This is a genomic window from Nocardia sp. NPDC004278 (assembly GCF_053602975.1).
Genome location: NZ_JBSGEQ010000003.1, coordinates 57129 through 104719, shown reverse-complemented (window position 1 = coordinate 104719; position 47591 = coordinate 57129). Strand labels below are relative to the sequence as shown.

General features: G+C 65.7%; 41 protein-coding genes and 2 tRNA genes (1 of these 43 only partly in view). 14 read left to right on the top strand and 29 right to left on the bottom strand.

The window, feature by feature from the left end; genetic code table 11:
- Positions 1 to 305: 305 nt before the first annotated feature.
- The 4 genes from ACWEO2_RS05430 to ACWEO2_RS05415 all read right to left on the bottom strand — a co-directional run bounded on the left by ACWEO2_RS05430 (position 306) and on the right by ACWEO2_RS05415 (position 2999).
- Positions 306 to 378, bottom strand: a tRNA-Glu gene (locus tag ACWEO2_RS05430).
- Between the two features lie 156 nt (positions 379 to 534).
- Positions 535 to 606 (bottom strand) — tRNA-Gln (locus ACWEO2_RS05425).
- Between the two features lie 133 nt (positions 607 to 739).
- Entirely contained in the window at positions 740 to 2212 is a 1473-nt protein-coding gene (gene gltX / locus ACWEO2_RS05420; RefSeq protein ID WP_452404250.1) for a glutamate--tRNA ligase, read from the bottom strand.
- Between the two features lie 13 nt (positions 2213 to 2225).
- Positions 2226 to 2999, bottom strand: coding sequence for a fumarylacetoacetate hydrolase family protein (locus ACWEO2_RS05415; RefSeq protein WP_452404249.1), 774 nt, complete (start codon positions 2997 to 2999; stop codon positions 2226 to 2228).
- A gap of 361 nt (positions 3000 to 3360) precedes the next feature.
- On the opposite strand from ACWEO2_RS05415, the gene ACWEO2_RS05410 reads away from it, so the two are divergent.
- Both ACWEO2_RS05410 and ACWEO2_RS05405 read left to right on the top strand, forming a co-directional pair.
- Positions 3361 to 4542 carry an MFS transporter gene (locus ACWEO2_RS05410; RefSeq protein WP_452404248.1) on the top strand — a complete coding sequence of 394 codons (1182 nt, stop codon included), beginning with the start codon at positions 3361 to 3363 and terminating at the stop codon, positions 4540 to 4542.
- A gap of 297 nt (positions 4543 to 4839) precedes the next feature.
- Complete coding sequence (locus ACWEO2_RS05405) at positions 4840 to 5322, top strand: hypothetical protein (RefSeq protein ID WP_452404247.1); 483 nt, start codon at positions 4840 to 4842, stop codon at positions 5320 to 5322.
- A 362-nt stretch (positions 5323 to 5684) separates the two neighbouring features.
- Here the strand turns inward: ACWEO2_RS05405 and ACWEO2_RS05400 are convergent, their stop codons facing one another.
- From ACWEO2_RS05400 to ACWEO2_RS05385, 4 genes are all read right to left on the bottom strand, one after another.
- Positions 5685 to 6287: a Uma2 family endonuclease gene (locus tag ACWEO2_RS05400; RefSeq protein WP_452404246.1), complete on the bottom strand. Its 603-nt coding sequence runs from the start codon at positions 6285 to 6287 to the stop codon at positions 5685 to 5687.
- A 171-nt stretch (positions 6288 to 6458) separates the two neighbouring features.
- Entirely contained in the window at positions 6459 to 7466 is a 1008-nt protein-coding gene (locus ACWEO2_RS05395) for a 3-isopropylmalate dehydrogenase (RefSeq protein ID WP_452404245.1), read from the bottom strand.
- Between the two features lie 273 nt (positions 7467 to 7739).
- Positions 7740 to 9338: a phosphoglycerate dehydrogenase gene (gene serA / locus ACWEO2_RS05390; protein WP_452404244.1), complete on the bottom strand. Its 1599-nt coding sequence runs from the start codon at positions 9336 to 9338 to the stop codon at positions 7740 to 7742.
- Positions 9339 to 10098: 760 nt separating this feature from the next.
- Positions 10099 to 10485, bottom strand: coding sequence for a hypothetical protein (locus tag ACWEO2_RS05385; protein WP_452404243.1), 387 nt, complete (start codon positions 10483 to 10485; stop codon positions 10099 to 10101).
- Here ACWEO2_RS05385 and ACWEO2_RS05380 point away from each other — a divergent pair, their 5' ends adjacent.
- On the top strand, positions 10486 to 10725 hold the full coding sequence (locus ACWEO2_RS05380) for a hypothetical protein (protein ID WP_452404242.1): 240 nt from the start codon (positions 10486 to 10488) through the stop codon (positions 10723 to 10725). It abuts the gene before it with no gap.
- A 69-nt stretch (positions 10726 to 10794) separates the two neighbouring features.
- On the opposite strand, the gene ACWEO2_RS05375 is transcribed toward ACWEO2_RS05380, so the two are convergent.
- Positions 10795 to 11289, bottom strand: a complete 495-nt coding sequence (locus ACWEO2_RS05375; RefSeq protein WP_452404241.1) for a winged helix-turn-helix transcriptional regulator — start codon at positions 11287 to 11289, stop codon at positions 10795 to 10797.
- 462 nt (positions 11290 to 11751) lie between these two features.
- Here ACWEO2_RS05375 and ACWEO2_RS05370 point away from each other — a divergent pair, with 462 nt between their 5' ends.
- The 3 genes from ACWEO2_RS05370 to ACWEO2_RS05360 all read left to right on the top strand — a co-directional run bounded on the left by ACWEO2_RS05370 (position 11752) and on the right by ACWEO2_RS05360 (position 15154).
- Positions 11752 to 13203: an amidase gene (locus ACWEO2_RS05370; RefSeq protein ID WP_452404240.1), complete on the top strand. Its 1452-nt coding sequence runs from the start codon at positions 11752 to 11754 to the stop codon at positions 13201 to 13203.
- A gap of 340 nt (positions 13204 to 13543) precedes the next feature.
- Positions 13544 to 14764, top strand: a complete 1221-nt coding sequence (locus ACWEO2_RS05365; RefSeq protein ID WP_452404239.1) for an IS110 family transposase — start codon at positions 13544 to 13546, stop codon at positions 14762 to 14764.
- Between the two features lie 9 nt (positions 14765 to 14773).
- A complete protein-coding gene (locus ACWEO2_RS05360) occupies positions 14774 to 15154 on the top strand; it encodes an inorganic diphosphatase (protein ID WP_452404238.1) in 381 nt (126 codons plus the stop codon).
- 128 nt (positions 15155 to 15282) lie between these two features.
- Here the strand turns inward: ACWEO2_RS05360 and ACWEO2_RS05355 are convergent, their stop codons facing one another.
- Both ACWEO2_RS05355 and ACWEO2_RS05350 read right to left on the bottom strand, forming a co-directional pair.
- Entirely contained in the window at positions 15283 to 15486 is a 204-nt protein-coding gene (locus ACWEO2_RS05355; protein ID WP_040693519.1) for a cold-shock protein, read from the bottom strand.
- 362 nt (positions 15487 to 15848) lie between these two features.
- A complete protein-coding gene (locus ACWEO2_RS05350; protein ID WP_452404237.1) occupies positions 15849 to 16586 on the bottom strand; it encodes a TetR/AcrR family transcriptional regulator in 738 nt (245 codons plus the stop codon).
- Positions 16587 to 16741: 155 nt separating this feature from the next.
- Between ACWEO2_RS05350 and ACWEO2_RS05345 the strand changes: the two genes are divergently transcribed.
- Positions 16742 to 17410 (top strand): hypothetical protein, encoded by a 669-nt coding sequence (locus tag ACWEO2_RS05345; RefSeq protein WP_452404236.1) that lies wholly within the window; start codon positions 16742 to 16744, stop codon positions 17408 to 17410.
- Between the two features lie 92 nt (positions 17411 to 17502).
- Here ACWEO2_RS05345 and iolD read toward each other — a convergent pair whose 3' ends face one another.
- From iolD to ACWEO2_RS05320, 5 genes are read right to left on the bottom strand one after another with little or no spacing between them, the layout of a single operon-like run.
- A complete protein-coding gene (gene iolD / locus ACWEO2_RS05340; protein ID WP_452404235.1) occupies positions 17503 to 19344 on the bottom strand; it encodes a 3D-(3,5/4)-trihydroxycyclohexane-1,2-dione acylhydrolase (decyclizing) in 1842 nt (613 codons plus the stop codon).
- Between the two features lie 25 nt (positions 19345 to 19369).
- Entirely contained in the window at positions 19370 to 20209 is an 840-nt protein-coding gene (locus ACWEO2_RS05335) for an ATP-binding cassette domain-containing protein (RefSeq protein ID WP_452404234.1), read from the bottom strand.
- A complete protein-coding gene (locus ACWEO2_RS05330) occupies positions 20206 to 21258 on the bottom strand; it encodes an ABC transporter permease (RefSeq protein WP_452404233.1) in 1053 nt (350 codons plus the stop codon). Before ACWEO2_RS05330 ends, ACWEO2_RS05335 begins: the two co-directional genes overlap by 4 nt.
- Before the next feature lie 13 nt (positions 21259 to 21271).
- Positions 21272 to 22279 (bottom strand): sugar ABC transporter substrate-binding protein, encoded by a 1008-nt coding sequence (locus ACWEO2_RS05325; protein WP_355177349.1) that lies wholly within the window; start codon positions 22277 to 22279, stop codon positions 21272 to 21274.
- A gap of 10 nt (positions 22280 to 22289) precedes the next feature.
- Complete coding sequence (locus ACWEO2_RS05320; RefSeq protein WP_452404510.1) at positions 22290 to 23219, bottom strand: TIM barrel protein; 930 nt, start codon at positions 23217 to 23219, stop codon at positions 22290 to 22292.
- 288 nt (positions 23220 to 23507) lie between these two features.
- Here ACWEO2_RS05320 and ACWEO2_RS05315 point away from each other — a divergent pair, with 288 nt between their 5' ends.
- Positions 23508 to 24512: a LacI family DNA-binding transcriptional regulator gene (locus tag ACWEO2_RS05315; protein WP_452404232.1), complete on the top strand. Its 1005-nt coding sequence runs from the start codon at positions 23508 to 23510 to the stop codon at positions 24510 to 24512.
- A 66-nt stretch (positions 24513 to 24578) separates the two neighbouring features.
- A complete protein-coding gene (locus ACWEO2_RS05310; RefSeq protein ID WP_452404231.1) occupies positions 24579 to 25598 on the top strand; it encodes a Gfo/Idh/MocA family protein in 1020 nt (339 codons plus the stop codon).
- A gap of 185 nt (positions 25599 to 25783) precedes the next feature.
- Here the strand turns inward: ACWEO2_RS05310 and ACWEO2_RS05305 are convergent, their stop codons facing one another.
- The gene (locus tag ACWEO2_RS05305; RefSeq protein ID WP_452404230.1) at positions 25784 to 26260 is read right to left on the bottom strand and encodes a nitroreductase/quinone reductase family protein; all 477 of its coding nucleotides are present in this window, start codon (positions 26258 to 26260) and stop codon (positions 25784 to 25786) included.
- A 100-nt stretch (positions 26261 to 26360) separates the two neighbouring features.
- On the opposite strand from ACWEO2_RS05305, the gene ACWEO2_RS05300 reads away from it, so the two are divergent.
- Entirely contained in the window at positions 26361 to 26990 is a 630-nt protein-coding gene (locus tag ACWEO2_RS05300) for a TetR/AcrR family transcriptional regulator (protein WP_452404229.1), read from the top strand.
- Positions 26991 to 27325: 335 nt separating this feature from the next.
- On the opposite strand, the gene ACWEO2_RS05295 is transcribed toward ACWEO2_RS05300, so the two are convergent.
- Together ACWEO2_RS05295 and ACWEO2_RS05290 are read right to left on the bottom strand one after the other, a co-directional pair.
- Complete coding sequence (locus ACWEO2_RS05295; protein WP_452404228.1) at positions 27326 to 28714, bottom strand: vWA domain-containing protein; 1389 nt, start codon at positions 28712 to 28714, stop codon at positions 27326 to 27328.
- Complete coding sequence (locus ACWEO2_RS05290; RefSeq protein WP_452404227.1) at positions 28711 to 29601, bottom strand: AAA family ATPase; 891 nt, start codon at positions 29599 to 29601, stop codon at positions 28711 to 28713. Before ACWEO2_RS05290 ends, ACWEO2_RS05295 begins: the two co-directional genes overlap by 4 nt.
- A gap of 264 nt (positions 29602 to 29865) precedes the next feature.
- On the opposite strand from ACWEO2_RS05290, the gene ACWEO2_RS05285 reads away from it, so the two are divergent.
- Entirely contained in the window at positions 29866 to 30174 is a 309-nt protein-coding gene (locus tag ACWEO2_RS05285; RefSeq protein ID WP_452404226.1) for a hypothetical protein, read from the top strand.
- Between the two features lie 819 nt (positions 30175 to 30993).
- On the opposite strand, the gene ACWEO2_RS05280 is transcribed toward ACWEO2_RS05285, so the two are convergent.
- From ACWEO2_RS05280 to ACWEO2_RS05255, 6 genes are all read right to left on the bottom strand, one after another.
- A complete protein-coding gene (locus ACWEO2_RS05280; protein ID WP_452404225.1) occupies positions 30994 to 32040 on the bottom strand; it encodes an acyl-CoA thioesterase in 1047 nt (348 codons plus the stop codon).
- 105 nt (positions 32041 to 32145) lie between these two features.
- Entirely contained in the window at positions 32146 to 33306 is a 1161-nt protein-coding gene (locus ACWEO2_RS05275; protein ID WP_452404224.1) for an alkane 1-monooxygenase, read from the bottom strand.
- A gap of 287 nt (positions 33307 to 33593) precedes the next feature.
- Positions 33594 to 34667, bottom strand: coding sequence for a lipase family protein (locus tag ACWEO2_RS05270; RefSeq protein ID WP_452404223.1), 1074 nt, complete (start codon positions 34665 to 34667; stop codon positions 33594 to 33596).
- A 551-nt stretch (positions 34668 to 35218) separates the two neighbouring features.
- A complete protein-coding gene (ilvC, locus tag ACWEO2_RS05265) occupies positions 35219 to 36220 on the bottom strand; it encodes a ketol-acid reductoisomerase (RefSeq protein ID WP_452404509.1) in 1002 nt (333 codons plus the stop codon).
- 187 nt (positions 36221 to 36407) lie between these two features.
- Positions 36408 to 36911, bottom strand: coding sequence for an acetolactate synthase small subunit (gene ilvN, locus ACWEO2_RS05260; RefSeq protein WP_040693551.1), 504 nt, complete (start codon positions 36909 to 36911; stop codon positions 36408 to 36410).
- Positions 36908 to 38836: an acetolactate synthase large subunit gene (locus ACWEO2_RS05255; RefSeq protein ID WP_452404222.1), complete on the bottom strand. Its 1929-nt coding sequence runs from the start codon at positions 38834 to 38836 to the stop codon at positions 36908 to 36910. Before ACWEO2_RS05255 ends, ilvN begins: the two co-directional genes overlap by 4 nt.
- Positions 38837 to 39168: 332 nt before the next feature.
- Here ACWEO2_RS05255 and ACWEO2_RS05250 point away from each other — a divergent pair, with 332 nt between their 5' ends.
- Both ACWEO2_RS05250 and ilvD read left to right on the top strand, forming a co-directional pair.
- Positions 39169 to 39816 carry a PH domain-containing protein gene (locus tag ACWEO2_RS05250; protein ID WP_452404221.1) on the top strand — a complete coding sequence of 216 codons (648 nt, stop codon included), beginning with the start codon at positions 39169 to 39171 and terminating at the stop codon, positions 39814 to 39816.
- 336 nt (positions 39817 to 40152) lie between these two features.
- On the top strand, positions 40153 to 41994 hold the full coding sequence (gene ilvD, locus ACWEO2_RS05245) for a dihydroxy-acid dehydratase (RefSeq protein ID WP_452404220.1): 1842 nt from the start codon (positions 40153 to 40155) through the stop codon (positions 41992 to 41994).
- A 203-nt stretch (positions 41995 to 42197) separates the two neighbouring features.
- Here the strand turns inward: ilvD and ACWEO2_RS05240 are convergent, their stop codons facing one another.
- The gene (locus tag ACWEO2_RS05240) at positions 42198 to 43094 is read right to left on the bottom strand and encodes a DoxX family protein (RefSeq protein WP_452404219.1); all 897 of its coding nucleotides are present in this window, start codon (positions 43092 to 43094) and stop codon (positions 42198 to 42200) included.
- Positions 43095 to 43205: 111 nt separating this feature from the next.
- Between ACWEO2_RS05240 and ACWEO2_RS05235 the strand changes: the two genes are divergently transcribed.
- Complete coding sequence (locus ACWEO2_RS05235) at positions 43206 to 44312, top strand: PQQ-dependent sugar dehydrogenase (protein ID WP_452404218.1); 1107 nt, start codon at positions 43206 to 43208, stop codon at positions 44310 to 44312.
- A 65-nt stretch (positions 44313 to 44377) separates the two neighbouring features.
- Here ACWEO2_RS05235 and gatB read toward each other — a convergent pair whose 3' ends face one another.
- The 3 genes from gatB to ACWEO2_RS05220 form a co-directional block, all read right to left on the bottom strand.
- Positions 44378 to 45883, bottom strand: a complete 1506-nt coding sequence (gatB, locus tag ACWEO2_RS05230) for an Asp-tRNA(Asn)/Glu-tRNA(Gln) amidotransferase subunit GatB (RefSeq protein ID WP_452404217.1) — start codon at positions 45881 to 45883, stop codon at positions 44378 to 44380.
- 129 nt (positions 45884 to 46012) lie between these two features.
- Positions 46013 to 47395 carry an alpha/beta hydrolase family protein gene (locus ACWEO2_RS05225; protein ID WP_452404216.1) on the bottom strand — a complete coding sequence of 461 codons (1383 nt, stop codon included), beginning with the start codon at positions 47393 to 47395 and terminating at the stop codon, positions 46013 to 46015.
- Between the two features lie 66 nt (positions 47396 to 47461).
- Positions 47462 to 47591, bottom strand: partial view of a hypothetical protein gene (locus ACWEO2_RS05220; RefSeq protein ID WP_452404215.1) — the end only. It continues 314 nt past the right edge of the window; the window shows 130 of its 444 coding nt (coding positions 315-444); its start codon lies beyond the right edge, outside the window; the stop codon is at positions 47462 to 47464.

Genomic DNA, 47591 nt, shown 5'->3' with positions numbered 1-47591 from the left:
GCACCCCGCGACCAAGAACCACCAGCCCGGCACCCACCCAGCCGAAACCACGAGTCCAGTCCCCTGCGAACCCTCTGCGAACCCCCACAAGACCGGCACCAACACGACCGACAACCCCATCGCGGGAGCCACCTAGCCGACTCCAGGAGTCCGCGATCCCGGTCCGGGGGCGAAGCCCTCCGGCCCCACTCGGGGGTCCGGAGGCGAAGCCCTCCGGGTAGGGGCGTGGGGGTTCCACCCCCACAAAACAATGCGAAAACGAGCAAGGCCCATGCTCTCCATGAGCATGGGCCTTGCACTCGTTGTAGCCCCGACGGGATTCGAACCCGCGCTACCGCCTTGAGAGGGCGGCGTCCTAGGCCGCTAGACGACGGGGCCAGGACTCGACCTCCCACATTTCTGTGGGCGATCTTTCCATTTCGATCTTTCGATCAGTGGAAGCTCGGTTAGCTTAGCGGACCGAAGCTCGGCGACCAAATCGCCGGATGCTGAACAACTTTCGGCCGCGAACCGAGAGACGAACAACATTCTCCGCTGGGGTACCAGGACTCGAACCTAGAATGGCTGAACCAGAATCAGCTGTGTTGCCAATTACACCATACCCCAATGACCAGGACGTTCGACCTCGTGTCCGGCTGACCCGAGGCCCTGTTCCGAGCCGAGAAGAAGAGTACCAAACCGCATACGGTTAACTACAAATCGGCTGGTCAACGCCCTGTTTTTCGGTCAAGTCCGGGTTTTACGCGGGCGCGGTCCACGCCAGCGCCGAGCGCAGCCGAGCCAGGCTGGTTTCGCGGCCGAGCAACTCCAGGGACTCGTACAGCGGCGGGCTGACGTGCGAACCCGTCACCGCCACTCGCACTGGCGCGAACGCCTTGCGCGGCTTGAGCCCCAGATCATCGATGAGCGTGGTTTTGAGCACATCCTCGATAGCGGAGGTGGTCCAGGCCGGCAATGGCTCCAGCGCGGCGATGGCGGCGTCCAATATCGGCGTGGCATCGGGGCCGAGGTTCTTCGCCCCTGCCGCCGGATCAATCGCGAACTCTTCACCGGGCGCGAACAAGAAACGCAGCAGATCCCACGCATCGGACAACACCACGATCCGGGTCTGCACGAGTTCGGCGGCCGCGGCGAACAACTTGTCGTCGATGTCGGCGCCGATGTGACCGTGTTCGGTCAGGAACTCACGTAAGCGGTGCGTGAAATCCCCTGGCTCCAGCAATCGGATGTGTTCGGCGTTGAGCGAGTCTGCCTTCTTCTGATCGAAACGTGCCGGATTCGAATTTACTTTCGAGATATCGAAGGCCGCCACCATCTCCGCCATCGAGAAAACATCGCGATCATCCGCGATGCCCCAGCCGAGTAACGCCAGGTAATTCAGCAAACCCTCCGGGATGAATCCCCGATCCCGATGGACGAACAGATTCGACTCCGGATCGCGCTTGGACAACTTCTTGTTGCCCTGCCCCATCACGAACGGTAGATGAGCGAACTCCGGAGTGAACTCTGCAACACCGATCCGCCGCATCGCCGCATACAGCGCGATTTGCCGCGGAGTTGAGGAAAGGAGGTCTTCCCCGCGCAAAACATGGGTGATCTTCATCAATGCGTCGTCGACCGGGTTTACCAGCGTATAGAGCGGATCGCCATTACCGCGGGTGAGTGCGAAGTCGGGCACCGTACCCGCTTTGAAGGTGGTTTCGCCGCGCACCAGATCGTGCCAAGTGATGTCCTCATCGGGCATCCGCAACCGAATTACCGCCGGACGTCCGGCAGCGCGATAGGCCTCGATCGCCTCCGGGGTGAGATCGCGGTCATAGTTGTCGTAGCCGAGCTTCGGGTCCCGACCCGCGGCGCGGTGGCGCTCCTCGACTTCTTCGGGCGTGGAGAAGGATTCGTAGGCCTCACCGGCCGCCAGCAACTTCTGCACGATCTCCATGTGCAGCTCGCGCCGCAGCGACTGCCGGTACGGCTCGTAGGGTCCGCCGACCTCCGGACCCTCATCCCAGGTGAGGCCGAGCCAGCGCAGTGCGTCCAGGATCGCCCGGTAGGAGTCCTCGGAATCGCGTGCGGCATCGGTATCTTCGATGCGGAAGACGAACTTGCCGCCGGTGTGGCGGGCGTACGCCCAGTTGAACAGCGCCGTCCGGATCAGGCCGACATGTGGCGTCCCGGTCGGTGACGGGCAGAAGCGGACCCGTACTTCAGTCATGGCTCTCTTTCGACTAGCGCTTGGCGGCAACAGGATTGGTGAGGGTTCCGATGCCCTCGACGGTCACGGACACGTTCTGCCCCGACTGCAGCGGGCCGACGCCCTCCGGGGTTCCGGTGAGGATCACATCACCGGGCAGCAACGTCATCACCGTGGTCACCCACTCGATGAGTTTCGGAATATCGTGCAGCAGAAGCGAAGTGCGGCTGCGCTGGCGGACCTCGCCATCGACTTCGGTGACGATCTCCAGATCCGAAGGGTCCAGCGAGGTTTCGATCCACGGGCCGAGCGGGCAGAAGGTGTCGTAGCCCTTGGCCCTGGTCCATTGGCCGTCGTGCTTCTGCTGGTCACGGGCGGTCACATCGTTGGCGACGGTGTAGCCGAGCACTACATCGAGCGCACGGGCGGCGGGCACATCCTTGCACGGACGGCCGATGACGATCGCCAGCTCACCCTCGTAGTCGACCTGGGAAGAGCTGGGCGGCAAGATGATCGGCGCGTTCGGGCCGATGATCGAGGTGCTCGGTTTCATGAAGATCACCGGGTCGGCGGGTGCGACACCACCCATTTCGGCCGCGTGCGCGGCGTAGTTCTTGCCGATGCAGACCACCTTGCTGGCCAGAATCGGAGCGAGCAGGCGCACATCGGCCAGCGGCCAATTCCGCCCGGTGAACGTCGGCGTACCGAACGGATGTTCCGCGATCTCTTTGGCGACGCTCTCGCTCCCCTCCCCTTCGATACTGACGAAAGCGACTCCATCGGGACTGGCGATTCGACCTAGACGCATGCCCGGCAGTCTATCGACCCCCGTCGACCTGCTCGAACGCGCTGTGTCCAATTGTCGCGCCGATGACCGCGGCGCGTTCGCGGCGGTCGGAGTCGCGCGGTCCGGGCCGTCGGGACTCGCGCTGTGACGCATGCGATTCGGACATCCCGAGTTCATGGCCGCGCCTTCGCGCAGACGCCAGCCGGGCCGCGAACCGTCTCGCTCCGCAGGCGTCGACACCGCGGCTCGGCTCGGCGTCGAAATTGTGAGGAGATCGACAACCCGCCCCCCGAAATCAGGTTGCCCACCGGGTGTACGGTAAGGCCCAATGTTCATAAGCTGAGAACTCAGTCCCATATTTTGAGATTCCAAGGTGAGGTCGATGGCTACTACCGTGGCGCAGCCGCGCGAGGTCCGACGGTGGTCCATGCTCGGACTCGGCGTCTTCGCGCAGGCATCCAGTGCCGTGTTCATCCACGGGGTCCCATTTCTGCTGCCGGCGCTGACCGCTGACGGCATGCCGCTGGCGACCGCCGGATTACTGGTGGCCATGCCGACGGTCGGGCTGGTGTGCACGCTCATCGCGTGGGGCTATGTCGTCGACCGGATCGGCGAGCACAAGGTGTTGGTCGGCGGGCCTCTGCTGATGTTCGTCGCGGGCGCGGCGGCGGCAACGGCGTCGAATTACCTCGCGCTCGGCGCGCTGCTGTTCTTCGGCGGCGTCGGCGCGGCGAGCACCAATGGCGCCAGCGGGCGGGTGATCGTCGGCTGGTTCCCGCCACATCGACGCGGGCTGGCCATGGGAATCCGGCAGACCGCACAGCCTTTGGGTGTCGGCGTCGGCGCACTGGCCATTCCGGCGGTGGCGGCCGAACACGGTGTCTCGGTGGCCATTCTGGTGCCCGCCGTCATGGCGGGCGCGGCCGCGCTGGGCTGTTTGGTCGGTATCGTCGATCCACCACGCCCCACGGGTGCGGCCGTGGACCGGGCCAACCCCTATCGCGGCGATTCCACACTGTGGCGCATACACGCGGTGTCAGTGCTGCTATGCGTTCCGCAAGGCACCGTCTGGACTTTCGCATTGTTGTGGTTGCATCGTGACGTCGGCTGGTCGCTGCCGGCGGCGGGCGCCCTGATTACCTGCACCCAAATCCTCGGCGCCCTAGGGCGAATCGGCGCGGGCGCGTGGTCGGATCGCGTCGGCAGCCGACTGGGACCGCTGCGCACCGTCGCCATCGCCGCCGTAATCACCATGGCCGCCTTGGCTTCGGCCGCATGGACCCATGCCTGGTGGGCCGCGATCCCGCTGCTGATCGCCGCATCGGTCATCACTGTGTCCGATAACGGCTTGGCCTTCACCGCGGTCGCCGAAATCGCCGGACCCTACTGGAGCGGGCGCGGACTCGGCATCCAGAACACCGGCCAGAACCTCGCAATAGCCGCCATCCCACCGGCTTTCGGCGCACTCATCACCACCAGCGGCTTTCCCGCCGCGTACCTACTGGCTGCCGTGCTGGCGACGGCGGCCGTGCCGCTGGTTCCCGCCGATCGACGATCCGAGTAACGGCCCCTTACGAATTCGCGCCCGCCCCGGTCTGCCGGGGCGGGCGCGATCCAGGTGCACCGATCACATGCGACGGTCCGCCGATGCGACACGAGCCTCGCGCTTTCCGAATCGTGCAGCACCGAGAACCGACAGTGACCCGACAGACGTCGTCGCATCAATCTCCGCGCCCACTGGAACCCAACGCAGGCTCCCCAGCATTCGCGGCGCATCGAACCAACCGGATCCGCCCCTCCGATCGCATGGCTATGTAAATCCAGCCTTGACAAGGCCCCGACGTCAAGTCAGGCTTTACATATGCCTGATGAACGCCAACACATAGACCCACAGGACGAGCGGGCAATGCTCGGAAAGTTGTTGTCCGCCAATGCGGAACTGGTCGTGGGCGTGCTGCGTCCAGAGGAGGGGCGGCCCAGCGTGCCGGTGCTGGCCGCGCTCACCGCGACCCGAAACTTGAGCCGCCTCGTCGACGACATCCTGCACACCCTGGCCCGGCAGGCCCGCGATGAAGGCCACACCTGGGCCGAAATCGGCGATCTCCTCGGCACCTCACGCCAAGCGGCCTTCCAGCGCTTCAGCGGCCCGATGCCCCCAATGGGACCGTTCCCGCCACCCCCGGCGCCACCCGGATTCCCAACGCCGCCCGGCATTCCCATGCCCCCAACCCCGCCAACACCACCCGGATTCCCAACCCCACCGGGTCCGCTCACCCCACCCACCATGCCGACACCACCCAACATGCCGAAGCCGCCCATCCCGCCAGCTCCGCCCACCGTCTAGTTCCGATCAACGAATCCCCTACCACCGCAGGGATTCATCACCAACACCTCGTTCCACCGACACGGCAGGGTCACCAGCCGCTGCGCCCGACGACACCGTCGCGAGACCGTCATGACCGAGCAATTCCCGCCCACCGCCGTACAACTGGCCGAACGGACCGGGCGCGGATCGGCCATTGCCGAATCGGTCAGTGCGGCAGCCACTCTCATCGAATGGCAGCATCTCGCCGGTGAAGTGTTCGATGTCATTGGGCCGATCGCCGGGTCGGTGGCGCGCATGCACGATGTCATCGCCGGTGCCTCTATGAGTCGATTCGCGGTATCGCCGCGGCGGTCGGTGGCGCGCTGGCCGAGTGCGATTGATCAGATCTCGATCAGGGCAGCCGGGTCGAAACTCACCCGGAACGGTGGATCCGCCTGGATCTGCGCAGTGCACACCGTTCCCGCCACCACTACTGGACTAGCGCGAAAGACGCCGTCCGCGAGCAGCATTCGGTGGATCCGGACCTCCGGATGATGTTCGACGATCCAGTATTGCGCAATATCAATGGCCGCGTATTCGCGAACCTTCCTGACCCGATCGGTGCGCTCGCTACCGTTACCCGGTGCGACGACCTCCACGGCGAGTAGCACTTCCCTGCCCAGGATGACCCTGGGGGTTTCGGCGACAATCGCCGCTCGCGCAGTATCTCTCGGGATCACCACGATATCTGGCTTGCGCACACCACTCGGGGTGCCAACTTCCCAACCGCCGCCTATACATATATGCACAGCCGCCCCGACCGCCGCGGCGTCGATGAGCCGCCCGAGCCGCTGCACCACGAAGTTGTGTCGGGCACCGGTGGCGACCGCGATCAACCATCCGTCCTCGAGTTCGAACCCTCTACCGCCGTCCGGTAGGTCGTGCAGATCAACTTCGGTATAAGGTCCGAATCCCCGCCCACGCAGCACCCGACGCTCACTCATCGGACCGCCCGGTGGCCGGAGACGGGTCGCGTCGACACGTCGATGCGGAGGCCATTCATCGATGGTTCGCGCTCGCGGAGCCGAATTCAAGTGTGTGCCAGGCCCCCTCGCGGTTCGCGAATACGCAAAGCCCGCACCCGAAACCGTCGAGCGCGGGCCTTGCGGGAAGTATCAGACCGCCGCGGCGATCCGATCCCCGACCTCGACGGTCGAGGCCGCACCACTGCGCGACGCGAGATCCTTGGCAACCGCGGCCTCGATCCGGGCGGCCGCCTCGGTATTGCCGAGGTGGTTGAGCAGCAGCGAAACCGACAGGATCGCGGCGGTCGGATCGGCCTTGGACTGACCCGCGATATCGGGAGCACTGCCGTGCACCGGCTCGAACATGCTCGGGTTGACGCCGGACGCGTCGATATTGCCGCTGGCCGCCAGGCCGATACCACCGCTGACCGCCGCCGCGAGGTCGGTGATGATGTCGCCGAAGAGGTTATCGGTGACGATCACGTCGAAGCGGCCCGGATCGTTGACCATATGGATGGTGGCGGCGTCGATGTGCTGGTAGGCGGTCTGCACCTCCGGGAATTCGACCGCGACCTCGTTCACCGTGCGCTGCCACAGCGAACCGGCGAAGGTCAGCACATTGTTCTTGTGCACCAGCGTCAGGTGCTTGCGGCGCGCCTGCGCCTTGGCGAAGGCGTAGCGCACCACGCGCTCGATGCCGAAGCGGGTATTGGTGCTGACCTCGGTGGCGACCTCATGCGGCGTCTCCACCCGGATGGCGCCGCCGGTACCGGTGTAGGGCCCCTCGGTGCCCTCGCGCACGACAACGAAGTCGATATCCGGATTGCCGGCCAGCGGACTGGTCACGCCCGGGTACAGCTTCGACGGCCGCAGGTTGACGTGGTGGTCCAGCGCGAAGCGGGTGCGCAGCAGCAGTCCGCGCTCGAGCACACCGCTGGGCACCGACGGATCGCCGATCGCGCCGAGCAGGATCGCGTCATGCTGCTTCAGCTCGGGCAGCACCGAATCCGGCAGGATCTCCCCGGTCGCATGGTAGCGACGGGCACCCAGGTCGTATTCGGTCTTCTCGACACCCGGCTGCACCACATCGAGCACCTTGAGTGCCTCCGCGATGACCTCGGGACCGATCCCATCACCGGCGATAACAGCAAGCTTCATAACAAAATGCTCCGTTCAATTTGCCGACCGCAGTCGTCGCAGGATCGCGGGATATGGTTCGCCCGCCCGTATTCGAACCGCGCCGCACGCCTGCCGATCCATGCGTTCGCCCTGGCATCGCGCCGGGCGAACAGCAGCAAGGTCACCGTACTTGGTGCCCTGGGCCGAGCCGCGGGCGGGCGCGACCAGCGCGGTGCCATTCATGCACCGCGCGCCGCCACCAAAGGTAACGGCGCGCGGCTGGCTCCTGAGCCGGGGCTCGAGCCCGGATTGTCAGAACAGGTCGACCAGGACGATCTTGGCGGCGCCGACGGATTCCGCGATCGCGGCCTGGACGTCGGCGGGGACTTCGCGGGCCACCCGCAGAACCACGGTCGCGCCTTCTTTGTCGACATCCTGGCTCAGCTGTGCGGCGAGGATATCGATCTCGGCCTCACCGAGCTTGGTGCCGATCTTGCCCAGCGCGCCCGGCCGGTCGTCGTAGTTCAGCACGGCCAGGTTCAGGCCCTCGGCGCGCATATCGTAGTTGCGGCCGTTGATGTTGACGATCTTCTGCACCAGCTGCGGCTCGGTCAACGTGCCGGCCACATTCAGGGTGTGGCCGTCGCCGAAGACCGCGCGCAGGTCGACGACGCTGCGATGGCTCGGACTCTCCGAAATCTTGGTGACCTCGGCGCTGATGCCACGGTCCTTGGCCAGCGCGGGGGCGTTGACGAAGGTGACCTGGTCCTCGACCAGCGCGGAGAAGATGCCGCGCAGCGCCGACAGCTCCAGCACCGCGACATCCTGCGCGGCCAGTTCGCCGCGCACCTGCACCTCGACACTGACCGGGAGCTCGTTGGACACCGCGCCGAGCAGGTGACCCTGCTTGCGTACGATCTCCAGCCACGGTGCGACCTCATCGCTGACGGTGCCACCGGTGACATTCACCGCGCCCGGCACGAATTCACCAGCCAGGGCCAGCAATACGGACTTGGCGACATCGGTGCCCGCGCGGTCCTGCGCCTCGGCGGTGGATGCACCCAGGTGCGGGGTCACGACGACCTGCGGAAGATCGAACAGCGGGCTGTCGGTGCACGGCTCGGTGTCGAACACGTCCAGGCCCGCGGCGCGCACGTGACCCGACTTGATGGCGTCGGCGAGCGCCTGCTCGTCGACCAGCCCACCGCGCGCGGCATTGACGATGATGACGCCAGGCTTGGTCTTGGCGATGGCTTCCTTGCCGATGATGCCCTTGGTCTCGGGGGTCTTCGGCAGGTGCACCGAGATCAGGTCGGCGCGCTCGAGCAGTTCGTCCAGGCTGAGCAGTTCGATGCCGAGCTGGGCGGCGCGGGCCGGGGAGACGTAGGGGTCGTAGGCGATCACCTTGGTCTCGAACGCGGCCAGGCGCGCGGCGAACAGCTGGCCGATACGGCCGAGGCCGACCACACCGACGGTCTTGTCGAAGATCTCGACACCGTTGAACTTGCTACGCGCCCAGGTGCGCTCGCGCAGCGTGGCGTCGGCGGCCGGGATCTGGCGGGCCGCGGCCAGCAGCAGCGTGACGGCGTGCTCGGCGGCGGTGTGGATGTTCGAGGTGGGCGCGTTGACGACCATGACGCCGCGCTCGGTGGCCGCGGGCACATCGACATTGTCGAGGCCGACGCCGGCACGGGCGACGATCTTCAGGTTCTTCCCGGCCTCGAGCACCTCGGCGTCGACGGTGGTCGCGGAGCGGACCAGCAGCGCGTCCGCCTCGGGCACCGCAGCGAGGAGTGCCGGGCGGTCGGGGCCATCGACCCAGCGAACCTCGACACCGTCACCAAGCGCGTCGACGGTCGACTGGGCGAGCTTGTCGGCGATCAGAACAACAGGACGGCCTGCTTGGCTCACTGTGGGTTACTCCTGGGAGGAAGAGGGGTAGGCATTTACCGCCGACCAGCTTAGTGGGCGCGAAATCGCAGCGCCCTACCCCCTGGTAGGCAGCCGCCGTCAGTGCCGTCGCCGGATCCGGCAAGGCGAAGCCCCGCACCATCAGGTGCGGGGCCTCGACTCGTCTCGCGCCGAATCGAACGGCACGGATACGGCCGAAACCAATCGGCCGCAACAGCGCTATCAGCCGCCGAACGAACCCGTCCACAGGGTGTTGAGAATACCGTGCAGAGCAGCGCTACCGGTGGAAAGCAGGCCGTTCAGGGCAGCAGAACCGGTGTCGATGATAACGGGGATCATGAAATTTCCTCTTCGTCGAAAACAAATCCAGTCGAACTGGCTGACACATGGCACATCGAGGCTTACGCAAATCCGGTTACGGATTTCGGCCGGATAGTGACGCAGACTACATACTGCTTTTCAATGTGATCTGGACAACCGTCCATCATGGTCTTGAGCAGGCAAGATTCAGCCAATCGCAGGTCAGACATCCTTTTTCGAGCCATAATTAGCTCCGCAAAAGATGATCTCTGAGAGCTCTCTAAGAGAATGTTTCGAACCGTCTGAGACCTATCCGAGATAGGACTGACCAATCGGCGGGAATCCGGCAAATCTCGAACAAATCCAACGGTGCTGCCATCGAGTTGCGTGGCAGCGCTATTAGTCGGCGCGATACATCAGATATGTGCACCCCAAAATCAGCGCGACAGCAAGCGCGGCGCTACCGAAATACACCGGCAGCAGATGGATGAACGCGGTGTAGTGGATGAAGAAGTGGATCACCAGCACACTGGCCGACCCGGCAACGGTCGCACCGAGCAACGTCCACCACACCCATGCCTCGCCACCAGCCCCACAGACCGAGCAGCACGATCGCCACCGTCGTCGCCATCAGCGCGCCGCCGAATCCGGCACGGTCGTGGGCGATGAACGGCAGTAGGTGTGCGTTGGCGGACTTCAGCGTGGCGGCATCGGTGTGCATGAACTGTAGATCGGTCGGCCCGAAGACAAAGGTGAGTCCTACGGTCGAGATGACGACACCGCCGATGAATACGCCCACCCCCAAGGCGATCATCACTAGCTGACCGACCAGCGCACGTCGACGCACTTGTTCCGAACACTGCGGCGGCTGGTTACCGCGATCACCGAGCTGACCGAGCTCAAATCACGCACCCGCGAAATGGGCAGCGGCACAGTGCCTGTGCCGATCGCCGAGTTCATCGCGGACGAATTCGACCGCGCAACAGCCGCTTTCCCGAAGACGGCGGATCGGGATCTGGAGCGAGCCCGCGAGATCACCGCCGACTTCTTCCGCAGGGAAGTCCTCGCTACCGGAGATGAGCTGTAGCGCTCAGAACTCGGCCGCGCCGTCGACAGGCCGTGCGGCCGGATCTGGTGCGCACGCCGCAGCGCGATATCACCCCGCGGCGACCGCGTCGGCATAGGCGCGCGCCAACCGCTCGGTCGCGGTCGGGGCATCCGGCTCGGGGCGGGGCACGCCGAGGTGCGATTCGCGCAGCTCATCCATGAAATCGGCGCACAGCTGCGGCCCGCCCTCGGCCAGCAGTTCCGCGCGTACGCGCAGGCGCTTGGTCGTCGGTCGATGCCGCAACCCCCATGCGCCAAGCTGCGCCATGATCGGCACCAACTGAATCGCGGGCTCGGTCAGCCGGTACTCGGCCTTCTGCCCGGGACGGACGTCCTCGCGGCTGAGCAGTCCGGCCGCGACCAGGCGCTTGAGCCGGTCGGACAGGATATTGGATGCGATGCCCTCCTCCGATCCGGCGAGCAGTTCGCGGAAGTGGCGGCGGTTGCCGAACATCACGTCGCGCAGCACCAGCAGCGTCCACCGATCGCCGATCACCTCGATAGTCGCGTTGATCGGGCAGCCCGAACGTCCCTGATCGCGCATCTGATGCTCCCTCGATCGAAATCGCCGCTTGCATTCTACAACCAGCTGTATCTTCTCCATACGCATCTGATTGCAAGATGCAATCAGATTGTACTGATGAAGCTGTCCGGGCATACGTCGGTTCGCAGCCTCGCGAAGTGCGCGCTGGTGTCCGATGGAAGTCTCCCGAACTTCCAGGCCGACACCGATCCCGCTGCGCGGCGGCATGGCCAGTCGTCGGGTGAATAGTCTGTGGCCGGGCAGGAACATGATGAGTATTGAGACATCTATCCCGTTGTGCGAATCGGCATTTCATGTCCTGCCCTCATGGAGTTGGCCCGCTGCCGACGCTGTGAGCTGGGGTGGACCGTCCTCGATGGCAGAACGAGCGTGTGACTTCACCGGTGCAGGTGGTCCGTTCGACTTTCCGTTGTGCGAATCGGCATTTTATGTCCTCTCCGGCGGGCCAATAGCGTCGGATTCATGGATTGGAATCTTCAGTCGGCGGAAGAACTCGCGGCCGCCTTGCATGCTCGTGAAGTGACATCGGTGGAACTGACCGAGGAGGCGATCGCCCGTATCGAGCGGGACGACAAGGCGATCAACGCGATCTGTGTCCCGGATTTCGACCGTGCGCGGGCCGCCGCGCGCAGCGCCGACCAGGCGCGCACCCGCGGCGAGGATCGGCCGCTGCTCGGTATTCCGGTGACGGTCAAGGAGTCCTACGATATCGCCGGGCTGCCCACGACCTGGGGCATGCCGCAGCACGCGAACTACGTACCGGCCGAGGATGCGGTACAGGTGTCGCGGTTGAAGGCGGCCGGCGCGGTGCTGCTCGGTAAGACCAATGTGCCGTTGATGCTGCGAGATATCCAGAGCTTCAACGAGATCTACGGCACCACCAACAATCCGTGGGATCACGGCCGCACGTCGGGTGGGTCGTCCGGGGGTTCGGCGGCGGCCCTTGCGTGCGGATTCGGCGCGCTGTCCATCGGCTCCGACCTCGCCGGTTCGCTACGCACCCCCGCGCATTTCTGCGGCGTCTACGCACACAAGCCGACCCTCGGACTGGTGGCGAACCGCGGCATGGTCGCGCCGCCCGCGCCGGCCTTGCCGGTCGATCTCGACCTCGCCGTCGTCGGTCCGATGGCTCGCAACGCCCGCGACCTCACACTCCTGCTCGACGTGATGGCCGGACCGGACCCGCTGACCCACGGCGTCGCCTACGACGTCGCACTGCCGCCCGCGCGCCACGAGCGGCTGTCGGACTTCCGTGTCCTGATCATCGAGGACCATCCGCTCATTCCGACCGGATCGGCGGTGCGGGCGGGCGTGAACCGGGTCGCCGAGGCGCTCGTCGACGAGGGCGCCCGCGTCGAACGGCACAGTCCGCTGCTGCCCGATCCGATCGAAGCGGCGACGCTCTACATGCTGCTGATGCTGTCGAACGCCGCCGCAGGTCTTTCCGTCGACGTGTACGAACAGCTGCAGACCCACGCCGCCGCCCTGAGCGTCGACGACCGGAGCCTCGACGCGGCCCGGCTGCGCGGCATGGTGCTCAGCCACCGTGACTGGGTCGAGGCGAACAACCGTCGCGAACTCCACCGCCACGGCTGGCGGCAGCTCTTCGCCGAGTTCGATGCCGTGGTGTGCCCCATCACGCCCACTCCCGCCTTCCCGCACGACCACAACGGAGGTCTGGAGAACCGGCACATCGACATCGACGGCGTCGAGTACCCGTACTTCGACCAGCTCGTCTGGGCCGGTGTGGCCACCATGCCCGGCCTGCCCGCGACCGCCATACCCGCGGGCCGGTCCCCCGAGGGGCTGCCGGTGGGAGTGCAGCTCATCGGTCCGATGTTCTCCGACCGCACCCCGCTGCGGCTAGCCGAACTGCTCGAGCAGAAGATCGGCGGCTTCCAGGCACCGAAGTAGGGCGTGCTACCGGGTGTCCGTCGAGGACGAGGTGCGGATGACGAACGACAAGCTGGTCGCGGTCGGTGATTCCCGCCCAGATCGGGCAGGTGGAAGGCGTAGTACCAATCCCCGTTATCTTCTTCGCGGCCCTTGAACGAGGGCTACGGTCGCCAGGCCCGGTATGACTTCTTGCCCCTGTCGTTCGCATGATCCGGGGGGTGGTGTCGCCGGGCTGGTGGCGTCGACGGACCGCTGATGGGGACAGGGCCGAGGGTAGGTCTCTTCATAACGTGGGTGCCGGGCGTCGATGCCTGATCGGCGACCGGTCCTGGTTTCGACACGATGAAGGAACTGCGAAGTGGCACAGGCGTATGCCGTGTTCTGCGGCGTTGACGTTGGTAAGGGCGAACACCACGCGGTCGGTCTCGATACCGGCGGCAAGCGGTTGTTCGACAAAGCACTGCCCAACGACGAAACCCGGCTACGAGCGGTGTTCAACCAGCTCGCCGCGCACGGTCCGCTGCTGATCGTGGTCGATCAACCCAACACCATCGGCGCCCTACCGGTCACCGTCGCCCGCGCCAGCGGCCACGACGTCGCCTACCTGCCCGGCCTGTCGATGCGCCGCATCGCCGATCTCTATCCCGGACAAGCCAAAACAGACGCCCGCGACGCCTACATCATCGCCGACACCGCCCGCACCATGCCGCACACGCTGCGCCGCGTCGACACCGGCGACGAAACCCTTACCGAACTCGGTGTCCTGGTCGGCTTCGACGACGACCTGGCCGGCGAGGCGACTCGCACCAGCAACCGCATCCGAGGCCTGCTCACCAGCATCCACCCCGCGCTCGAACGCGTCCTGGGCCCACGCATTGCCCACCCGGCCGTGCTGGAGATCCTGTCCCGTTGCGGCGGACCAGCCGGGATCAGGGCTGCTGGAAAACGCAAACTCACGACGATCGCGACCAACCATGCCCCACGCATGGGCGCGCGACTGGTGGCCGAAATCCTGGCCGCGCTGCCCGCACAAACAGTCACCGTCCCTGGCTCCAACGCCGCCGAAATCGTGCTGCCCAAACTCGCCGATTCATTGAAAACGGTTCTGCTGCAACGCAAGAGCATCGCTGAAGATATCGAGAGGATGCTCGATGACCACCCTCTTTCCAAGGTCCTGACCTCGATGCCCGGCGTCGGAGTCAGGACCGGAGCCCGCATCCTGCTCGAAGTCGGCGACGGCTCAGCCTTCGCCTCGGCCGGCCACCTCGCCTCCTACGCAGGCATCGCCCCGGTCACCCACCGATCCGGCAGCTCCATCCGCGGCGAGCACCCCGCCCGATCCGGCAACCACAAACTCAAACGCGCCCTGTTCCTGTCCGCGTTCGCCGCTCTGCACGACCCAGCCAGCCGCGCCTACTACACGCGAAAACGCGATGAGGGCAAGAAACACAACGCCGCCCTCATCTGCCTCGCCCGCCGTCGCTGCGACGTCCTCTACGCCATGCTCAAGACCAAACAGCCCTACCGCAATGCCTGCCCGACCGAACGATCAGGCCGCAACGTCACCTCCTGCCGATAGCCTCGAACGATGACCGACCCGCGCCCGCTCACCGAATCCAAATCGCTGACGCTGGCACGCCAGTTCCTCGGCCGCACAGTCGACCTCACCATCGACCGACCCTACGGAAGCCACCACCCCACCTGCGGATTCCTCTACACCGTCAACTACGGATTCGTTCCCGGAACGCTCGCACCCGATGGCGAGGAACTCGATGCCTACTTCCTCGGCCCCACCGAGTCCATGACCTCCGCAACCGGGGCATGCATCGCGATCATCCACCGACTACACGACGATGACGACAAGCTGATCGTCATCCCGACCGACCACCTCCACCCCGATGACGCAGCGATCGCCACCACAGTCGAGTTCCAAGAAGAACCCGGGCGCTACATCATCGTCCGGTCATGACCACCCCACACACCGAACCGGCACTTCCGAATCACCAACACCCTTGACGAAAACCATAGGGACACCCCCCCGAAACGACGAGAGGCCCGCACCCCCTGCCGGGTGCGAGCCTCCTAAGTCACGCTTGATCAGATAGCGCGGACGTCCTGGGCCTGCGGACCCTTCTGGCCCTGGCCGATCTCGAACTCCACGCGCTGGCCCTCTTCGAGGGACCGGAAACCCGAGCCGGAAACGGCCGAGTAATGCACGAAGACGTCAGGGCCGCCTCCGTCTTGAGCGATAAAGCCGAAGCCCTTCTCGCTGTTGAACCACTTCACACTGCCTTGAGCCATGTTCTTTACTTCTTACTTCCTGTTGGTGAGCCGAGCAGATCACTTCGATGAGCCCGGTCTCACGATCAACAATGCCATCATCCGACGAATTCAGCCACATCCAGCGGTGGTGACTGTGAGCAAGCCGACGTTGGCGATGGGCTGCGGCTGCCGCCGCAATGCCGGATCCACAGTGCCGGCTACCCTGCCTACACTACTAGCTCAGAGCACAGATCAGCCGGTCAGCGCACACTTTTAGCTATCACCGCAGGCTCCGGCGGTGATCCCAGCAACCATTCTCGGCACATACTTCGGACCGATCCTAAGAAGTTGTAAAGAAAATACGCGATGGGACGCTTTCGCGCGCACTAACTGGTCGGTTTTCAGTTTTGTGACCGCGCCCGATCGATCGCCGCGGCGACGCCATCGAGGACGAGTTCGAGGCCGAAGGTGAAATCCGCGTCGGGATCCTCGCGCGGCGCCTCCCAGATATCGGCGGCGAATAGCCTTGCGGCATCGGGAAATCGTGCCGGATCGACCAACTCGACAAGATCGCGGCCGTAGTTCTGTTCGACCTGCGTTTGTTCGAGACCGGCCGCGCGGCTGCCCACTTCGAGTTCACTGGCAAGTACGAATGCCTGCCGGACATGGCCGCTGACCACAGTGATCACGCCGACCTTGGCCGCCCAGTCCAGATCCGTATCGCGCAGACAGCGCAGTCCCGCATCCATCCATCCGATGGCGTTCGGGCCACGCGGCGGACCGGCAATGGGCAGCCGGGCCAGCCAGGGGCGTCGCTGGAAAGTCGCTCGCTGCGCCAGCGCCCAGCGGCGCAGATGTGTGCGCCAATCCCCACGCGGCTCTGTCGGTTCGATTGCTGGACCGAAGCCGAGATCGGCCATGAGCACGATCAGCTCATCCTTGGAGCCGATGTAACGGTAGAGCGACATGGGCGTGACCCGCAATGCCGCCGCGATCTTGGGCAGAGTCGCGCCGGACAGTCCGTCCCGATCGGCCAGCGCCACGGCGGTGCCGACGACGCGGTCGACGTCGAGTTCGGCCGGGCGACCGAGGCGCGGTCCGGTCGGCAGCCGCCACAGCCTCCGAAGTTCGTCGGGCATGTTCGGTTCCGCCACCGTCCTCCGATCTCGCTGTTCACAGATTCGGCGAACTTTAACATAGGCCTTATAGTATAAGTCATATACTATCTACCGCGGCGAGCCTCGAACCTGCGGGGACCGCACTTCAGGCATTGCCCTTTGGAAGGCGAAAACATATGGACGCCAGAGCTATTCGTCGCACAACCGGTGTCGCCGGCCTCATCGCCGCGCTGCTGATGTTGGTCGAGTTGCCGCTGTACTTCGTCTACAACGGCGCGCCGCCGGACTCGAATGTGTTGACCCGCAGCCTGTTCGGGCTCACCGGACTGACCCTGCTCATCGTATTCATCGCCGGGCTCGGCCAGCTGTTGAAGCAGACGGCGTATGACTGGGTGGGCACGGTGGCCGCGACCGCCGGGCTGTTGTGGTTGGCGGTCGCGTTCGTCGGAACCGGACTCGAGGTCGGCGCGGTGATCCAGGCGCCGGACCCGATCGATCCGACCATCACGGTCAGCGGCACCTACATCCTGTACGGCACGATTTCACGGCTATTAGAGGGATTGTTCCTGGCGGCCTTGGGATTTGCGGTGTCGCGGACCGCGATGCTGCCGCAGTGGGTCGGCCGGTCGGCCTTACTGCTCGCGCTGGTCAACTTCGCATTCGTACCGTCGCTATTCTTCGGGAATGCCCCGGCGAATTTCTATGCGGCCAACGGATGGGGCACGACGGCGACGGTGGGTGGGTTCACCATGCTGTGGATTCTGGCGGTCGGCATCGCCATGGCCGTGCAGCGGCCTACAGTTGCCGCGAGCACCCAGGCGGCCGAGGTCCAGCGGGTGTCCTAGGCTGTGATATCGCCCGCGAATTCGGTGCGCCCGTCGCCGTCGGGGTCGGGAACCGGGCGATCCTGTCGCCGCCCGGTGTGGTCCATTCCGGTTCAGCCGTTCAGGTGGCGCACCTGCCTCGACTTCGACTCGTCGTACGCCACGCGACCGGATAGGTGTTCCGGCACGCCGACCTCCCACCAGGCGCCCGCCTCGGTCCATGCCGATGGCTGAGTGCGCACGACAACGACCGCCGGACGGGACTCGCCGAGGGCGGCGGCGCGGGCCCGCGCATACGCGCCACGGAACTCGACCAGGTCGGTCGCGGTGAAGACCGCACAGCCCAATGATCGAGCATGGCCGACGAAATCGACCCGGGGCGGCCTGGGATGGTTGGTCCGACAGTCGGCATAGAAGTTGTTGAACGGCTCGCCGCCCTGCCCCTCCTGCAGGCGCGCGATCACCGCGTACCCATCGTTATCGCAGACCACCGCGACGAACCGGTGGCCAGCGAAGGCGGCCGAGAACAGTTCGGAGTTCAGCATCAGATAGGAGCCGTCGCCGAGCATGGTGGTGACCAGGCCGTGCACATGCGCCATGGCCGCGCCCCAGGCACCGGCGAGTTCGTACCCCATACAGGAGAATCCGTATTCGACATCCATCGTCGGGACGGTGCCGGTGGCGCGCCAGCCGCCGATCAGTTCGCCGGGCATACCGCCCGATGCGGTCATGACATAGTCGTCCGGTGCGCTCAATTCATTGACGATGCCGACGATTTGGGCATAGCTCGGAGTGCCGGGCGTGGGAGCGCGCAGCTTATCGATATGGGTGTCCCAGGTGGTTCGGAGTTCTTCGGCGCGGGCGGACCATTCGGCGTCGACTCGCCAATTCGCGAGGTGCGCAGTCAGTTCCCGCACAGTCGCATCGGCATCGCCGACAACCGCGAGTGCGCCGTGCTTCACCGCGTCGAAACGGGCCGTATTGATGGTGACCAATCGGACGTCGGGGGCGAAGACGGTCCAGGACGCGGTGGTGAAGTCCTGTAGTCGAGTGCCGATGGCCAGCACCAGATCTGCTTGTGCGGCAGCGGTATTGGCCGATGTCGAGCCCGTCACACCGAGCGGGCCGGTGAACAATGGGTGATCGTGCGGCACGAGGGTCCGGCCCGCTGTCGTCTCTGTGATCGGAATACCGTGCCGCTCGGCGAATTCGAGTACCAGTCGGCCCGCACCGGAATAGCGGACGCCGCCGCCGAGGACCAGAAGCGGACGTCGCGCCGAGCGCAGCGCGTCGGCGGCTTCGGCCACTACCCGCGAGTCGGGGCGGGCACGCGTGATTCGGTGCACGACCGGCTCGAACAGTGCCTCGGGGAAGTCATAGGTCTCGGCTTGCACGTCCTGGGGCAATGCGAGCGTCACCGGTCCCGCATCAGCCGCGTCGGTCAGCACCCGGGCCGCTTGGGGCAGGGTGGCGATCAATTGTTCGGGGCGCGTGATGCGGTCGAAGTATCGGCTGACCGCGCGAAACGCGTCATTGACGGTGACGGTGGGGTCGCCGAAGTGCTCGACCTGTTGCAGCACCGGATCCGGTGCTCGACTGGTGAAGGTGTCGCCGGGAAGCAGCAGCAGCGGTAGGCGATTCGCATGAGCGACACCGGCCGCCGTCACCATATTCAGTGCGCCGGGACCGATCGAGGAGGTCGCGATCCCGACCTGACGGCGGTGGGTGGCCTTCGCCAGACCGACCGCCGCCAAGGCCATCCCCTGCTCGGTATGCCCACGCCAGACCGGTATTTCGGCACTGCGCTCCTGCAGCGCGGTGCCGAGCCCGAGCACATTGCCGTGCCCGAAGATCGCGAAAACGGCCGGGAACAGGGGTACTTCACGACCATCCAGGGTCTCCGAGCGCTGGGCGACCAGCCAGCCGACCAATGCCTGCGCCATCGTCAACTTCATGCGAACCGTCCTCGAAGTCGTGGGTTCACGGCGTGACCACTCGCTGCAACTCGTGCTGGAGTGCGTCCAATTCGGCGCCACCGGCCATTTGCCTGGTCAGCTCCGGCAAATCGATCTCGGACTTCTCGTAGGAGCCGAGCATCGCGCCGCGCTTGAGCAGGAGGAAGCGGTCGCCGACCGGGAAGGCATGATGCGGGTTGTGCGTGATCAGGATGACCCCGAGCCCGCGGTCTCGTGCCTGCACAACGTATTTCAGCACCACACCGGCCTGCTTCACGCCGAGGGCGGCGGTCGGCTCGTCCAGAATCAGCACCTTGGCCCCGTAGTGCACCGCCCTGGCGATCGCGATGCACTGACGCTGGCCACCGGACAGCGTGCCGACCGGCTGCTCCATATCGCGGATCTCGATGCCCATATCCGCCAGCGCCTGCCGGGCGATATCGCGGCCCCTGCGACGGTCGAGCAGTCGCAGCGGGCCGTATCCGAGGGTCGGCTCGGAGCCGAGTACGAAGTTGCGCCACACGCTCATCAGCGGCACCACCGCGAGATCCTGGTACACGGTCGCGATGCCGTGATCCAAAGCCTCTCGGGGCGAGGACAATCGGATCGTCTGCCCGTCGATCTTCAGCTCACCGCGGTCGTGCTGGTGCACACCGGCGAGAATCTTGATCAGCGTCGACTTGCCCGCACCATTGTCGCCGAGGATGCAGGTGACCTGTCCCGCGTTCACGACCGTCGAGACGTCACGCAAGGCGACGACACCGCCGTAGCTCTTGCCGATATCGATCGCTTCGATCAATGGTGTCGGCCCGGCCGGCACCACGCCACCGCCACTGGTCGAATCGCTCCGCGATGCTGTGTTCATCGGCGTACCCTCTCGGCTCGCTTCTTGAATATGTTGTTGACCAACACCGCTGCCAACAGCAGCACGCCGAGGAACAGCATGAACCAGTCACTGTCCCAACCGGCGAAAACGATGCCCTGACGCGCCATGCCGAAGATCAGCGCGCCGATCGCGGCGCCGACCGCCGAACCGAATCCGCCGGTCAGCAGGCAGCCGCCGACCACGGCCGCGATGATGTAGTGCAGCTCCAGCCCGACACCCTGATTCGCCTGCACGCTGGAGAAGCGGAGGATACTGCAGGAACCGACGACCCACCCCGCGAAGGCCGTGGTCATGAAGAGCAGGATCTTGGTCCGGTCGGCGGGAACGCCGACGGCCCGCGCACTGGGTAGCGCACCGCCCACCGCGAAGATCCAGTTGCCGAATTTCGTGCGTACCAGCACAAGTGCGGCGATCGCGGTCAGCACCACCCACCAGACGACCGAGGCCTGCAGGTGGGTGTCGCCGATATCCAGTGTCGATGCGAAAACCCATCCGGCCGAGTTGTACCCCTCGGCGCTGCGAATGCCGGATACCTGAACGGTTCCGGTGACCAACCGGGTTACGCCGAGGTTGAGACCCTGCAGCGCGAGGAAGGTGCCGAGCGTGACGATGAAGCTCGGTAGACCGGTACGCATCACCAGCCACCCGTTGAACGCACCGACGGTCAGCGCGAAGAGCAGCGAAACCAGCAGCGCCAGCCAGACATTCCATCCCGCATGCACCGCGAGCAGTGCGGTGACCAGCGCGGTGGAGGCGGTCATGACACCGGCGGACAGATCGAATTCACCGCCGATCATCAATAGCGCGACCGCGACCGCCATGATGCCGAGTGTGGACGAATCGTCCAGCCAGGTCGCGACGCCGAGCGGACTGAGGAACCGGTCGGTAATGACCGAGAAGAATACGAAAACCAATGCGGCGCCCAGCAATGCCCCGATCTCCGGTCGGACGATCAAGCGCTGGAACAGCGAGGGGCCCTCCGGCGGGCTGCTGGGTGCGACCTCGGAAGTTTTGGTGGCAACAGTCATTTCATCCACTCCTTCAGCGCATGCCCAGTGCCACGCGCGCGGCCACGGCTTCGACATTGTTCTTGTCGACGAAGGCGGGCCCCGTCTGCACCGGTGCGCCACCACCGACCGAGTTCAGGTTCGTCCGATACAACTGCAGCAGCACCACCGGCAGATAACCCTGCTCGTATTGCTGCTGGTCCACCGCGAACAGCAGCTTGCCCGCCCGAATCGCCTCGACCACATCGGTATTCAGGTCGAAGGTCGCGACCGTGGCGGCCGACTGCGATTCCTTCACCCCATCGACCGCGCGGGCGGCGACTTGTGAATTCAGCGTCAGCACCGCGTCGATGGACCTATCCGCCTCCAGCGCGCCCTTGATGCGGGACTGCGCGTCGGTGGGATTATTGATATCCACCTGCAAGGTGGTGCCATTGCCGAAGGCCTTGGTCGCGCCATCGCAGCGCTGATTGGCGCCGATATTGCCCGCCTCGTGGATGACGCACAGCAACTTCTTGCGGCCCGCGTCGGCGAGGCGTTTACCCGCGGACTGCCCGGCCAGCGTCTCACTTTGTCCCACATGGCCGATGGCGCCGAATTTCGCGCTCTCGCTCTCGCCCGAATTGATGGTCACCACTGGAATACCCGCGGCGACGGCCTTCTCGATCGAGGGCCGAAGTGCCTCCGGATTCGCCATCGATACGACCAGACCGTCCACGCCCTGCGCGACCGCATTATCGATGAGCTTGGCCTGCTGCCCGGGATCGCCGGAGGAGTTGTACTCGACACGGACGCCGAGATCCTTGCCCGCCGCCTCTGCACCGTTTTTGACGACGTTCCAGAAGGCGTCACCGGGGCTGCCGTGGGTCACCACCGCGACCGACCCCAACTTGCCCTGGGCGACGGGGGAATGGGTCGGAGCGGGGACATCCGCACCCGGACCGCTACACGCGGCGAGAATGGTGGCCGCGGCCAGCCACGGCACCAGGCGGCGCGATCGCCGCCACCACGGCGTGCGTATTTCCAGTGACATCGTTGTCATCACTTCCCATCTAGATTCGGGCGGAGTCGAGAGCGGAACCGATGCCCGCGAGGTGGATCAGACTGCGGGCGGCATCTCGGCTCGGCAGTTCCGCCGAATCCTCGGGGCGCAATGCCGTGTCCTGTTCGATGACATACCAGCCGCGGTATCCGGCGGCATGCACGCTGCGCACCAGGGCGTCGATATCGACATCGCCGTCGCCGAGCGGGACGTAGATGCCCTGGCGGACCGCGTCGCTGTATTCCATTGCGCCGCTGCGCACTCGGTCGGCGATCGCATTGCGCACATCCTTGAGGTGGATGTGTCCGATGCGATCCGGATAGCGCTGCGCGAGGCGCACCGGATCGGTGCCGCCGATGAGCAGGTGGCCGGTGTCCAGGCACAGGTCGAGATCGGAATCGGCGAGGAAGCGGTCGACTTCGGCTTCGTTCTCGACGTAGGTGCCGACATGTGGATGCAGCGTGGTGCGGAGTCCATATTCGGCGGCGACATCCCTTATGGCGGCGGCCGTTTCGATGAGGGTTCGCCACTCTTGATCGGAAAGCGCTGGGCGCGTGTCATATCCGTCGAGACCGGTGGCGGCCGCGAGGACGACTACCTCCGCACCCGTCGCGGCGAATAGCGCGGCGTTCTCGCGGGCGGCCGCGATCGCCTGCTCCGGGTCGCGGTGCAGCGCGAGGGCGAGGAACCCACCGACCGAGCTGATTCCGAATCCGTCGAGCAGCGAACGCAATTCGAGGGGATCGCGCGGTAGATAGCCGGGCGGGCCGAGTTCGGTGGCCGAAATGCCGAGCGCGGCCATCTCGGTCAGCACGGTCCGCGCGTCGAGCACGTGACCCCAACCGGGGACTTCACAGACTCCCCAGGAAATTGGGGCGGCCGCGATGCGCAGCGGGTGGCGCGGTTCGGGCGCATCCGCCACCCGGCCACCGCCCGTCATCGAATCGCTATGCGATGCAGTACTCATCGGGACTCTCCGACCTTCAGCGTCGATCATGCGCTCCGAACTATTGGAGCGCTCCAACTATGTAACGTGGGTCATAGTGTGTCAAGTACTGCATCGTCAGCTCTTATATCGCTGCGACCAGCGAAAATCCGGCCGTCCAGCGGAAATGCACCGAGCTGGCGATGGGAAAAATGCCGGATTAGAGCGCTCTATTGCCTAGCGGGCGTCAACCTTGTAACGTCCGACACTGCATGAGCACGGCGATTAGGGAACGGAGGCGAAATGGCTCGACCGACCATGGAGGACGTCGCCGCCCGCGCCGGTGTGTCCCGCGCGCTGGTATCCCTCGTCATGCGCAACTCACCCAAGGTCAGCGAACACCGCCGTCGCGCGGTGCTAGCGGCCGCGAAAGACCTCGGCTACCAACCGCACATCATGGCGCGATCGCTGGCCAGCCGGACCTCCAATATCGTCGGCGTCATGGTCTCCGACCTGCGCAATGCGTTCTTCGCCGATGTGGTGGAGGGGATGGACGCGGCCGCGCAGGAGGCGGGCCTGGAACTGATCCTCAATACCGGGCGCCGCAGCGCCGCCCGCGAACGCACCGCACTGGAGAGCCTGCTGTCCTTCCGACCCGGCGGCGTTATCCTGCTCTCCCCCGTACTGCCCATTGCGGCCGTCCGCGAAGCCGCCGAAAAGTGTCCGGTCGTGCTCATCTCGCGCAGTTCCGCCATTGCCGATGTCGACACCGTCAATGACAATGGCGAGATCGGTGCCGCGCTGGCCGTGGATCATCTGGTCGCGCTCGGCCACCGTCGGATCGTGCATCTCGACGGCGGTGGCGCCTTCACCTCGGCCGCGCGCCGTCGCGGGTACCGCGACGCCATGGCGCGAAATGGGTTGGAGCCCATGATCATCGCGAGCGAGCACACCGATTCCGCGGGTATCGCCGCGATCCAGAAACTGCTGAACCTGTTCTCTCGCGGCAACTTTCCCACCGCGCTGGTGTGCGGTAACGACTTCAACGCCGTCGGCGCGATGTCGGCGTTGGAAGAGGCCGGACTTTCAGTGCCGCACGATGTTTCGATCGTCGGCTATGACAACACGTCGCTGGCCGCGCTGCGACACGTCTCCCTGACCACCATCGATCAGCCCCGAAACCAGATGGGTCGCTTGGCAATCGAGGCGCTCATCGAACGCCTGCGCGACGGCCGCACCGAACCGGTGCGCCGCCGCCTGCAACCGTCACTGGTCGTCCGTGCGACGACTGCCGCTCCCCGCGACTGACCCGGGTCCGACTGTCGGCCCCGGCATCAACAACCGCCATTTCGTATTTCATTAGGAGGAGAGCCGATGACATCCGCGCACACCGTCACTGTTGGCCTGGCAGGCACCGGAAGAATCGGCACCTCCCACGCCGAGACGCTCAAACACCTGCCCGGTGTCGACACCGTCATCGTCGCCGATGCCGACGCCGAGCGCGCCCGCGCCGCCGCCGGAAAACTCGGCGTCGAAGTAGTCGCCGATATCGACGCCCTGTTCGCCTCGCCCCTGGACGGCCTGGTCATCGCGACGGCCACCGATTCCCATCCCGAACTCATCACCCGAGCCGTGGACGCGGGCATCCCCGTCTTCTGCGAAAAGCCGGTGGCCGCCGACATCCAAGGCACCCTCGAGGTCATCACCCACATCGAAAACTCCACCGTCCCGGTCCAGATCGGCTTCCAACGCCGCTTCGACGCGGGCTACCGCGCCGCTCGTGCCGCCATCGCCTCCGGCGCACTCGGCTGGCTGCACACCCTGCGCGCCACCACCCTCGACCCCGCACCCCCACCCGCCGAATACATCCCCCGCTCCGGCGGTCTGTTCCGCGACTGCGGCGTCCACGATTTCGACATCATCCGCTGGGTCACCGGCCGCGAGGTAGTCGAGGTCTACGCCACCGGCGCCAACCGAGGCGAAACCTTCTTCGCCGACGCAGGCGACGTGGACACCGCCGCGGTACTCCTGCGCCTGGACGACGGCACCCTCGCCACGGTCTCCCTGAGCCGCTACAACGGCGCAGGCTACGACGTCCGCCTCGAAGCCCTCGGCTCCCGCGGCAACGCCATCGTCGGCCTCGACGACCGCGCCCCCTTGACCTCCGTCGAACCCGACTACACCCCCTCCACCTTCCCCGCCTACCCCGGCTTCATGGAACGCTTCCGCCGCGCCTATACCGACGAACTCGCCGCATTCCTCTCCGTGATCAAGGGCGACCTCGAAAACCCTTGCACCCCTGCCGATGCCTTGGCCGCGTTCTACATCGCCGAGGCGTGTGAACTCTCCCGCCGAGAGGGCCGCTCCGTCGCGGTTTCCGAAGTCCGGCACTGATCCGGACCGTCGTCACCGGCCGACTGTGTCACGGCTCGTGCCGCAGTCGGTCACGACAGCCTCGAACCTCGGCGACGACACGCCGCCGCGGTGATCCACCGCGTGAGCGGCAAGGTCATCGCGGCCGTCGCGGAGACGATGGATGCGGATCAGTTGGCCGAGCAACTGCGGGGCGACAGCGAAGATCATGACCGGGCCGGCAGGGGGCGGAGGCGTACTACGGCGATGCCGTGGGCCAGGGCGGTGCGGAGGGCGGGAAGGTTGGTGGTGCCGTCGGGGTCGAGGTGGATTCTGGCGAAGCGACCGTGGGTCGGGTTTTGGGTGAGGATTTCGCGGTAGAGGGTGGCGGCGCGGGGCTCGTCGGTGATGACCTCGTGGTCGGCTTGGATGTCGGCGCCGCGGAAGCGGATCCGGACCGGAGTGCCCGGAATAAGGTTGCGGCGCCAGTTGGCGGCGGTGCCGATCAGGAGGTGGCCGTCGTGTTCGGCATAGCCGACGGGGTTGGCGTATTCGCGGCCGGTTTTGCGGCCGGAGACGGTGACGATGAGGAGTTTCTTGCTCAGTAGCGGGTGCAGGCGGGATCGGAGGATGGCGCGGACGACGGCGTCGCCGATGCGCTGGGTGCGGGATTGGGTGGTAGGGGCCTTGGTCGGGGTGGACATGGTGCCTCCGCTGGTCAGTTAATTACTGAGTGGATACTCAAAAAATACGACTATGTGGGGCATACTGCAAGGGTTGATGCGGCATGGAGAGGAGATCGGGGTGGCGGCGTCCGCGGATGGTGCACGGCCGACTCGCGCGCAACGGGGACGGCCCTCGACGGGGGTGCGGGAGTCGGTTGTGGTGGCGGCGCAGGAGATTTTGGTTGAGGCGGGGGTGGCTCGGCTGACCACGAAGGAAGTAGCGAAGCGGGCGGGGGTGGCCGAGTCGAGCATCTTCTATCACTTCGGGGATCGAATGGGTTTGCTGCAGGCGGTGATCCAGCGGCATCTGCGACCGGTCAAGGATGTGCTCGGGGAGGTCGAGGAACAGCCCGGGTTGCGGGCGGGTCTGGTGGCGCTCGTCGAAGCGTTGGAGGGGTTCTTTCTGGATGCCATTCCGGTAATGGCCGCGGTGCAATCGGATGCGGAGTTGCGCGCGAAGTATGCCGAGCGCAGTCGGGAGTTGGATATCGGGCCGCACCGCGCGGTCGACGCTGTCATTGCGCACCTGTCGATGCCACGCGCGGACCAGCGCGTACCGGTCTCGGTGGATCTGCGAGCAGTCGCTCTGCTCCTGGTCGGCGCGGCGCATCAACGCGCGCTGCAACGTCACCTGAGCCCACCCGACGTGGTCACGGCGCTGCCCACAACCGAATCCATTGTGGACACGGTTATGCCTATCCTCGGCTGAGAACGCCGAGTACCTGCGTGTGGTGAATCGACTCGCGGAAGTCGACCTGCCCGTCTCGCCCGCACACCCTCGACCGGAAGACGCCCGAACCAGTGCCGTGCCCAGCTAGCTCCTGCCGCATCCAGCCCTCGGGCCGGGGTCTGTCGAACGTAGCCGAATGGTCGTCGCGCAGGACCGTATTCGACCGCGATCTACGCTCGGCGAGCAGTCGGAGTGGGTAGCGCAGCAATCTATCTGGACGGGGTAGTAGGCCCGTCGTTGGCGCGACCATGCCGTTCTTCCGCTGACGGATACCGCGTACCTACTCGGCGACGGCCGAATGGCAAAAGGGAGCGTTATCGAGCAGGCAACAGCCGACCGATGACCTCAGCGAGCTGTTTCACATTGCGGCATTCGTGCATGGTGATGTGTTCGGCGAATACATGTGCGGCCGAATCACCGCTGGACCAGGAGCGGGCGGGTTCGGGATTGAGCCAGTAGGCGTGTTTCGCGCGGTCCGACATTGCCCGCAGCGCAGCGAGATTCGGATCGGTACGGTTGGTGCGGGCGTCGCCGAGGATGAGCAGCGAGCTGCGGGGCCCGAGGGCGTCGAGGTAGTTGTCGACGAAGCCTTGCAGCGCCTCACCGTAGTTGCTGCTGCCGAAGCGGGCGACTTTGGAATCGCGCACGATTCGGGCGGCGGTACCAGGGACGGGTGGCTCACCAGGAGTAAAGAAGCCAGTGATTTCGTCGCAGGTGTCGATGAAGCCGAAGCTGCGGACCCTGCTGAATTGGTCCTGCAGCGCCTGCACGAGTTGCAGGGTGAATTCCGCAAAACCCGTGACGGAGCCGGACAAGTCGGCCAGTACGACCAGGTCGGGGCGGCCGTGTTTGCGGGCGCGCAGCACCGGGTCGATCGGCACTCCCCCGGTTGCCATGGAGCGACGCAGGGTTCGGCGCATATCGATCTGGCCGCGGACCGCCTTGCGGCGGCGGGCGGCGAGGCGGGTGGCGAGTTTGCGAGCCAACGGGTTGACCAGGCGGCGCATTTCGGCGAGGTCTTGTTCGCGGGCGCCGAGGAAGTCGACCCGATCGGTGCTGGATTCGACGCCGCGACGGGCAATATATTCGGTGCCGCGCAGTTGCGCGGAGCGCAGGCGCGCCTCGGTTTGGACGGCGGTGCGGAATTCGCGCAGGCGGCGGTCGGCTTCGATGGTACGCACGGTGGTGTCGAGGTCACCTCCCATGCCTGCGACGATGCGTTCGACAAGTTCTTCCGGCCGTAGGGATTTCATGGTCAGGTAGGAGGACCAGCCCGCACCCGATGCGGTGCTGACCGGGCTCGCGGTCACGCCGGTGCCGACTCCGCCGTATCCGCCCAGCTCGGTGAGCGCCTGCCGAGCGAGTTCGGTTACCGCATCGCGGTCGTTTCGGGCGAGGGTGTCCACCAAGCGGTCGCGCAGTGCGTCGACGGACTCGGAGGTCGACGGCGTTGCCGACCGCGGCTGTTCGGCGGTCAGGAAGTAGAGATCGAAGAGCTGGTCGAAAACGGCGCGCTGGCCGTTGCGGCGCAGCAGACAGGCGGCCATGCCGGAACGCAGGCGGTTGCGGTCGGAGAGACCGAGCGCCAGCATTGCCCCGGCGGCGTCGATGGTTTCGCTCGGCCCCGCGGAGATTCCATGGTCACGCAACAGTCCGACGAATTCGACGAGACGATCGGTCAGCGCATCACTGGGAGTGGTCACGATGGTCTGCGATCGTGTGGCTCAACAGCGGGCAGTTCCAGGCGATCGATGGCGATGCGGTGGTCGGCTTGGTATTTGAGCAGTACGCCGAGGGTGGAGCGCACGATAGTGCCGGTCAGGTTCCGGGTACCGAGGGCGACCAGAGTGCGCGCCCAGTCTACGGTTTCGGCGATCGACGGAGGCTTGCGCAGCGACAGTTCGCGAAGGGCGCCGACCATTCGGACCACTGGCTCCCCCAGCGCATCGTCCAACTCGGGCACCTTCATGCGGACGATGGCGCGTTCCAACTCGGCTGTCGGGTAGTCGATGTGGAGGTAGAGGCAGCGGCGTTTCAGCGCCTCGGACAGGTCGCGGTTGGCATTGGAGGTGACGAGGACGATGGGCCTGCGGACCGCGGTGACGGTACCGAGTTCGGGGATGCTGACCTGGTAGTCGCCAAGGACCTCCAGGAGCAGTCCTTCGAGTTCGATATCGGCCTTGTCGAGTTCGTCGATTAGCAGCACGGTCGGATGCGGGTTTCGAATCGCGGCCAGCAGCGGACGCTGGAGCAGGAATTCCTCGGTGAAGACGTGGTCGCGGGTGCTGTCCCAGCCTTCGTTATCGGTGGCGGTGATGCGCAGCAGTTGCTTGGCATGATTCCACTCGTAGAGCGCGCGGGCCTCATCGATGCCCTCGTAGCACTGCAGGCGCACCAGGTCGGAGCTGGTGGCGGTGGCGATCGCCTTGGCCAGCTCGGTCTTGCCGACACCCGCCGGGCCCTCGATCAGCAGGGGCTTGCCCAGGTGCCCGGCGAGGAACACCGCGGTGGCGATGTCGGTGGAGGGCAGGTATCCGGCGTCGGTGAGCCGCCGCGTCACCTCGTCGACCGAACCAAAGAACTTACTCATCAGTAACTAGTCTACGGCCTGTGTGCACGGAAGATCGGCCGGGGGCGGCGACGTCAGTGGGGCTGGACAGACCCTGAGCCCAAATCCTCACCTGCTAGGGGAATCGTCATACCAAAGGTTGATTCTTCCCTCGAATCCCGCTTCACCTCTGGTCTTTCGGACAAAAGCGGCACAGGGTGTACGTGCGGTCGATGCGCAAATGCGAGCAGACCCTCGTCGGGGAATGGCGAACGCACCGTTCGCCGCAGATAGAAAGGATTCACAGTGTTTTCCAGAACGACGTCCGTTCCAGGCCGGGCCGTGGTGGCCAGAGTGGCCATCGCCGGCGCACTCGCCGCAGTTCCGTTGACCGCGTTGGCGATTCCCGCCTCGGCCGACCCGACCGCCACCGAACCCAGCGTGACCGAGGTGCGGCACCCGCACAACGACTGGGATTGCGACCGCCCCGGCTTCTTCGACGACTGGGACCATCACCCCGGACGGTGGGATGACTGCGACTTCCCCGGTCGCTGGAACGATCCCTGGCGATTCCCGCGCCACCTCTTCCCGCGCGGCGCATTCGGCAGCAGCTGATCCCGAGCAATAGCGGCCCGGCACCGAGCAGGTGCCGGGCCGTTCTACGTTCGGCGCCGAGCGCTGTGCAGAAGTATCCGGCCCGCACCGCGAACCCTGTCGCCGACCGACTCCGGGTTGATACCTCCGGGAATACCCCCACCCCAGTCGGATCCCATCTCATACATCCGACTGAAATAACCCTGAATTAGCCTGCGACAGAAGACTTTTCGACGACAAGACGCCAGAGTGGGAGCATGACAACGACGCCCCGCCGAATGCTGGCCCAGGTGGCCGCGGCCGCCGCTATCGCCGTAGTTCCCTTGACCGCCCTGGCAATTCCCGCCTCGGCCGCGCCAGCGACGGGCTCCGCCGGATCCGGCGGGGGCTGCGAGACGGCCGAAAATCGAGACGCGTGCGAACAGGCATGGCGGGATGAGCAGGCGCGGCGCAAGCGGGAGGACGATAACTGGGCGAACAGCCTGAACAATCCGGCCAACCCCATGAGCCCGCTCAACCCCAATAACCCGGCCAACCCGCAATATCAGTGGGAGCACAGCCTGAACAATCCGGCCAACCCGATGAGCCCCTTGAACCCCATGCACCCGAATAACCCGAATAACCCAAGTAGCCCGAGCACCCCAAGCAGCCCGAGCAGCCCGAGCAGCCCAAGCAGCCCAAGCAGCCCAAGCAGCCCAAGCAGCCCAAGCAGCCCGAGCAGCCCAAGCAGCCCGAGCAGCCCAAGTAACCCGAGCAGCCCTACCCCTGGCCACTGACCACGAACCGAGGACACCGATGGCCCGCCTCGCCCCCGGAGCGGGTCCGAATTCCCGCCGCGATTCACGGCATAGGCGCACGGAAGTGACTGGGTTCGGCGTCGGCGGGCACTGCGCTGGCCGCGGTGAACGGCTCCACCTCGGCCCGCAACTCGACGAGGTGTCGAGCGTGCGCCGCTAGCGCGCGGTCCTCGTCGGAAACCGGAACCCACTGCCGGACGGGCAGCGCCTTTCCACTGCCGTCCACCGCGACGACGACGGCGAGCCCGTGCGCCGCAAGAGCCGGTTCGTCGGAGTGGGTATCCGTGGCGGTCACGTGCACGCTGACGTGCATACTGCGCGGACCGGTATAGATCAGCCGAGCACCGACCTCGACGATATGACCGATGACAATGGGCCGGTAGAACCGGATCCCGCCGAAGTAGGACGTAATGACATGCTGTCCAACCCAATCGGCGCCGCAGATATAGGCCGCCTCATCGATCCACTGCATCGTGCGACCGCCGTGCACCTTGCCGCCCCAGTTGATATCCGACGGCGCCGCCAGGAATCGCAGCGTGCCGGTAGGTGCGGTGCCCGCCGATGTGTACTGCTGGGCGGCCATCGCCTCTTCGATCCGCTTGCGCACCGAAATCCGCGCCCGCGCCTGCCGGTGCCGCTGTAACTCGAGAATCGTGGTCGGATTCCACTGCGGCACTTCCACGGTCCGCCGATTGTCGTCGACCGCGACGAAAATCGTCAGACATTGCGCCGTCTGCACCGGCTTGCGTCGCGTGGGATCGGTCGAATAGACGCTGACGAGGATATGCATGCTGGTGCGTCCCGTATGCACGAGATTCGCATGCAATTCGACCAACTCACCGACCGCGATCGGCCGGTCGAGATGAATATTTCCGACGTAGGCGGTGACGCAGTAACAACCACTCCACTGAGCCGCCGCCGCATAGGCGACCTTATCGATCCATTCGAGTAGCTTTCCGCCGTCGACCGAGCCCGCGATGCCCGCATCGGCCGGTTTGACGAGGAAGCGGTGGATGGCCTCGGCACGTCGACCCGGCGATGCCGAACTCGGTGCGGAAGCGGGGACAAATGTGGTGGATGAGGTGCTCACGACTCGCGATCTGTTCGGCAGACAAAGGCTTCGACTCCGTTGTCCCCGAAGACGATAGGCAACCGCGCCGCTACGGGCGAGTAGCGAGCCCCGCCGATCCGAGAGTCAGTGGACGTATTTGGCGGAGCGAGGGGATTCGTTGCGGCGTTTGGTTCGCCGCTTGGTGTTGACGAGGTTGATATCGCCGCCGTAGTGGGCCAGGACACGATTGTCCATGACCGCGCGCCAGATCGCGGGGACAGCAGCCAGCAGGATCATGCTGGCGTAGCCCGCGGGTAGCTGTGGCGCCTGCTCCGAACTGCGCAGGGTCTGGTAGCGGCGGCCGGGGTTCGCGTGGTGGTCGCTGTGGCGCTGTAGATGGAACAGGAATAGGTTCGTGACCAGACGGTCACTGTTCCAGCTGTCACGCGGGGAGCAGCGCACATATTTGCCATTGCGACCGCGCTGGCGAAGCAGTCCGTAGTGCTCGACGTAGTTCACCGTCTCGAGCAGCCCCGCGCCGATCAGCGCCTGCAGTGCCAGAAATGGGATCACCATCGGACCAAAGATGACGATCAGCGTGCCGAACAGCACGACACTCATCGACCAGGCCTGCAACAGATTATTGTCCCGACAGAACCAGCGCTTTCCCTTGCGGGACAGGCGTTCACGCTCCAAGGCGAGGGCTGAGCGGAAGCCGCCGATCATACTGCGCGGCAGGAACTCCCACAGTGATTCGCCGAATCGGGCACTGGCCGGATCTTCCGGCGTCGCGACGCGCACGTGATGGCCGCGATTGTGCTCGACGAAAAAGTGCCCGTACCCCGATTGCGCCAGTGCGATTTTCGCCAGCCAGCGTTCGAGGTGCTCGACCCGATGGCCGAGTTCGTGGGCGGCATTGATTCCGATGCCCGACACGAACCCGAGCGTCACGGCCAAACCGAGCTTATCGGATATGCTCAGTGCGTCTCTGGACCAGAGAAATCCCGCGATGAGCAGGCCGATGAACTGTAGCGGCAGGAAAAGGTAAGTGCACCACCGGTAGAAGCGATCGTTGGACAAGGCCTCGTAGTCCTCGTCGCGCGGATTGCTCCCGTCATTCCCTATTGCCCAGTCCAGCAGCGGGATCACCACGAGCACAATGATCGGACCGATCCACCAGAAAATCTCCAGGCCCGTACGGGCCACCAGTTGTGAAGGCAGTACCGAACAACTCGGAGCGATCAACCCCAGTATCCACAGATACCGCTTGGGGTCGCGTCTTTCAGTATTCTCGAAGATCGACATAGGCGCCTCGGGCATCCAACAGAACTACACCGACAGAGAGTGTGGCCGCCGAAATCCGTTGCGGTGAAACTGTCGTTCTAGAATAGCCGTGTCTGCGCCGCGTGCCAGCGATCTTTCGAAATCCACGTTCTGACCTGGCGGCTTTCCTTGGCCGAGGACGGATTTCGCCGCGCCAGGCGGTGCTGCGGGCCCGAAATCGAATCCGACACTCGATCTGCGTGCCCGACGGCGGGTTTCGGCCCTGGGACCGGCCCGCCACCGGGCACTACGCACCGAAATCGCCAGCGCTACGGTAGCGCCGCGCAGTTGGACGGAGCGGGCATACCCGCGAGCCGATCGGTCAACCACTGCTGCGAGGCCACCATGGCCGGGAAGAAGGCGATCACGTGGGTGCCGACGAGTCCGGATGCGGGAGGAATTTCGGCGTTCGCTTCCAACTGAACGGGCACTCCGCTACCGCACCAACCGGCGGCCACGTCGCGCACCGGCACAAAAGGCGCTCCCTGGTCGTTCACGGCCGACGCGGCAAGTACCGGAACGGCCGGGGCGCGGGTGCCGATACGCTGCTCGGCGAATGCCGACTGCAACACCGGGGACCGATCGATAACGGCGGTGATCGGTTCACCGCTGGTGGTCCACTCGGACGTGCGCCCATGCTCCTGGGCAAGTCCGGCCGGGACCGCACATTTGCCCAGGGATTCCGCCAGGATCGCCTTGCCGAGGTCGTTGAGTTCGGCATCGAGCACCGGACGAGTTTCCGGGTAGTCGGCGGCAATGCCGTTGAGTATCCAGGCGATTGACGGTGCGAAATCGGCGCGGCCATCGTTGAATCCGATGAAGTATTCGTCGTCGACCACCGGCCCACCGACGTAGGCGCCGCGCACATTCAGATCGGGGGCGTAGCTCGATTGCAGTTCGGCCGCACCGGCGGAGGCCATACCGCCCTGCGAATACCCGTAGAGGATGACCGGCGTGCCGGGGTTGAGACCGGTGTCGGGCAACTGCAAGGCGGCGCGCGCGGAGTCCAGTACCGCATAGGCTTGCGACTTCCGGTTGAGATAGTCGTGCACGTCGGGCGTGCCGAGTCCGTGATAGTCGGTCACCACTATCGCCACACCGCGGTTGAGCAGTGAACGGATTGCCACCAGATCGTATTCGAAGATTATGTCCAACGGAGGCTGGAACTCGGCGATAGTCGACATCAGCTTCGAGGGCGCGCATTGATCGCCCTGCCCCTTGGTACCGCCCGCGTACGCGATCAGCGGCCGCTCGCCCGGCCCGTTCCACGGCACGGTCGGCTGCAGATACGTGCCGACCACCGCCGTCGGGGCATCGTGGGTATCGCTGCTGACGTACATCATGCGCGTCGCCGCCGCGGGGACCACTCCTGGCTGTCCGGGCGCCGACATTGCCACCGGCGCCGGTTCGGCTCGAACAATAGTGCCCCGCCCGTCCGGGAGCGATGGCGGTGGAAGGTAGAAATCATCGGCCTCCGCGACCTGTTGCTCCCCCGCCGGTTGCGCCCATATATGAGGTGCGGCGATAGTCCCGCCTCCGACCACGATCAGGGTTCCCGTCAAAGCTGCGGTCAATCCAAATATCCGGCTGCGCACGATGTCGGATCCTTCCTGCGAAATTGGGAGGTACCCATGGCGTCTAGAATCGGATAGAGAGGGTATCTCCCGCAGTAGCGGTTTTCCGTGAATCCCGACGAGAATCGCCGATCCGTGACGGCCTCGAACCCGCAAACACCGAGGTCCATTTCGGCGTGAAACTCCTCGACTACGAGTTCGGGTCGGAGCCGGTGCTCATGTAAGTAGCGGCAATTGCGTGGCCGCGGCATAAGCGACCACCGAAACAACAGTGGCCCACCCCGACGAATCGGGATGGGCCACTGCCGTGTTTTCGCGTATTACGCGGTTTCGGTGATCGGCCGGTCGACCCAGCTCATCAGGCCGCGCAGCTTGGCGCCGGTGACCTCGATCGGGTGCTCGGCATTGGCCTTGCGCAGCGCCTCGAGCTCCTTATTGCCGCCCTCGACATTCGCGACGAGCCGCTTGACGAAGCTGCCGTCCTGGATGTCGCGCAGGATTTCCTGCATGCGCTTCTTGGTGTCGGCATCGATAACCCGCGGACCCGACAGGTAGCCACCGAATTCGGCGGTGTCGGAGACCGAGTAGTTCATCCGGGCGATGCCGCCCTCGTACATCAGATCGACGATGAGCTTGAGCTCGTGCAGCACCTCGAAGTAGGCCATCTCCGGGGCGTAGCCCGCCTCGACCATGACCTCGAAACCGGTCTTCACCAGCTCTTCGGTACCACCACAGAGCACCGCCTGCTCACCGAACAGGTCGGTCTCGGTCTCTTCCTTGAAGGTGGTCTTGATGACACCCGCGCGGGTACCGCCGATGCCCTTGGCGTAGGACAGCGCCAGCGCCTGACCCTCACCCTTCGGGTCCTGCTCGACCGCGATCAGGGCCGGAACGCCCTTGCCATCGACGAACTGACGACGCACCAGGTGGCCGGGGCCCTTCGGCGCGACCATGCCGATGGTCACATTGGCCGGGGGCTTGATCAGGCCGAAGTGGATGTTGAGGCCGTGGCCGAAGAACAGCGCGTCGCCGTCCTTCAGGTTGGGCTCGATGTCGTTGGTGAAGATCGACGCCTGAGCGGTGTCGGGGGCGAGCACCATGATCACGTCGGCCCACGCGGCGACCTCGGCCGGGGTGCCGACGGTCAGACCGGCCTCTTCGGCCTTCGGCCGCGACTTCGAGCCCTCAGCGAGGCCGACGCGGACCTCAACGCCGGAGTCGCGCAGGCTCAGCGAGTGCGCGTGCCCCTGGCTGCCGTAGCCGATGACAGCGACCTTGCGGCCCTGGATGATCGACAGGTCGGCGTCGTCGTCGTAGAACATCTCGACTGCCACTCTTGGTTCCCTTCGGATCGGATCATCCCCGCCGGAGCGGGGAACACCATGCTGACGCAGGTGATGAGTTTGCAAATTTCGGATCAAATCGGATCCCCCGCGTGCGCGGGGAGCGCGGCACGCCGACCGCCGATCGCAGCAAGACTAGCTCGTCGCACGATCGACGGGTCGGGCACTAGCGCGTAGCAGTGATGGATTTCGGCCCACGGCCCACGGCCACCACACCGGACTGCACGATCTCCCGGATGCCGTACGGCTCGAGCATCCGAAGCAGCGCGTCGAGCTTGGACCGAGTTCCGGTCGCCTCGACGGTGAGCGCGTCCGGCGAGACATCGATCACCTTCGCCCGGAAGAGCGTAACCGCCTCGATGACCTGGGTCCGCACGCTGGCGTCCGCACGCACCTTCACCAGGATCAGTTCGCGGGCGACCGAGGTGTCGGCATCCTGCTCCACGATCTTGATGACATTGACCAGCTTGTTGAGCTGCTTGGTGACCTGCTCGAGCGGCAGGTCCTCGACGGTGACGACGATGGTCATGCGCGAGATCTCCGGGATCTCGGTGCCACCGACGGCCAGCGATTCGATATTGAAGCCACGGCGGGAGAACAACGCCGCGACCCGGGCCAGCACGCCCGGCTTGTCCTCGACCAGGACGCTCAGGGTGTGAGTGGTACTCACTGATCGGTCCCCTTGTTCTTCTCGTGCGACATCGCCTCGTGGATGACGGCGGGCTCGGCGGCCTGCTCGTCCTCATCGAAGAGCGGGCGGATGCCGCGCGCGGCCATGATCTCGTCATTGCTGGTGCCCGCGGCGACCATCGGCCACACCTGGGCGTCCTTGCCGACGATGAAGTCGATCACCACGGGACGGTCGTTGATGGACTGCGCCTCGCGGATGGCGGCCTCGACGTCCTCCTCGCGCTCGACCCGGATGCCGTGGCAGCCGAGGGCTTCGGCGAGTTTGACGAAATCGGGGATGCGCAGGGTATGCGTGCCGAGATCGGTATTGGAGTAGCGCTCCTCGTAGAACAGGGTCTGCCACTGCCGGACCATGCCGAGGTTGCCGTTGTTGATCAGCGCGACCTTGATCGGCACGCCCTCGACGGCACAGGTGGCCAACTCCTGGTTGGTCATCTGGAAGCAACCATCACCGTCGACCGCCCACACCTCTTTATCCGGTGCGCCCATCTTGGCGCCCATGGCCGCCGGAACGGCGTAGCCCATGGTGCCGAGACCACCGGAATTCAGCCAGGTGCGCGGCTTTTCGTACTTGATGAACTGCGCCGCCCACATCTGGTGCTGGCCGACGCCGGCACAGTAGATGGCGTCGGGTCCGGCCAGACGACCGAGGGCCTCGATGACGAACTCCGGCGACAGCGAACCGTCGCTGGGCGTCGTCCAGCCGAGCGGGTAGCCCTTGCGGATGCCGTCGAGGTACTGCCACCAATCGGTGAGATCCAGCTGCGGCGGGCCGGAGGGGTCGGCCTTGAGCGTCTCGATCAGTTCGACGATCACCTCGCGGCAGTCGCCGACGATCGGGACATCCGCATGCCGGTTCTTGCCGATCTCGGCCGGGTCGATATCGGCGTGGATCACCTTGGCGTCGGGCGCAAAGGAATCCAGCTGACCGGTGACGCGGTCATCGAAGCGCGCGCCGAGGGTGATCAGCAGATCGGACTTCTGCAGCGCGGCGACCGCGCCGACGGTGCCGTGCATGCCGGGCATGCCCATGTTGAGGTGGTGGCTGTCCGGGAACGCACCGCGCGCCATCAGGGTGGTGACCACCGGGATCCCGGTCAGCTCGGCCAGTTCCAGCAGCTGCGGTGACGCGTCGGCCTTGATCACGCCGCCACCGACGTAGAGCACCGGCTGCTTGGCCTCAGAGATCATCCGGGCGGCCTCGCGCACCTGCTTGCCGTGCGGCTTGGTCACCGGACGGTAGCCGGGCAGCCGCATCTCCGGCGGCCAGCTGAAGGTGGTCTGCGCCTGCAGCACATCCTTGGGGATGTCGACGAGCACCGCACCCGGGCGACCGGAGGCGGCAAGGTAGAAGGCCTCCGCGATGATGCGCGGGATATCGACACCCTCGGTGATGAGGAAGTTGTGCTTGGTGATCGGCATGGTGATGCCGGAGATATCGGCTTCCTGGAACGCGTCGGTGCCGATCAGCCCGCGTCCGACCTGGCCGGTGATGGCGACGATCGGGACCGAGTCCATCTGCGCGTCGGCGATCGGGGTGACCAGGTTCGTCGCGCCCGGACCCGAGGTGGCCATGCAGACGCCGACCTTGCCGGTGGCTTGCGCATAACCGGTCGCCGCGTGACCCGCGCCCTGTTCGTGCCGGACGAGGACGTGACGGACCTTGGTGGAATCGAAGAGCGGGTCGTAGACCGGGAGAATCGCGCCGCCGGGAATGCCGAATACCGTGTCGACGCCGAGCTCCTCCAGGGAGCGGACGACGGACTGCGCGCCGGTGACCCGCTCGGGCGGGACCTGGCGGCGGTTCGCCGCGGTCGTCGGACTACCAGCGGCCACGGCCGGCTGATTCGCCGAAGGCGCTGGCCTGCGGGCCGAGGGCCCGGGCCGTGCGGTTGGTGCACTCACCGTCTTCGTTCCTAACTGTTCGTACTAGACCCCGGACAATTGTGCTTGCACGTGGTGCCTTGCGAAGCGGCCACGTGCCAGGACTTTTGTCCCGAACACAAAAAAGCCCCCGACAGCGCAGGGCTGTTCGAGGGTGGCGCGTCGCAACGCGAGCTGACGTATTCGACTCAGGTAGTCAGGCTCAACGCTGGACGCGCCGGCCGATTACGAGCAACTCGATTCGATTCACGCGCATGACGGTATGTGTGCGCGAGTCGATCAGTCAAACAGGTCTCATTATGTGAGACCGAGCGGGTGCTCGAGTCCGTTCACCATGATGCGAGGATGGTGGTGTGTCATCACCGCATCAGTCCGTGCCACCGGCTAAATCGTCCCATACGCCCGCGGCGGGATCGGAGACGGGTAGTTCGCCGGAACCGACCGAGCCGAAGCAGACGGCGCAGGTCATCCGCATTACGCAGATGGCCTATCTCGGTGTGGTCGTCTTGCTGTTCTGCGTATTCTTCGCCTTCGTCGGCTGGCCGGTCGGACTGTGGTGGCTGCTGCTGCTGCCGGTCGCGGCGGCGGTGTGGATCGCGCGCACGCGCACCACGGTGTCGGAAGACGGGTTGGATCTACGCACTGTTTTCGGTTCGCGACACCTCGACTGGGCACAGGTCGCGGGCGTCAGCATTCCCAAGCGCGGGTTCGTGCGTGCCCATCTCACCGACGACAGGAATGTGAAACTCCCCGCAGTCAGCTATGACCGGCTGCGCGATCTGATCCGGGCGTCGAACGGCCGGATTCCGGATCTGTTCGCGGCGGAGGCCGCCGCGCGGGAGGCCGAGCGCGAGTCCGAGGCGAAGACGGCCGAGGCGTCTGCCGCCGATACCGAAGCACCTGCCGCCGAGGCCGAGGCACCTACCGCCGACACCAAGGCACCTGCCGCCGAGGCCGAGGCACGCGACTCCCAGACCGAGGCACGCGACTCCGACTCGTAGCGATTCACCGGCAGCGGGAACAGCGACCGCCGCCGGTAGGCTCGCTGACGGATGCGCGGTCCGGTGACCGCGTCGGACGGACAATCCCCGCCCGCGCTCACCGGACCGGTGGATACCGACGGTGCCGGAGCGGACACGGCCGATGACACCGTCCGCGCCGACGACACCCTCGCGGCGACATCATCCCGAACCACAGCCCGATGGCGATCAGCGCCGTCGACCGCCACGAAAGGCCCGCCGGCGCGCGGGAGTAACGTGGTCGGTCGTTGAATTTGCTCATTGAGCGAACTCCGCGCAGTCGCACATCAGCCCCCGCGACCTCCCGAGGATCGATACATGCCACCGCTTCGTTCACGCACAACCACCATCGGCCGCAATGCCGCAGGCGCGCGCGCACTCTGGCGCGCCACCGGTATGACCGACACCGACTTCGGCAAGCCGATCGTCGCCATCGCGAACTCCTACACCCAGTTCGTACCGGGCCACGTGCATTTGAAGAATGTCGGTGAGATCGTCGCCGACGCGGTGCGCGCCGCGGGCGGTGTGCCACGGGAGTTCCACACCATCGCGGTCGACGACGGCATCGCGATGGGCCACGGCGGCATGCTCTACTCGCTGCCTTCGCGCGAGATCATCGCCGATTCGGTCGAATACATGGCCAATGCGCACACCGCCGACGCGCTGGTGTGCATCTCCAACTGCGACAAGATCACGCCGGGCATGCTCAATGCCGCCATGCGCCTGAACATTCCGGCCGTCTTCGTCTCCGGTGGGCCGATGGAGGCCGGTAAGGCCGTGGTCGTCGGCGGTGTCGCGCAGGCGCCGACCGATCTGATCACCGCGATCGCGGCCAGCGCCAATATGAACGTCAGCGAGGAAGGGCTCAGCGAGGTCGAGCGCAGCGCCTGCCCGACCTGTGGTTCCTGCTCCGGCATGTTCACCGCGAATTCGATGAACTGCCTCACCGAGGCGCTCGGACTCGCGCTGCCCGGCAACGGGTCGACACTGGCCACCCACGCGGCCCGCCACGCGCTGTTCGAGAGGGCCGGCACGGTGATCGTCGATATCGCCAATCGCTGGTACCGCGCGGACGACGCATCGGTGCTGCCCCGGAATGTGGCCAATGCCAAGGCCTTCCGCAATGCGATGGCCCTGGACGTGGCGATGGGTGGTTCCACCAATACCGTGCTGCACACCCTGGCCGCCGCGCAGGAGGGTGAGATCGACTTCGATCTGCAGACCATCGACGAGATTTCTCGCAAAGTGCCGTGTCTGTCCAAGGTGTCGCCCAATTCCGACTACCACATGGAAGATGTGCACCGCGCCGGCGGCATTCCGGCCATCCTCGGCGAGCTGCGCCGCGCCGGTCTGCTGGAGACCGACGTGACCACGGTGCACACCGCCAGCCTCGACGAATGGCTCGACACCTGGGATATTCGTTCCGGCAAGGCATCCGAGGAAGCCATCGAACTGTTCCACGCCGCACCCGGCGGCGTGCGCACCACCGAGCCGTTCTCCACGAACAACCGCTGGTCGTCGCTGGACACCGACGCCGAGGGCGGCTGCATCCGCGATAAGGCGCATGCCTACACCGTCGAGGGTGGTCTGGTTGTCTTGCGCGGCAATATCGCCCCCAATGGCGCGATCCTCAAGACCGCGGGCATCGACGAGGAACTGTTCTCCTTCCAGGGCCCGGCCGTGGTCGTCGAATCCCAGGAGGCCGCGGTATCGGCGATCCTCGGCAAGCAGATCAAGCCGGGCGATGTGATCGTGGTCCGCTACGAGGGTCCCAAGGGTGGGCCCGGTATGCAGGAGATGTTGCACCCCACCGCATTCCTCAAGGGCGCGGGCCTCGGCAAGGAGTGCGCGCTGATCACCGACGGCCGGTTCTCCGGCGGCACCTCCGGCCTGTCTATCGGCCACATGTCCCCCGAGGCCGCCGCGGGCGGCGCGGTCGGCCTGATCGAGGACGGCGATCAGATCCGCATCGACGTCAAGACCCGCACCCTCGAGGTACTGGTGGACGAGGCGACCCTGGCCGAGCGACGCGCGAAAATGGATGCCTCCGAACGCCCTTGGCAGCCGGTCGACCGTATCCGCCCGGTAACCACCGCCCTTCGTGCCTACGCAGCCCTGGCCACCTCGGCCGACAAGGGCGCGGTGCGCCAGGTACCGTAAACCCGTGCGGCTCAATTGAATACGAACGGCGTTCCTCATGTGCATGCGAGGAACGCCGTTCGTATTTCAGTGACAACTGACTTCGTCAGGACATGGGTAACTCGTCGGGTACCCCCGAAACCCAGCGGGGCACCCAACGCAGGACCTGAACGCGGGCCGCGTGGGCACCCAACTGGTATGGCCTGAATATTCGGGGAGGCGGATCAGAACGGACCGATGCCAGTCAGCGGGTTGCCGCCGTGCAGCCAATACCAGGTGCCGATGGCGGCGGCGATCGCGAGGATCAGGACGGCGAAGGAGCCGAAGGCGGGGCGGGTGGCCCAGCCGCGGTTGCGGTCGAAGGATAGGCGGCCCGGGCCGGTCAGCAGCAGGACGACGGCGGTGCCCGCGAGGATGGACTCCAGCTCGACGCCGCTCTTGACCGCGGACTTGTACTGGAAGCCCGCAACCATGCCCTGCTTCCACAGCCACGCGTCGATGATCACCGCCAATACCGCGCCCGCGGCCAACGGACTGGCCAGGCCGAGTACGAGCAGTGCGCCACCTCCGAGTTCACCGGCGATGACCAGGATGGTGGACAGCGTCGCGTGGTCCCAGCCGCCACCGCCCATCATGTCGCGGGTGCCGTCCAGGCCGGGTCCGTTGAACCAGCCGGTGAGCTTCTGCAGGCCGTGATAGATGAAGGTGCCGCCGACCACCAGCCGCAGCACGAACAGGCCGAGATCGAGTGTGCCGCGGCGGACATCGCCATTGCGGCGGCGCAGCGGGCGGCTCGGCTCGCCAGGACCGTTCGATGCGGGCGGGATGCTGGCGTAGGCGTAGGCGGGGTTCGCGGTGTCATTGGCCCTGGTTTGTTCGCCGACCGAGGGGATCTCGGGATCGAGACCGAGCTCCTCTTCCGTGCGCGGCACGTCTTTCGCCAGTTCGGGACCTCGGCCGCTCGGCGGGGTATCGGAGGACAGGTTCAGCCTGGGCATCACGCCGGTGGGTGAATCGTAGGGGCTGGTCACGCCACGCCCGGTGGATGACACCGCCGACGGCTCATCCATCAGCGTGCCCTCGATGCTGGGCGCGGATGTGTCTTTCGGCTTCTCGGTCACGGTCGATACCCTATGCCGCCGCGCACGCCGGTGTGCGGCGTGCATGCGACGGCGTGTCCGTTTCTCGACCCGGAGCAGCACATCGGCTGCGGTTTCCGTAACGTCTGAACCATGAGTTTGGTTGTCGTGGGCCGTATCGCCCTGAGCCTGGCGCTGGGCTCCGTCCTGCTGGTCGGCTGCGCTCGGTTCGACGATTCCGCCTCCAGCCCCTTCACACCTGAACCGACCTTCAGCCCCGCCGAGCCCAAAACGCCGCAGCAGAATCCCTCGCCGCGTCCGCGCCCGACCGGTCCGTGCATCGATCCGGACCCGAATGTGGTCACCACCTGCCTGGACTCCACCGGCGGGATCATCGCGTTCGGCGAGGATGCAATGGTCGCCGAGCGGCGCACCGGTCGCATCTACAAGACCGTCGCGGTGGATCCGAGCGATCCGCAGTCGCCTCCGGTCTTGGTCAACCAGGTCGACGTGGACGGCTCCGGTGACGGCGGCATCACCGATATCGCGCTCTCGCCGACCTACCGCGAGGACGGACTCATCTACGCCTACATCACCACCGCGACCGACAACCGGGTGGTGCGCATCGCCGAGAACGGCCCGCCGAAGGACATCCTGACCGGAATTCCGAAGGGGTCCGTCGGCAATCACGGTGCGCTGGAATTCGTCTCGCCGACCGAACTGCTGGTGCTGACCGGCAATGCGGGCAATCCCGGTCTGGCCAGCGCGCCATCGTCGCTGGCCGGCAAGGTGCTGCGGATCAACTCGCCGTCCCCCGGCGCCAATCCGGAGGTCGTGGTCTCCGGTCTCGGCATCGCGGGCGATCTCTGCGATGACGGCAAGGACAGCGTCTGGATCACCGACCGCACCGCGACCGAGGACCGGCTGCAGCACCTGGCCAAGGACGGAACCGTCACTACCGCGTGGACCTGGCCGGACCGGCCCGGCGTCGCGGGCTGCGCGGCCGGTCCGGATGTGGTGGCCATCGCAATGTCGGGGGCGAAGGCGCTCGCCATCGCGAATCCGGATGCGAACACCCACGCGGTGACCGCCGCGCCGACCTTCATCGTGCAGGACAAATACGGCAGGCTCGGCGGTGCGGCGGCCGGTGGTGACGGCACCATCTGGGCGACCACGGTCAACAATGACGACAATCACGGCCCCTTTGACGATCGGGTGATCAAGATCCCGCCGCCGTCGTCAGGCCTCGGCCCGGACTAGCAAGCCCATACGCGACTGGACCGGTCCCGAAGGACCGGTCCAGTCGCGTTGGCGGCAGCCGAAACTCAGGCGCACGCCGCGAGCACGAGTTCGCGTACTCGCGCCGCGTCCGCTTGGCCGCGGGTGGCCTTCATGACATCACCGACGATCTTGCCAGCGGCCTGCACCTTGCCCGAACGGATCTTCTCGGCGATATCCGGATTGGCCTCCAGTGCCTTCTGCACCTCGGCCTGCAGCGCGGTCTCGTCGCTGACCATGCCGAGGCCCTTGGCCTCGACGATCTGCGCCGGATCGCCCGCACCCGCCAACACGAAGTCGACAACCTGCTTGGCGACCTTGTTGTTCACCGTCTTCGATTCGACGAGCTTGATCACCTCGGCCACCTGGGCGGGCGTGATCGGCAGGTCCTCCAGCGAAACCTCACGCTCCTTGGCCTTTTCGGTGAGGTAGGCGACCCACCACGACCTGGCGTCGTTGACCGGGGCGCCCGCGTCGACGGTGGCGATGATGAGATCCAGCGCGCCCGCGTTGACCAGGTCGCGCATGACCTCATCGGACAGCTCCCAGTCGGACTGGATGCGCGCGCGGCGCAACCACGGGTACTCCGGAATGGTGCCGCGCAGCTGCTGCACCCAATCCTGGGCGGGCGCAACGGGTTCCAGGTCCGGCTCGGGGAAGTAGCGGTAATCCTCCGAGGTTTCCTTGACCCGGCCGGACGAGGTGGTGCCGTCGGCCTCGTTGAAGTGCCTGGTCTCCTGCAGGATCGAGCCGCCGTCGGCGAGAATGGCGGCCTGCCGGCGCATTTCGAAGCGGACCGCGACCTCGACGCTCTTGAGCGAGTTGACGTTCTTGGTCTCGGTACGGGTGCCGAATTCCGTTGCGCCGATGGGCATCAGCGAGACATTGGCATCGCAGCGCAGCGAGCCCTGCTCCATCTTGACGTCGGATACCTGCAGCGACTTCAGAACTTCACGCAATGCGGTCACATACGCGCGCGCCACCTCCGGCGCCCGCTCCCCCGCGCCGGTGACCGGCTTGGTGACGATCTCGATGAGCGGCACTCCGGCCCGGTTGTAGTCCAGCAGCGAATGGCTCGCGCCGTGGATGCGACCGGTCGCGCCACCGATGTGGGTGGACTTGCCGGTGTCCTCCTCCATATGCGCGCGCTCGATCTCGACGCGGAAGGTACTGCCGTCGTCGAGCACAACGTCGAGGTATCCGTTGGTGGCGATCGGCTCGTCGTACTGGCTGATCTGGTAGTTCTTCGGCTGATCCGGGTAGAAATAGTTCTTGCGCGCGAAGCGGCCCCACGGGGTGATCGAGCAATTCAGCGCCAGTCCGATCCGAACCGCCGACTCCACGGCCTGCTGGTTCACCACCGGCAGCGAGCCGGGCAGACCGAGGCATACCGGGCATACCTGAGTGTTGGGAGCCGCGCCGAACTCGGTCGGGCAACCGCAGAACATCTTGGTCGCGGTGTTGAGCTCGACGTGAACCTCCATGCCGAGCACCGGCTCGAACCGGTCGATGACATCGGCATAGTCCATCAAGTCGACGGTGGGTGCACTCATGACTCCGCCTCGCTGACGCTCGGCTCCGTCATGACCGCACCCATGGCGGCTGTGCCGATTGTTGGCTCGCTGCGCTCGCTCATAGCGATCAGTCTATTGACCCGCTCACAGCCCCCGCCACGCGGTTGGTCAGCGGGTCGGGGCGTGCTGCGACAGCCACGCGGTGACGTAGCCGAGGACCTCGGGCGAGATGGTGGTTTCGATGGTGGTGTACTCGCTGGGCAGGCCGGAGTTCGCGGGTTGCATGAGGTGGTTGAGGCCGGGGAACACGTGCACGGTGGCGTCGGGATCGGCAGCGAGGTGATCGCGCATCGGCGGTTCGTTCTGGGTGGCGAGCACCTGCAGGTCCTTGGTGCCGAAGAACGCGAGGACGGGGATGTGCAGGGCCGAGAGTGCGGGCGCCGGATCGTAACTGATGAAGGCCGCCATATAGGGCGTGTTGTAGGCGTTGAGCACGTCGGCGGATGCGCGCTGCTCCGGCGGGAGGGATTCGTTGTGCCGTTGGCTGAGATCCTTGGCTCCGGCGAGATCGCCGGAGCGGATCAGGTTGGTCCAGTCGGTGATGTAGGCGACCTGCTCATCCACCCGCGACTGCGGTGCGCCGGCCGCGGTCAGCAGTGCGCGGTTCTGTTCGATCAGCACCTCCCAGCCCGGTACCGACGGACCGGCCATCAGGATCGCGAAGGCGATGCCGCTGTCCGGGCGCGCGGCCACCAGCGGTGCGAGGTAGCCGCCCTCGCTGTGGCCGAACAGGCCGACGTGGGCCGGGTCGATGTCCGGACGGGCACGCAGGAACTTCACACCGGTCGCGGCGTCATCGGCGAGGTCTGTGTAGTTGGCGTCGTCGAGTTTGCCGCTGGTGCCGCCGACGCCGCGGTCATCGGTGCGCAGTACGGCGTAGCCCGCGCGGGTGAACGTATCGGCCAGCAGCAGAAAAGGCTTGTGGCCCATGAGTTCTTCGTTGCGGTCCTGTGCGCCGCTGCCGGAGATCAGCAGAATCGCCGGAAACGGTCCGTTGCCCTCGGGCTCGGTCAGTGTGCCCGCGATGGTGATATCGCCATTGCGGTAGGTGACATCCTCGGATCGATACGGATACGGCGGTTTCGGCTCCTGTGGGCGCGTGGCCTGCTCGACCTTGCCCGGTTGCAGTGTCAGCGGCAGGCTCTGCCCCGCCTGCCGGAACTCGCCGACGATACGGTCGGAACCCTTGTCGAATTTGCCCGCGAATGCCGGGTTGCCCGGCACGTCGGGAATCGCGAATGCCACCCGATCCGGTTGCGTGGAAACATCTTTCAACTGCGCGCCGTGCACACCCTGCCGCGGAATGTCGATGGTGGCGCTGCCGTTATCGGCGAAGCTCACCCCGACCGACAGCGGTGCGCCGGGCGCTTCGATGGCGCCGTGCCAGTCTCCGGTAAGCGAGGGCGGCACACCCTTATCGGATGACGAGCACCCCGCCACCACGGTGACGATCAGGAACACAACCGAGACGAACCATCGCCCACTGCGCATGTCGCAACACTACCGACCCCTGCGACCGGTTCCGGCGAAAACACGGTGCGGACAGCACCGCACTCCTCACGCCCCGCGCGCGTATCGAACTGCCGCGGCGATCGCTGCCATATCGAGTTCCAGCGTGGGGTCGTCCTCCTGCGCCTCCTGGAATTCCAGGATCGCATCCGGTACGCCGCCGCGCCGCGCGACCGCC

What these genes read in the sequence shown, in the direction of transcription:
- gltX (WP_452404250.1), bottom strand. Translation starts at nt 2,212, where the DNA reads ATGACTGAAGTACGGGTCCGCTTCTGCCCGTCACCGACCGGGACGCCA.
- ACWEO2_RS05415 (WP_452404249.1), bottom strand. Translation starts at nt 2,999, where the DNA reads ATGCGTCTAGGTCGAATCGCCAGTCCCGATGGAGTCGCTTTCGTCAGT.
- ACWEO2_RS05410 (WP_452404248.1), top strand. Translation starts at nt 3,361, where the DNA reads ATGGCTACTACCGTGGCGCAGCCGCGCGAGGTCCGACGGTGGTCCATG.
- ACWEO2_RS05405 (WP_452404247.1), top strand. Translation starts at nt 4,840, where the DNA reads ATGCCTGATGAACGCCAACACATAGACCCACAGGACGAGCGGGCAATG.
- ACWEO2_RS05400 (WP_452404246.1), bottom strand. Translation starts at nt 6,287, where the DNA reads ATGAGTGAGCGTCGGGTGCTGCGTGGGCGGGGATTCGGACCTTATACC.
- ACWEO2_RS05395 (WP_452404245.1), bottom strand. Translation starts at nt 7,466, where the DNA reads ATGAAGCTTGCTGTTATCGCCGGTGATGGGATCGGTCCCGAGGTCATC.
- ACWEO2_RS05375 (WP_452404241.1), bottom strand. Translation starts at nt 11,289, where the DNA reads ATGCGCGATCAGGGACGTTCGGGCTGCCCGATCAACGCGACTATCGAG.
- ACWEO2_RS05370 (WP_452404240.1), top strand. Translation starts at nt 11,752, where the DNA reads ATGGATTGGAATCTTCAGTCGGCGGAAGAACTCGCGGCCGCCTTGCAT.
- ACWEO2_RS05360 (WP_452404238.1), top strand. Translation starts at nt 14,774, where the DNA reads ATGACCGACCCGCGCCCGCTCACCGAATCCAAATCGCTGACGCTGGCA.
- ACWEO2_RS05355 (WP_040693519.1), bottom strand. Translation starts at nt 15,486, where the DNA reads ATGGCTCAAGGCAGTGTGAAGTGGTTCAACAGCGAGAAGGGCTTCGGC.
- ACWEO2_RS05350 (WP_452404237.1), bottom strand. Translation starts at nt 16,586, where the DNA reads ATGCCCGACGAACTTCGGAGGCTGTGGCGGCTGCCGACCGGACCGCGC.
- ACWEO2_RS05345 (WP_452404236.1), top strand. Translation starts at nt 16,742, where the DNA reads ATGGACGCCAGAGCTATTCGTCGCACAACCGGTGTCGCCGGCCTCATC.
- iolD (WP_452404235.1), bottom strand. Translation starts at nt 19,344, where the DNA reads ATGAAGTTGACGATGGCGCAGGCATTGGTCGGCTGGCTGGTCGCCCAG.
- ACWEO2_RS05335 (WP_452404234.1), bottom strand. Translation starts at nt 20,209, where the DNA reads ATGAACACAGCATCGCGGAGCGATTCGACCAGTGGCGGTGGCGTGGTG.
- ACWEO2_RS05330 (WP_452404233.1), bottom strand. Translation starts at nt 21,258, where the DNA reads ATGACTGTTGCCACCAAAACTTCCGAGGTCGCACCCAGCAGCCCGCCG.
- ACWEO2_RS05325 (WP_355177349.1), bottom strand. Translation starts at nt 22,279, where the DNA reads ATGACAACGATGTCACTGGAAATACGCACGCCGTGGTGGCGGCGATCG.
- ACWEO2_RS05320 (WP_452404510.1), bottom strand. Translation starts at nt 23,219, where the DNA reads ATGACGGGCGGTGGCCGGGTGGCGGATGCGCCCGAACCGCGCCACCCG.
- ACWEO2_RS05315 (WP_452404232.1), top strand. Translation starts at nt 23,508, where the DNA reads ATGGCTCGACCGACCATGGAGGACGTCGCCGCCCGCGCCGGTGTGTCC.
- ACWEO2_RS05310 (WP_452404231.1), top strand. Translation starts at nt 24,579, where the DNA reads ATGACATCCGCGCACACCGTCACTGTTGGCCTGGCAGGCACCGGAAGA.
- ACWEO2_RS05305 (WP_452404230.1), bottom strand. Translation starts at nt 26,260, where the DNA reads ATGTCCACCCCGACCAAGGCCCCTACCACCCAATCCCGCACCCAGCGC.
- ACWEO2_RS05290 (WP_452404227.1), bottom strand. Translation starts at nt 29,601, where the DNA reads ATGAGTAAGTTCTTTGGTTCGGTCGACGAGGTGACGCGGCGGCTCACC.
- ACWEO2_RS05275 (WP_452404224.1), bottom strand. Translation starts at nt 33,306, where the DNA reads ATGTCGATCTTCGAGAATACTGAAAGACGCGACCCCAAGCGGTATCTG.
- ACWEO2_RS05270 (WP_452404223.1), bottom strand. Translation starts at nt 34,667, where the DNA reads ATGATGTACGTCAGCAGCGATACCCACGATGCCCCGACGGCGGTGGTC.
- ilvC (WP_452404509.1), bottom strand. Translation starts at nt 36,220, where the DNA reads ATGTTCTACGACGACGACGCCGACCTGTCGATCATCCAGGGCCGCAAG.
- ilvD (WP_452404220.1), top strand. Translation starts at nt 40,153, where the DNA reads ATGCCACCGCTTCGTTCACGCACAACCACCATCGGCCGCAATGCCGCA.
- ACWEO2_RS05235 (WP_452404218.1), top strand. Translation starts at nt 43,206, where the DNA reads ATGAGTTTGGTTGTCGTGGGCCGTATCGCCCTGAGCCTGGCGCTGGGC.
- gatB (WP_452404217.1), bottom strand. Translation starts at nt 45,883, where the DNA reads ATGAGTGCACCCACCGTCGACTTGATGGACTATGCCGATGTCATCGAC.
- ACWEO2_RS05225 (WP_452404216.1), bottom strand. Translation starts at nt 47,395, where the DNA reads ATGCGCAGTGGGCGATGGTTCGTCTCGGTTGTGTTCCTGATCGTCACC.